Source organism: Bacillus sp. GW821-FHT01G09 (assembly GCF_059422205.1).
In genome coordinates this window covers 110692-168362 of sequence record NZ_JBWKWL010000003.1, presented here as the reverse complement: position 1 = coordinate 168362, position 57671 = coordinate 110692, and the positions used below count along the sequence as shown (strand labels likewise).

Annotated in this window: 58 protein-coding genes and 1 other RNA gene (2 of these 59 only partly in view); 44 read left to right on the top strand and 15 right to left on the bottom strand. The window is 43.5% G+C overall.

The genetic code is table 11. From position 1 onward, the window contains the following. From hisS to AC07VD_RS11515, 4 genes are all read left to right on the top strand, one after another. Positions 1–1196 carry the 3' portion of a histidine--tRNA ligase gene (gene hisS, locus AC07VD_RS11530; protein ID WP_032722254.1) on the top strand. The gene continues 79 nt to the left of window position 1, outside the view, so the window shows 1196 of its 1275 coding nt (coding positions 80–1275); its start codon lies beyond the left edge, outside the window; it ends in the stop codon at positions 1194–1196. 13 nt (positions 1197–1209) lie between these two features. Beyond that, a complete protein-coding gene (gene aspS / locus AC07VD_RS11525) occupies positions 1210–2988 on the top strand; it encodes an aspartate--tRNA ligase (RefSeq protein WP_217018126.1) in 1779 nt (592 codons plus the stop codon). A 60-nt stretch (positions 2989–3048) separates the two neighbouring features. After that, a non-coding RNA gene (gene ssrS, locus AC07VD_RS11520) (6S RNA) lies at positions 3049–3241 on the top strand. A gap of 81 nt (positions 3242–3322) precedes the next feature. Next, positions 3323–4087: a tRNA threonylcarbamoyladenosine dehydratase gene (locus AC07VD_RS11515; protein ID WP_003229763.1), complete on the top strand. Its 765-nt coding sequence runs from the start codon at positions 3323–3325 to the stop codon at positions 4085–4087. A gap of 39 nt (positions 4088–4126) precedes the next feature. Here the strand turns inward: AC07VD_RS11515 and AC07VD_RS11510 are convergent, their stop codons facing one another. Beyond that, on the bottom strand, positions 4127–5392 hold the full coding sequence (locus tag AC07VD_RS11510; RefSeq protein ID WP_076458209.1) for a replication-associated recombination protein A: 1266 nt from the start codon (positions 5390–5392) through the stop codon (positions 4127–4129). Positions 5393–5594: 202 nt separating this feature from the next. Here AC07VD_RS11510 and cymR point away from each other — a divergent pair, with 202 nt between their 5' ends. From cymR to AC07VD_RS11470, 8 genes are all read left to right on the top strand, one after another. Further along, positions 5595–6011: a cysteine metabolism transcriptional regulator CymR gene (cymR, locus tag AC07VD_RS11505; protein ID WP_003225879.1), complete on the top strand. Its 417-nt coding sequence runs from the start codon at positions 5595–5597 to the stop codon at positions 6009–6011. An 18-nt stretch (positions 6012–6029) separates the two neighbouring features. Beyond that, positions 6030–7172 carry a cysteine desulfurase family protein gene (locus tag AC07VD_RS11500; protein ID WP_014477512.1) on the top strand — a complete coding sequence of 381 codons (1143 nt, stop codon included), beginning with the start codon at positions 6030–6032 and terminating at the stop codon, positions 7170–7172. 27 nt (positions 7173–7199) lie between these two features. Beyond that, positions 7200–8315 carry a tRNA 2-thiouridine(34) synthase MnmA gene (gene mnmA, locus AC07VD_RS11495; RefSeq protein WP_004398509.1) on the top strand — a complete coding sequence of 372 codons (1116 nt, stop codon included), beginning with the start codon at positions 7200–7202 and terminating at the stop codon, positions 8313–8315. An 85-nt stretch (positions 8316–8400) separates the two neighbouring features. After that, positions 8401–9021, top strand: a complete 621-nt coding sequence (locus tag AC07VD_RS11490; RefSeq protein WP_202926392.1) for a tetratricopeptide repeat protein — start codon at positions 8401–8403, stop codon at positions 9019–9021. Positions 9022–9045: 24 nt separating this feature from the next. Further along, entirely contained in the window at positions 9046–11442 is a 2397-nt protein-coding gene (gene recD2, locus AC07VD_RS11485; RefSeq protein WP_494721788.1) for an SF1B family DNA helicase RecD2, read from the top strand. Between the two features lie 56 nt (positions 11443–11498). Further along, the gene (locus AC07VD_RS11480) at positions 11499–12023 is read left to right on the top strand and encodes a PRC-barrel domain-containing protein (protein WP_080478416.1); all 525 of its coding nucleotides are present in this window, start codon (positions 11499–11501) and stop codon (positions 12021–12023) included. Positions 12024–12034: 11 nt separating this feature from the next. After that, a complete protein-coding gene (locus tag AC07VD_RS11475; RefSeq protein ID WP_003225893.1) occupies positions 12035–12226 on the top strand; it encodes a YrzR-like zinc ribbon domain in 192 nt (63 codons plus the stop codon). 21 nt (positions 12227–12247) lie between these two features. Then, complete coding sequence (locus AC07VD_RS11470; RefSeq protein ID WP_003229780.1) at positions 12248–12379, top strand: YrzQ family protein; 132 nt, start codon at positions 12248–12250, stop codon at positions 12377–12379. Between the two features lie 34 nt (positions 12380–12413). Here the strand turns inward: AC07VD_RS11470 and AC07VD_RS11465 are convergent, their stop codons facing one another. Genes AC07VD_RS11465 through AC07VD_RS11450 form a run of 4 tightly spaced genes read right to left on the bottom strand, consistent with a single transcriptional unit; the run spans position 12414 to position 15369 of the window. Then, complete coding sequence (locus tag AC07VD_RS11465; RefSeq protein WP_342819573.1) at positions 12414–13070, bottom strand: amino acid ABC transporter permease; 657 nt, start codon at positions 13068–13070, stop codon at positions 12414–12416. A 16-nt stretch (positions 13071–13086) separates the two neighbouring features. Next, entirely contained in the window at positions 13087–13737 is a 651-nt protein-coding gene (locus tag AC07VD_RS11460) for an amino acid ABC transporter permease (RefSeq protein WP_017696071.1), read from the bottom strand. Between the two features lie 60 nt (positions 13738–13797). Next, positions 13798–14619, bottom strand: a complete 822-nt coding sequence (gene glnH, locus AC07VD_RS11455) for a glutamine ABC transporter substrate-binding protein GlnH (RefSeq protein ID WP_024572806.1) — start codon at positions 14617–14619, stop codon at positions 13798–13800. Between the two features lie 21 nt (positions 14620–14640). Further along, complete coding sequence (locus AC07VD_RS11450) at positions 14641–15369, bottom strand: amino acid ABC transporter ATP-binding protein (RefSeq protein ID WP_086344137.1); 729 nt, start codon at positions 15367–15369, stop codon at positions 14641–14643. Positions 15370–15523: 154 nt separating this feature from the next. Here AC07VD_RS11450 and AC07VD_RS11445 point away from each other — a divergent pair, with 154 nt between their 5' ends. The 13 genes from AC07VD_RS11445 to AC07VD_RS11385 all read left to right on the top strand — a co-directional run bounded on the left by AC07VD_RS11445 (position 15524) and on the right by AC07VD_RS11385 (position 28805). After that, positions 15524–16585, top strand: a complete 1062-nt coding sequence (locus AC07VD_RS11445; RefSeq protein ID WP_009967889.1) for an AI-2E family transporter — start codon at positions 15524–15526, stop codon at positions 16583–16585. 330 nt (positions 16586–16915) lie between these two features. Continuing rightward, entirely contained in the window at positions 16916–19552 is a 2637-nt protein-coding gene (gene alaS / locus AC07VD_RS11440; RefSeq protein WP_342819572.1) for an alanine--tRNA ligase, read from the top strand. An 84-nt stretch (positions 19553–19636) separates the two neighbouring features. Further along, positions 19637–19903, top strand: coding sequence for an IreB family regulatory phosphoprotein (locus AC07VD_RS11435; protein WP_003225903.1), 267 nt, complete (start codon positions 19637–19639; stop codon positions 19901–19903). 7 nt (positions 19904–19910) lie between these two features. Beyond that, positions 19911–20327 carry a Holliday junction resolvase RuvX gene (gene ruvX, locus AC07VD_RS11430; RefSeq protein ID WP_003229795.1) on the top strand — a complete coding sequence of 139 codons (417 nt, stop codon included), beginning with the start codon at positions 19911–19913 and terminating at the stop codon, positions 20325–20327. 17 nt (positions 20328–20344) lie between these two features. Next, positions 20345–20626 carry a DUF1292 domain-containing protein gene (locus AC07VD_RS11425; protein WP_003246199.1) on the top strand — a complete coding sequence of 94 codons (282 nt, stop codon included), beginning with the start codon at positions 20345–20347 and terminating at the stop codon, positions 20624–20626. Between the two features lie 129 nt (positions 20627–20755). Further along, a complete protein-coding gene (gene mltG, locus AC07VD_RS11420; protein ID WP_014477501.1) occupies positions 20756–21838 on the top strand; it encodes an endolytic transglycosylase MltG in 1083 nt (360 codons plus the stop codon). A gap of 151 nt (positions 21839–21989) precedes the next feature. Further along, entirely contained in the window at positions 21990–22643 is a 654-nt protein-coding gene (locus AC07VD_RS11415) for an O-methyltransferase (RefSeq protein WP_015714429.1), read from the top strand. Positions 22644–22648: 5 nt separating this feature from the next. After that, positions 22649–23578, top strand: coding sequence for a peptidase U32 family protein (locus tag AC07VD_RS11410; protein ID WP_217018128.1), 930 nt, complete (start codon positions 22649–22651; stop codon positions 23576–23578). 18 nt (positions 23579–23596) lie between these two features. Beyond that, on the top strand, positions 23597–24865 hold the full coding sequence (locus AC07VD_RS11405; protein ID WP_494721789.1) for a peptidase U32 family protein: 1269 nt from the start codon (positions 23597–23599) through the stop codon (positions 24863–24865). A gap of 6 nt (positions 24866–24871) precedes the next feature. Then, the gene (gene udk / locus AC07VD_RS11400) at positions 24872–25507 is read left to right on the top strand and encodes a uridine kinase (RefSeq protein ID WP_003225916.1); all 636 of its coding nucleotides are present in this window, start codon (positions 24872–24874) and stop codon (positions 25505–25507) included. Positions 25508–25757: 250 nt separating this feature from the next. Continuing rightward, the gene (gene greA, locus AC07VD_RS11395) at positions 25758–26231 is read left to right on the top strand and encodes a transcription elongation factor GreA (RefSeq protein WP_004399078.1); all 474 of its coding nucleotides are present in this window, start codon (positions 25758–25760) and stop codon (positions 26229–26231) included. Positions 26232–26284: 53 nt separating this feature from the next. Further along, complete coding sequence (locus tag AC07VD_RS11390) at positions 26285–28039, top strand: peptidoglycan D,D-transpeptidase FtsI family protein (RefSeq protein WP_130572636.1); 1755 nt, start codon at positions 26285–26287, stop codon at positions 28037–28039. A 64-nt stretch (positions 28040–28103) separates the two neighbouring features. Then, positions 28104–28805, top strand: a complete 702-nt coding sequence (locus tag AC07VD_RS11385) for a YrrS family protein (protein ID WP_003246156.1) — start codon at positions 28104–28106, stop codon at positions 28803–28805. 36 nt (positions 28806–28841) lie between these two features. Here the strand turns inward: AC07VD_RS11385 and AC07VD_RS11380 are convergent, their stop codons facing one another. Next, on the bottom strand, positions 28842–29045 hold the full coding sequence (locus AC07VD_RS11380; RefSeq protein ID WP_014477495.1) for a YrzA family protein: 204 nt from the start codon (positions 29043–29045) through the stop codon (positions 28842–28844). A 192-nt stretch (positions 29046–29237) separates the two neighbouring features. On the opposite strand from AC07VD_RS11380, the gene AC07VD_RS11375 reads away from it, so the two are divergent. The 5 genes from AC07VD_RS11375 to AC07VD_RS11355 all read left to right on the top strand — a co-directional run bounded on the left by AC07VD_RS11375 (position 29238) and on the right by AC07VD_RS11355 (position 33036). Next, positions 29238–29879: a class I SAM-dependent DNA methyltransferase gene (locus AC07VD_RS11375; RefSeq protein ID WP_014480412.1), complete on the top strand. Its 642-nt coding sequence runs from the start codon at positions 29238–29240 to the stop codon at positions 29877–29879. 20 nt (positions 29880–29899) lie between these two features. Next, the gene (gene mtnN / locus AC07VD_RS11370) at positions 29900–30595 is read left to right on the top strand and encodes a 5'-methylthioadenosine/S-adenosylhomocysteine nucleosidase (RefSeq protein ID WP_042976681.1); all 696 of its coding nucleotides are present in this window, start codon (positions 29900–29902) and stop codon (positions 30593–30595) included. Positions 30596–30658: 63 nt separating this feature from the next. Then, positions 30659–31582 (top strand): O-acetylserine dependent cystathionine beta-synthase, encoded by a 924-nt coding sequence (locus AC07VD_RS11365; protein WP_014477492.1) that lies wholly within the window; start codon positions 30659–30661, stop codon positions 31580–31582. A 1-nt stretch (position 31583) separates the two neighbouring features. Next, on the top strand, positions 31584–32723 hold the full coding sequence (locus tag AC07VD_RS11360) for a bifunctional cystathionine gamma-lyase/homocysteine desulfhydrase (protein ID WP_217018134.1): 1140 nt from the start codon (positions 31584–31586) through the stop codon (positions 32721–32723). A gap of 82 nt (positions 32724–32805) precedes the next feature. Next, positions 32806–33036, top strand: a complete 231-nt coding sequence (locus AC07VD_RS11355; protein WP_003237358.1) for a YrhC family protein — start codon at positions 32806–32808, stop codon at positions 33034–33036. Positions 33037–33071: 35 nt separating this feature from the next. Here AC07VD_RS11355 and AC07VD_RS11350 read toward each other — a convergent pair whose 3' ends face one another. Both AC07VD_RS11350 and fdhF read right to left on the bottom strand, forming a co-directional pair. Further along, entirely contained in the window at positions 33072–33554 is a 483-nt protein-coding gene (locus tag AC07VD_RS11350; RefSeq protein WP_014477490.1) for a helical membrane plugin domain-containing protein, read from the bottom strand. 18 nt (positions 33555–33572) lie between these two features. Then, complete coding sequence (gene fdhF / locus AC07VD_RS11345; protein ID WP_010886582.1) at positions 33573–36515, bottom strand: formate dehydrogenase subunit alpha; 2943 nt, start codon at positions 36513–36515, stop codon at positions 33573–33575. Positions 36516–36830: 315 nt separating this feature from the next. On the opposite strand from fdhF, the gene AC07VD_RS11340 reads away from it, so the two are divergent. From AC07VD_RS11340 to cypB, 7 genes are all read left to right on the top strand, one after another. Further along, entirely contained in the window at positions 36831–37199 is a 369-nt protein-coding gene (locus AC07VD_RS11340; protein ID WP_004398508.1) for a Na-translocating system protein MpsC family protein, read from the top strand. Between the two features lie 262 nt (positions 37200–37461). After that, a complete protein-coding gene (locus AC07VD_RS11335) occupies positions 37462–38262 on the top strand; it encodes a formate/nitrite transporter family protein (protein ID WP_130572633.1) in 801 nt (266 codons plus the stop codon). Positions 38263–38651: 389 nt separating this feature from the next. Next, the gene (locus AC07VD_RS11330) at positions 38652–38801 is read left to right on the top strand and encodes a YrzI family small protein (RefSeq protein ID WP_004399102.1); all 150 of its coding nucleotides are present in this window, start codon (positions 38652–38654) and stop codon (positions 38799–38801) included. A 156-nt stretch (positions 38802–38957) separates the two neighbouring features. Next, positions 38958–39116, top strand: a complete 159-nt coding sequence (locus AC07VD_RS11325; protein ID WP_014477487.1) for a hypothetical protein — start codon at positions 38958–38960, stop codon at positions 39114–39116. Positions 39117–39304: 188 nt separating this feature from the next. After that, on the top strand, positions 39305–39847 hold the full coding sequence (locus AC07VD_RS11320; protein WP_217018136.1) for a class I SAM-dependent methyltransferase: 543 nt from the start codon (positions 39305–39307) through the stop codon (positions 39845–39847). A gap of 221 nt (positions 39848–40068) precedes the next feature. Continuing rightward, entirely contained in the window at positions 40069–40653 is a 585-nt protein-coding gene (fatR, locus tag AC07VD_RS11315) for a transcriptional regulator FatR (protein WP_021480200.1), read from the top strand. A 16-nt stretch (positions 40654–40669) separates the two neighbouring features. Further along, positions 40670–43834, top strand: coding sequence for a bifunctional cytochrome P450/NADPH--P450 reductase CypB (cypB, locus tag AC07VD_RS11310; RefSeq protein WP_217018140.1), 3165 nt, complete (start codon positions 40670–40672; stop codon positions 43832–43834). Between the two features lie 243 nt (positions 43835–44077). Here the strand turns inward: cypB and AC07VD_RS11305 are convergent, their stop codons facing one another. From AC07VD_RS11305 to AC07VD_RS11285, 5 genes are all read right to left on the bottom strand, one after another. Continuing rightward, on the bottom strand, positions 44078–44368 hold the full coding sequence (locus AC07VD_RS11305; protein WP_017696060.1) for a YrhK family protein: 291 nt from the start codon (positions 44366–44368) through the stop codon (positions 44078–44080). 133 nt (positions 44369–44501) lie between these two features. After that, positions 44502–46406, bottom strand: a complete 1905-nt coding sequence (gene oatA / locus AC07VD_RS11300) for a peptidoglycan O-acetyltransferase OatA (RefSeq protein WP_494721790.1) — start codon at positions 46404–46406, stop codon at positions 44502–44504. Between the two features lie 110 nt (positions 46407–46516). After that, positions 46517–47374, bottom strand: coding sequence for an anti-sigma-V factor RsiV (gene rsiV, locus AC07VD_RS11295; protein ID WP_095843852.1), 858 nt, complete (start codon positions 47372–47374; stop codon positions 46517–46519). After that, on the bottom strand, positions 47374–47874 hold the full coding sequence (gene sigV / locus AC07VD_RS11290) for an RNA polymerase sigma factor SigV (RefSeq protein WP_004398891.1): 501 nt from the start codon (positions 47872–47874) through the stop codon (positions 47374–47376). Before sigV ends, rsiV begins: the two co-directional genes overlap by 1 nt. A gap of 196 nt (positions 47875–48070) precedes the next feature. Next, the gene (locus AC07VD_RS11285; RefSeq protein ID WP_015251592.1) at positions 48071–48898 is read right to left on the bottom strand and encodes a TrmB family transcriptional regulator; all 828 of its coding nucleotides are present in this window, start codon (positions 48896–48898) and stop codon (positions 48071–48073) included. A gap of 152 nt (positions 48899–49050) precedes the next feature. Between AC07VD_RS11285 and AC07VD_RS11280 the strand changes: the two genes are divergently transcribed. After that, positions 49051–49683, top strand: coding sequence for a LysE family transporter (locus AC07VD_RS11280; RefSeq protein WP_014477480.1), 633 nt, complete (start codon positions 49051–49053; stop codon positions 49681–49683). A gap of 92 nt (positions 49684–49775) precedes the next feature. Here the strand turns inward: AC07VD_RS11280 and AC07VD_RS11275 are convergent, their stop codons facing one another. Both AC07VD_RS11275 and AC07VD_RS11270 read right to left on the bottom strand, forming a co-directional pair. Continuing rightward, entirely contained in the window at positions 49776–51164 is a 1389-nt protein-coding gene (locus AC07VD_RS11275; protein ID WP_015483487.1) for an amino acid permease, read from the bottom strand. A gap of 38 nt (positions 51165–51202) precedes the next feature. Continuing rightward, positions 51203–51343 (bottom strand): hypothetical protein, encoded by a 141-nt coding sequence (locus tag AC07VD_RS11270; RefSeq protein ID WP_121517033.1) that lies wholly within the window; start codon positions 51341–51343, stop codon positions 51203–51205. Between the two features lie 556 nt (positions 51344–51899). Between AC07VD_RS11270 and levR the strand changes: the two genes are divergently transcribed. From levR to sacC, 6 genes are all read left to right on the top strand, one after another. Then, on the top strand, positions 51900–54707 hold the full coding sequence (gene levR / locus AC07VD_RS11265) for a transcriptional regulator LevR (protein ID WP_494721791.1): 2808 nt from the start codon (positions 51900–51902) through the stop codon (positions 54705–54707). A 189-nt stretch (positions 54708–54896) separates the two neighbouring features. Further along, entirely contained in the window at positions 54897–55337 is a 441-nt protein-coding gene (gene levD, locus AC07VD_RS11260) for a PTS fructose transporter subunit IIA (RefSeq protein ID WP_217018157.1), read from the top strand. Then, on the top strand, positions 55337–55825 hold the full coding sequence (gene levE, locus AC07VD_RS11255; RefSeq protein ID WP_029318159.1) for a PTS fructose transporter subunit IIB: 489 nt from the start codon (positions 55337–55339) through the stop codon (positions 55823–55825). Before levD ends, levE begins: the two co-directional genes overlap by 1 nt. A gap of 16 nt (positions 55826–55841) precedes the next feature. Continuing rightward, a complete protein-coding gene (gene levF / locus AC07VD_RS11250; protein WP_014477476.1) occupies positions 55842–56648 on the top strand; it encodes a PTS fructose transporter subunit IIC in 807 nt (268 codons plus the stop codon). Between the two features lie 21 nt (positions 56649–56669). Further along, the gene (levG, locus tag AC07VD_RS11245; RefSeq protein WP_134156167.1) at positions 56670–57497 is read left to right on the top strand and encodes a PTS fructose transporter subunit IID; all 828 of its coding nucleotides are present in this window, start codon (positions 56670–56672) and stop codon (positions 57495–57497) included. A gap of 158 nt (positions 57498–57655) precedes the next feature. Beyond that, positions 57656–57671, top strand: the 5' portion of a protein-coding gene (gene sacC / locus AC07VD_RS11240; RefSeq protein WP_217018160.1) for a levanase SacC. Its footprint extends 2018 nt past the window's final position; the window shows 16 of its 2034 coding nt (coding positions 1–16); the start codon lies at positions 57656–57658; its stop codon lies beyond the right edge, outside the window.

Below are 57671 nucleotides of genomic sequence, written 5' to 3'. Positions count from 1 at the left end.
TGAGAGACACTTGCCGCACTTATCAATATAAAGAAATCCGCACACCGATTTTTGAGCATACAGAACTGTTTGCCAGAGGCGTCGGAGAATCAACGGATATCGTACAAAAAGAAATGTATACCTTCGAGGACCGCAAAGGCAGAAGCCTGACGCTTCGTCCGGAGGGAACAGCTGCTGCGGTTCGCGCTTTTAATGAAAACAAGCTGTTCGCAAATCCTGTACAGCCGACAAAGCTTTATTATGTCGGGCCGATGTTCCGTTATGAACGTCCTCAGACGGGCCGTTACCGCCAGTTTTATCAGTTTGGAATTGAAGCGATTGGTTCGAAAGACCCTGCAATCGACGCTGAAGTAATGGCGCTTGCGATGAGTATTTATGAAAAAGCTGGTTTAGAAAACGTTAAGCTTGTCATAAACAGTCTCGGCGATCAAGATAGCCGCAAAAGCTACAGAGAAGCGCTCGTGAAACACTTCGAGCCTCGCATCGAAGAATTTTGTTCAGACTGCCAGTCACGGCTGCACACGAACCCGCTTAGAATCTTGGACTGCAAAAAAGATCGAGATCATGAGCTGATGAAATCAGCGCCTTCGATTTTGACATATTTAAATGAAGAATCAGCTGCTTATTTTGACAAAGTGAAACAATACTTAAATGATCTTGGCATTTCGTATGAAATCGATCCGAACCTTGTGAGAGGGCTGGATTATTACAACCACACCGCATTTGAAATTATGAGCAATGCGGAGGGCTTTGGCGCGATTACGACACTTGCCGGCGGCGGACGCTACGACGGGCTTGTCGAACAGATCGGCGGACCTGAAGCACCGGGCATCGGATTTGCGATGAGCATCGAACGCTTGCTTGCCGCAATTGATGCTGAAAAACGAGAGCTGCCTGTTGATAAGGGAATCGACTGCTATATCGTCACACTCGGCGAAAAAGCAAAGGATTATTCTGTTTCATTGGTGTACAAACTGAGAGAAGCAGGCATTTCCAGTGAAATCGATTATGAAAATAAGAAAATGAAAGGCCAGTTTAAAACAGCTGATCGCTTAAATGCCAGATTTATTGCGATTTTGGGTGAAGATGAGCTTGCCCAAAACAAAATCAATGTAAAGGATGCACAGACGGGCGAACAGATTGAAGTGGCACTTGATGAATTTATACATGTGATGAAGGCAAACCAAAAGGGATAAGGAGTGAAACGCATTGTTTGGAAGAACATATTATTGCGGTGATATAACTGAAAAAGCAATTGGCGAATCTGTAACGCTGAAAGGCTGGGTCCAAAAAAGACGAGACCTCGGCGGATTGATTTTTATTGACTTGCGTGACCGTACGGGCATTGTTCAAGTCGTTTTTAACCCTGATGTGTCAAAAGAAGCGCTTGCTATTGCGGAAGGCATCAGAAATGAATACGTGCTTGATATTCAAGGAAAAGTGGTGGCGCGTGAAGAGGGAACAGTTAATCCGAATTTGAAAACAGGCGCGATCGAAATACATGCTGATGGAGTGAACGTATTAAATGCTGCAAAGACTCCTCCATTTGCGATTTCTGATCAAGCTGAAGAAGTGTCAGAGGACGTTCGTTTAAAACACCGTTACTTAGATTTGCGCAGACCGGCTATGTTCCAGACGATGCAGCTGCGCCATAACGTGACGAAAGCTGTTCGCAGCTTTTTAGATGAAAATGGGTTTCTTGATATTGAAACGCCGATTTTAACAGGAAGCACGCCTGAAGGCGCACGTGACTACTTGGTGCCGAGCCGTGTGCACGAAGGTGAGTTCTACGCGCTGCCGCAGTCCCCGCAGCTATTTAAACAGCTTCTGATGGTATCAGGCATTGAACGATATTATCAAATTGCCCGCTGTTTCCGCGATGAAGACTTGCGTGCGGACCGTCAGCCTGAGTTTACGCAAATTGATATTGAAATGTCCTTTATGAGCCAGGAAGACATTATGTCATTGGCTGAGAAGATGATGGCAAAGGTTATGCGTGAAACAAAAGGTGAGGAACTTAAGCTTCCTCTTCCTCGAATGACGTATGACGAAGCAATGAACAAGTACGGTTCTGATAAACCGGATACGCGTTTTGACATGCTTTTGACGGATGTGTCTGACATTGTAAAGGATACGGAATTTAAAGTGTTCTCATCAGCTGTAGCAAACGGCGGCGTGGTTAAAGCCATCAACGTAAAAGGCGGTGCCGGCGATTACTCCAGAAAAGACATCGACGCTCTTGGCGCTTTTGCTGCAAACTACGGGGCAAAAGGGCTTGCCTGGGTGAAGGTTGAGGCAGACGGAGTGAAAGGCCCGATCGCTAAATTCTTTGATGAAGAAAAGCAGTCTAAGCTGATTGAAGCACTTGATGCTGCTGAAGGTGATTTGCTGCTGTTCGGAGCGGATCAATTCGAAGTTGTGGCCGCATCACTCGGCGCCCTGCGCTTAAAGCTTGGGAAAGAGCGCGGGCTGATTGACGAAAAATTGTTTAATTTCTTATGGGTCATCGACTGGCCGTTATTAGAGCATGATCCGGAAGAAGGCCGTTTTTACGCAGCACACCATCCGTTCACAATGCCTGTCCGAGAAGACCTTGAGCTGATTGAAACAGCGCCTGAAGACATGAAAGCACAAGCTTATGACCTCGTTTTAAACGGCTATGAGCTTGGCGGCGGTTCAATCCGTATTTTTGAAAAGGATATTCAGGAAAAAATGTTTGCGCTTCTCGGCTTCTCACCAGAAGAAGCGGCTGAACAGTTTGGATTCCTGCTGGAAGCATTTGAATACGGCGCTCCTCCGCACGGCGGAATCGCACTCGGCTTAGACCGTCTCGTTATGCTTCTCGCTGGACGTACGAACCTGAGAGATACGATTGCATTCCCGAAAACAGCAAGTGCAAGCTGCCTGATGACAGAGGCGCCGGGAGAAGTAAGCGATGCCCAGCTTGACGAGCTTCATCTTTCTATCAAGAAAAAAGTTAAGAACTGAATGTGCAGTTCGATTCTTGAAAATCAAAATCGTCTGTGATATGATTTTGACAAGTTAAATAAAGTCCTGATGTGTTAGTTGTACACCTAGTTTTGACCGAACATTTTTTTGATTTGGGAGCCCGCATTTTTAAATGGCGTATATGCCTCTTTTCATTCGGTAAAGAGGACTTACAAGATTTAAAAGAGGGCACCCACCTGCTGAGAGCGGGTTCAAAACAAAGGAAAGCTGCAACGGCACTATTGGGACTTTATTTTTTGTTCGCAGAAAAACGGCTGCTCATGGATCAGCCATTTTATAGATGAAACCAGAATACGAATGTGGAGTGAGGTTCTTGTTACACCAGTTTTCACGCAATGAATTAGCTATCGGAAAAGAAGGCCTTGAAACGCTGAAAAACAGCACAGTTGCTGTGCTTGGAGTCGGGGGAGTTGGGTCGTTCGCGGCGGAAGCTCTCGCGCGGTCAGGCGTCGGCCGCATTCTGCTTGTCGACAAAGATGATGTCGACATTACAAATGTAAACCGTCAGCTTCACGCGCTGCTTTCAACTGTCGGACAGCCGAAAGTTGATTTAATGAAGGCGCGGATCGCAGACATTAACCCGGAGTGTGAAGTGATCGCGTTAAAAATGTTCTATACGGAGGAAACGTATGAGCAGTTTTTTGACTATGATCTTGACTATGTCATTGATGCGTCAGACACCATTTGTTATAAAATTCATTTAATGAAAGAATGTCTGAAACGGGATATTCCGCTCATCTCCAGCATGGGTGCAGCAAATAAAACGGATCCGACACGCTTCCAAATCGCTGATATCTCAAAAACGCACACTGATCCAATTGCGAAGGTCGTCCGTACGAAATTACGCAAAGAGGGGATCAAAAAAGGCGTTCAAGTGATTTTCTCTGATGAAAGCCCGATTGTCATTCGGGAAGATGTCAGAAAAGAAGTGGGAAATGACGAAGCGAAAATCCGTAAAGCAAAAATGCCGCCTTCCTCTAATGCTTTTGTGCCGTCAGTCGCAGGTTTGATTATGGGCGGACATGTTGTCATGGATCTTTTGAAAGACATTGAAATCAAACGTGTGAAGGATAAATAATGCATAAAAACAGCCTTGATGATCAAGGCTGTTTTTGTTTTATTTTCTTTTCATTAATTTATCGTACACCTGCTTTAAGGCGGATTCGAATTTTCCTGTCTGTTTCGGCTTATAGTATTGCTTATTTTTCAGAGGATCAGGGAGGTATTGTTGTTCGACCCAACCGTTGTCGTAATTGTGCGGGTATTTATAGTCGATTCCTCTTCCTAATTCCTGAGCTCCTTTATAATGCGCGTCTTTTAAATGCTTCGGGACATCCCCAATTTTTCCGGCTCTGATATCTGCCAGAGCCTCATCGATTGCCAGAATGGCCGAGTTTGATTTCGGTGAGAGGCAAAGTTCAATAACTGCGTTGGCCAGAGGGATTCGCGCTTCAGGAAACCCGACTCGCTCAGCGGTCTGAATAGCATTCAGCACTCTAGGGCCGGCTTGCGGGCTTGCTAAACCGATATCTTCATAGGCGATAACAAGCAATCGTCTTGCGATGCTCTCCAGATCACCGGCTTCAATTAATCTAGCCAAATAGTGAAGAGCAGCGTTGGCATCAGAGCCGCGGATCGATTTTTGAAAAGCGGACAGTACATCATAATGCGCGTCACCATCTTTATCGTGAGAAAAGCTTTTTTTCTGCAAGCATTCTTCCGCGGTTTCTAATGTAATGTGAATTTCACCGTCTGCTGACTCCTTCGTTGACAACACGGCAAGCTCAAGCGCATTTAAAGCGGAGCGGACATCTCCTCCGCATCCGTTGGAAAAATGCTCCATCGCCTGATCATCAATGGATACAGAATAGGTGCCAAGGCCCCGATGTTCATCATGGAGCGCACGTTCCAGTGCCTGTTTAATCAGATCAGGTGTTAACGGTTCAAGCTCAAAAATCTGGGTCCGGCTTCTGATCGCCGGATTAATGGCATGATACGGGTTAGCCGTCGTTGCTCCGATCAAAATGATCATCCCGTTTTCTAAATAGGGTAATAGAAAATCCTGTTTTCCTTTATCCAGCCTGTGGACTTCATCCAGAATCAAAATCACTTGGCCGGACATCTTGGCTTCCTGAGCTACGATTTCCATATCTTTTTTATTGTTAATGACAGCATTCAGCTTTCGAAAAGCAATACTTGTTGAACCGGCGATTGCTGTTGCGATTGATGTTTTTCCAATTCCGGGCGGCCCGTACAAAATCATGGATGACAAATGTTTTGCCTGGACCATTCTGCCAATAATTTTATCTTCAGCCACCAGATGCTGCTGGCCGATAATATCCTCTATTTTTGTCGGACGCATCCGATATGCCAATGGCTTCATCTATCATCTCTCCTTACTTAATTACAGGGTAACGGAAAACCGTACATTAGAAAAGGGTAAAGGCCCCTTTCCTTCTGCCTCAATGAAAATTCGCTGAAGGTATGTTATAATAACAGTTGGTCTATAAGATAATAAACGGACGAAACATATAGAAATTACCATTATAAATGTGGAAAATCATGAAATAACAGAGGTGTTCATGTTGAAAATATCAACTAAGGGAAGATACGGGCTCACCATTATGATCGAGCTTGCAAAAAAGCACGGTGAAGGCCCGACTTCATTAAAAAGCATCGCACAGACGAATAATTTGTCCGAGCATTATTTGGAGCAGCTGGTATCGCCGCTCAGAAATGCCGGTTTAGTGAAAAGCATCAGAGGCGCATATGGCGGATATGTATTAGGCAGTGAGCCGGATGCCATTACCGCGGGAGATATTATCCGTGTGCTTGAGGGGCCGATCAGCCCTGTTGAAGTGCTGGAAGATGAGGAGCCTGCCAAGCGTGAGCTCTGGATTCGCATCCGGGATGCTGTAAAAGAGGTTTTAGACAGTACAACATTAGAGGATCTTGCCAGCTATACAGACGGAGAGCAAGAAGCTTATATGTTCTATATTTAGATCAGAGGTGTAAACATAATGGAACGGATTTATTTAGATCATGCTGCAACGTCTCCGATGGATGAGCGCGTGCTGGAAAAAATGATACCGCACTTCTCCGGCAGTTTCGGTAATCCCTCCAGTATTCATTCATTTGGCAGAGAATCTCGAAAATGGGTGGATGAAGCAAGAGCGCAAATCGCAGCAGAAATCGGAGCGGCAGAGCAGGAGATCATTTTTACAAGTGGGGGAACGGAAGCTGATAACTTGGCGATCATGGGAACCGCACTTGCAAGAAAAGATCTTGGCAGACATATCATCACAACAAAAATTGAGCATCACGCCGTGCTTCACACATGTGAAAAACTTGAGGAAGACGGATTTGACATAACGTATCTGGACGTTGACCAAAATGGAAGAGTCAGTGCAAAACAGGTGAAAGAAGCACTGCGTGATGATACAATCCTTGTGACAGTGATGTATGGAAATAATGAAGTTGGAACAGTGCAGCCGATCGAAGAAATCGGTGAGCTGTTAAAGGAACACAAAGCTTATTTTCATACCGATGCTGTTCAGGCATTCGGGTTGCTGCCAATTGATGTGAAAAACAGCCATATTGACCTTCTGTCTGTTTCCGGGCACAAGCTCAACGGGCCAAAAGGGACAGGCTTTTTATATGCTAGTAAAGATGTGAAGCTTTCACCGCTTTTATTCGGAGGAGAGCAAGAAAGAAAACGCCGTGCCGGAACCGAAAATGTTCCAGGCATTGTCGGGCTGAAAGAAGCGATCAAGCTGTCAAGTGAAGAACGGGACGAAAAAAACGAGAAGTATCAATCGTTTAAAGCAATCTTTGCCGACACGCTTAGAGATGCAGGTGTGGCATTCGAGATCAACGGGGACAAAGAGCATAGTCTGCCGCATGTTCTGAATCTTTATTTCCCCGGTGTGTCAGTGGAAGCGCTGCTGGTTAATCTTGATATGGCGGGTGTCGCTGTCTCCAGCGGTTCAGCGTGCACGGCCGGTTCAGTCCTGCCGTCACATGTTCTGACTGCTATGTTCGGAGAAGAGAGTGACCGGCTGACGTCCTCTATTCGAATCAGCTTCGGCCTCGGCAATACGGCTGAGCAAGTGAAAACTGCTGCCAAACATGTGGCCGACGTTGTCAAACGGCTGACACAATAAGGCGGCTTAGTAATTGGAGTGAATGAAATGGAAAAACGGCCGGAGGATACAAGAGTCGTCGTCGGCATGTCCGGCGGAGTAGACTCATCTGTGGCGGCCCTGCTGTTAAAAGAACAGGGCTATGATGTAATCGGAATCTTTATGAAAAATTGGGACGATACGGACGAAAACGGTTTTTGCACGGCGACAGAGGATTATGAAGATGTGATCCGCGTCTGCAACCAAATCGGAATTCCGTATTATGCCGTAAACTTTGAAAAGCAATATTATGAGAAGGTATTTCAATACTTCCTTGATGAATATAAAGCAGGCAGAACACCAAACCCGGATGTACTGTGCAACAAAGAAATTAAATTCAAGGCCTTTTTGGAGCATGCATTGTCACTTGGCGCCGACTATTTAGCGACTGGCCACTATGCAAGAGTAGACAGAAGCGGCGGAAAAGTCAGAATGCTGCGCGGCATTGATGAAAACAAGGATCAAACGTACTTCTTGAATCAGCTGACAGAAGATACGCTGAGCAAAGTCATGTTCCCGATCGGCGAACTTCAAAAAAGCCGTGTGCGTGAAATCGCCAAAGAAGCAGAACTTGCAACGGCGACGAAAAAAGACAGTACAGGCATCTGCTTTATCGGCGAACGCAACTTCAAAACGTTTCTCAGCCAATATCTCCCTGCACAGCCGGGCGATATGATGACGATGGACGGTGAAGTAAAAGGCCGTCACGACGGGTTGATGTATTACACGATCGGACAGCGTCACGGCCTTGGCATCGGCGGAAGCGGCGAGCCGTGGTTTGCGGTAGGCAAAGATCTTGAAAAGAACATCCTCTACGTGGATCAAGGGTTCCATAACCCGCTTTTATATTCTGACAAAATCACAGCAACAAATATCAGCTGGGTACGTTCGGATATCATGAAGGGCGAAGAGATTTCCTGCACGGCTAAATTCCGTTACCGCCAAGAAGATCATAAAGTAACGGTGCGCATGACTGGCGAGGGTGAAGCGGAAGTCATCTTTGATGAACAAGTCCGCGCTGTAACGCCGGGACAAGCCGTTGTCTTCTATGACGGCGAAGAATGTCTTGGCGGCGGGACAATTGATGATGTGTACAAAGACGGAACAAAATTGTGGTACGTATAAAAGATGAAAAACCTCAACACTGAGTTGGGGTTTTTTAATGAAAGGAAGATGATCGGTGGATTATAATCAACTCGGTATAGAGGCGATGCAGGAAGGCGATTACGAGAAAGCGGCAGAGGCATTTACAAAAGCGATTGAAGAAAATAAAGAAGACGCGATTCCGTATATCAATTTTGCCAACCTGCTTTCATCCGTAAACGAGCTGGAACGTGCGCTTGCGTTTTATGATAAAGCGCTTGAATTAGACAATAGCGCAGCCACTGCTTATTATGGAGCAGGAAATGTCTATGTTGTAAAAGAAATGTACAAAGAAGCGAAAGACATGTTTGAAAAAGCGCTTCGTGCGGGGATGGAAAACGGCGACCTGTTTTACATGCTCGGAACGGTACTTGTCAAGCTCGAACAGCCTAAGCTTGCACTGCCATATTTACAAAGAGCGGTCGAACTGAATGAAAACGATACGGAAGCGCGTTTTCAATTCGGGATGTGCTTAGCCAACGAGGGCATGCTGGACGAAGCGCTCAGCCAATTCGCAGCTGTAACAGAGCAAGACCCGGGGCATGCAGATGCATTTTATAATGCCGGTGTCGCTTATGCTTATAAAGAAAACCGAGAAAAAGCGCTGGAAATGCTGGACAAGGCAATCGATATCCAGCCAGATCATATGCTTGCGCTTCATGCTAAAAAACTGATTGATCCATCATAACAGGCACAGGAGGAGGGACAGCTCGTGCAGCAGCATCCGGATCAGCTTAAACTGGAGGAAGAGCCCTATTTAAAAGGGACAGTCAACACAGTCATCTATCATAATGACACCAATTTATATACGGTTCTGAAAGTGAAAGTCACAGAGACCTCCGAAGCCATTGAAGATAAAGCCGTATCCGTGACGGGCTACTTCCCTGCGCTTCAAGAAGAAGAGACCTATACGTTTTACGGAAAGATCGTAACCCATCCAAAATTCGGGCTCCAATTTCAGGCGGAGCATTTCAAAAAGGAGATTCCAACGACTAAGGAAGGCATCATTCAATATTTATCGAGTGATTTATTCGAGGGAATCGGCAAAAAAACTGCTGAAGAAATTGTGAAAAAGCTGGGCGACAGCGCCATTAATAAAATATTGGCTGACGCTTCAGTGCTTTATGATGTTCCCAGACTCTCAAAAAAGAAAGCCGACACGCTGGCCGGTGCATTGCAGCGGCATCAGGGACTGGAGCAAATCATGATTTCCTTGAATCAGTTTGGTTTTGGCCCGCAGCTGTCTATGAAAATCTATCAAGCCTATGAATCCGAGACGCTTGAAAAGATTCAGGAAAATCCTTATCAGCTTGTGAAGGATGTAGAAGGCATCGGGTTTGGGAAAGCAGATGAGCTGGGCAGCAGAATGGGTCTTTCGGGTAACCATCCTGAGCGGGTAAAAGCTGCTATTTTGTACACGCTTGAAACGACTTGTTTGTCAGAGGGGCACACGTACATAGAAACGGAACAGCTGATCATTGACACCCAATCTCTGTTAAACCAGTCAGCAAGGGAAGGACAGCGCATCACAGAAATGGATGCCGCTAACGCGATTATTGCCCTTGGAGAAAATAAAGACATTGTCATTGAAGATGGCCGCTGTTATTTTCCGTCGCTGTTTTACGCAGAACAAAACGTTGCAAAGCGTGTGAAACATATCGCTAGCCAAACCGAATATGAGAACCAGTTTCCCGAATCAGAGTTTTTGCTCGCGTTGGGAGAACTGGAAGAACGGATGAACGTTCAGTATGCCCCCAGCCAGAAGGAAGCGATTCAAAAAGCCCTTTCCTCGCCGATGCTTCTTTTAACAGGCGGCCCGGGAACAGGAAAAACGACGGTAATCAGAGGGATTGTCGAGCTCTACGGAGAGCTTCACGGTGTGTCACTAGACCCGTCAGCTTATAAAAAGGATGAAGCTTTTCCGATTGTTTTGGCCGCTCCGACAGGGAGAGCAGCAAAACGGATGAGTGAATCAACGGGACTTCCTGCAGTCACGATACACAGGCTGCTTGGCTGGAACGGTGCTGAAGGCTTTACTCATACAGAGGATCAGCCGATCGAAGGGAAGCTGTTAATTATCGATGAAGCCAGTATGCTTGATATATGGCTGGCGAATCATTTGTTCAAGGCGATCCCTGATCATATACAAATCATCATTGTAGGAGACGAAGACCAGCTGCCTTCCGTCGGTCCGGGACAAGTGCTCAGAGACCTGCTGGCATCCCAGGTGATTCCGACTGTGAGACTGACAGACATCTATCGTCAGGCGGAGGGGTCATCAATCGTCGAGCTTGCCCACCAGATGAAAAATGGATTGCTGCCGAACAATTTGACTGCCCCGACAAAGGACCGTTCCTTTATTCGCTGCGGCGGGTCGCAAATCAAAGAAGTAGTTGAGAAGGTTGTCGCCAATGCATTGAAAAAAGGCTATACAGCAAAGGACATTCAGGTCCTCGCTCCGATGTACAAAGGAAAAGCCGGCATTAATGAATTGAATGTGATGCTGCAGGACATTTTAAATCCTCCTAAAGAAAAACGGAGAGAATTGAAGTTCGGGGATGTTGTCTACAGAACCGGAGATAAAATTTTGCAGCTTGTCAATCAGCCGGAAAACAATGTGTTCAACGGAGATATTGGCGAAATCACGTCGATATTTTATGCAAAGGAAAATACAGAAAAAGAAGACATGGCCGTCGTTTCTTTTGACGGCAATGAAATGACATTTACGAAAAAAGATTTTAATCAATTTACCCATGCGTATTGCTGTTCTATTCATAAATCGCAGGGAAGTGAATTTCCGATTGTGGTTTTGCCTGTTGTGAAAGGCTATTATAGAATGCTCAGAAGAAACCTTCTTTATACCGCGATTACAAGAGCGAAGAAATTTCTCATTTTATGCGGGGAAGAGGAGGCGCTGGAGTGGGGCGTGAAAAATAATGATGCAACTGTCAGACAGACCTCCTTAAAAAACAGGCTGTCCGTACAGGTTGAGGAAATGGATGCCGAGCTTGAGGCTCTCCAAAAAGAGCTCCCGTTCAGCGTACACGACGCCAACATTGGCATGGAAGGCATTACACCATTCGATTTTATGAAAGAAGAACAGCAATAAAATGCTCCCGTGTAAGCGGGAGTTTTTTTCATTTGCAGTGGAATTGATTTCATCGTATGAGTCTAAGGCGCAAAGCAAAACCTAAGCCTGTTCAACAAAAGGTGGTTGATCACACTTTGAGAACATGCCATGAAGTAGAAGGATTCCCAGTATACTCAGAACGAACTTCTTGTTATCTCGGGGCAATTTCCGATATTTGTTTTTCTCTGAAAGGAGATTGTCTTGGGTTTATTCTTGCACAAAAACGCTTTTTGCATCATCATCATGCGCTATTACGGGCGTGTGATATCTCTTCCATTCTTGATGACCGCATATTGGCTTCGGTCAGTTCAGAACAGCTTCTGCCTCTTCCGAAAACATGCTTCACATACGAGCAGATGAAGATGAAGCTTGTGAAATCGCAAGAGGGGGATATATTGGGGATGCTGGAAGATGTATACTTTTGTTTGGACAGGGGCATAATCGTAGCATATGAACTCTCGGACGGTTTCTTTTCTGACCTGGCGGGAAGCAAGCGCCAGATCCAAAGAGCGGATTCGCTTGTCGAGGTGCGGAAAGACGAGATCGTTCTGAACGGATAGAGGTGTGAGGTATGCTTATATGCCCGAATTGCAAAAGTAAGGATATCGGCAAAATCGGCGTGAACCAATATTATTGCTGGGGCTGTTTTATTGAACTGACAGTGGCGAAAGGGAAGATTGCAACTCATCAGGTGGAAGAAGACGGAACGTTAAGCAGCTTGGATGATTTGTTTTCTGAGGATGAACGCAGCATCAATTTTTAATCATGAAAGGAGATGCGCAGGATGAATCGGACGATGACTTCTCTTTTGGCAATGGGAGCCGGAGCTCTCGTGTACCGAATGGCGACTCAATCTGACATGCTGAATAATCGAAGCATGAAGCGGATGAGAAGAAGAATTACGAAAATGTTTTAATGCAAAAAGGATACTCTCCAAAGAGTATCCTTTTCTATGTTTGCCGGACCTCGAGGCGTCTTGCTGCGAGTGAAAGGCTGTAGTTGACTGCGAAATACATAAGGGCCGCAAGTAAAAAGATCGGGAAAAAATAACTGCCGTCTGCGCTTTGGCCGTTTATAATTTGCGCGTTGTGAATCAGTTCAGGCAGGGCGATCACAACAGCGAGCGATGTATCTTTTAATAAAGAAATAAACTGGCTTACGATGGGCGGAACCATGCGGCGAAGCGCTTGCGGCATGATGATAAAGAACAGGGTCTGTGTATAGCTCAGCCCGGAGGAGCGCGCCGCTTCAATTTGTCCTTTGTCAATTGATTTCAGTCCGCTTCGGATAATTTCAGATAGCATAGCGGATTCAAAAATCGTTAGTGCTGTAATTGCAGCAGCTGTAATTTCAAGCTTAATCCCAATTTCCGGAAGGGCAAAAAACGTAAAGAAAATAATTAACAGCAAGGGGAGGTTTCTGATCGTTTCAACGAGAACCGCAATCAATTGAGAAAGAACGGGAACTTTCGCATAACGCAGGGTTCCTGCGATTAAACCGAAGAAAAAGCTCAGAATGATGGAGATGAAAGCAACGTACAAGGTGACGAGAAAGCCATCCCATAAAAATGCTAAATGCTCCTGTGAATAAGCACCGATGAAATCCAATGTAACTCACTCCTTATCAATAGCTTTTTTCCAGTCGTTTTTCCAGATAGTTAACACCGATGCTAAGCGGAATCGTCAGCACTAAGTAAAAAAGCGCCACGAAAATATAAACATCAAATACAACGAGTGTGCTCGACGAGACTAAATCAGCCTGGTACATAAGATCCAATCCGGCCACAACCCCAAGAATCGAAGAGTTTTTGACTAAGTTTAAAAATTGATTGCCTAAAGGCGGAATGACGATTTTGATTGCCTGCGGCAAAATAATATGGAGCATGGCCTGGCTGTAGGTAAAGCCTGACGAGCGTGCCGCTTCCATCTGCCCTTTTGAAACAGACTGGATGCCTGCTCTGATGGCTTCAGCGATAAACGCAGAGGTATAAATGGTGAGAGCAACCGTTCCCGCTTGAAAACCGTCAAGCCTCAGGCCTGCGTTTGGAAGTCCGAAATAGAAAACAAAGGTAATTAAAAGAAGAGGGATGTTGCGGATGAACTCTACATATGCGGTCCCGAGCCATTGCAGCGGCTTAAAGACTGTTATTCTCATAACCGCTACAGTAACGCCGAGGACAAAACTGCCGGCCAGCGCGATAACACTTGCGAGCAAGGTATGGTAAAAACCGTCCATATACATGCCGAAGTTATCGAAAAGAATTGACACATTCATCTGCCTATTCACTCCTTATCAAATCGGGATGAGCATCACCTGCTCATCCCGGGATGGTTGTTATTCAGCTGGGTCTTCTTTAATCCATTTTTTATAAATTTCATCGTATCTGCCATCCGACTTCATCTTTTTAAGTGAAGCGTTGATTTCTTTCGCGAGAGCCGATTGCCCTTTTTTCACGGCGATCCCGTAAGGCTCATCTGTAAAAGGCTTTCCTGTTAATTGATAATTTTTATTTTCATCAGCCATTCCATATAAAATCGCATTATCTGTGGTGAGGGCATCGCCTTGCCCCGATTTAAGGGCTGTAAAGGCTTCTGCGTAGTTTTCAAATTCTAAAACAGATGCTTCAGGCGCCTTTTCACGAATGTTTTGAGAGGAGGTGGAGCCTTTTACTGCAAGAACTTTTGAGCCTTTGCCAAGATCCTCGACACTCTTGATTTTGCTGCCTTTTTTCACGAGCAGCGATTGCCCGGCCTCGAAATAGACATCAGAAAAGTCAACTTCCTTTTTTCGTTCTTCAGTGATCGTCATTGTGGCGACAATGGCGTCGATATCCCCGTTTTGCAGCATAGGAATCCTTGTTTTTGAGGTGACCTCTTTAAATTCAGCTTTTTTCTCATCGCCTAAAATGTCTTTAGCGATTTGTTTGGCAATATCAATATCAAAACCCTCAATCTCACCTGAGCTTGGATTTTTAAGACCGAACAGTCGAGTGTCCGTTTTTACGCCGAAGACAATTTTGTCATTGTCTTTAATGGCGGCTAGCGTATCTTTTTTGCTCTCCTTTGAGGCTTCTCCGTTTGATCCCTTGCTGCCGCAAGCGGCAAGCAAGATGACAGCGAATAAAGAAATCAATGCTAAAGAAAAAATCTTTTTCATACAAGCTCCCCCATTTCTGTTTTAATGATTTAAAATACGGCTTAAGAATAAGCGGGCCCGTTCTTCCTTCGGGTTCGCGTAAAACTCAGCCGGCACTGCTTCTTCTAAAATTTTTCCTCCGTCAATGAAGACAATTCGGTCGGCAACTTCTTTGGCAAACCCCATTTCGTGTGTCACGACAACCATTGTCATGCCTTCTTTGGCGAGTGTTTTCATGACATCTAACACCTCGCCTATCATTTCAGGATCAAGTGCTGATGTCGGCTCGTCAAACAGCATGACCTCCGGCTTCATCGCCAGTCCTCTTGCGATGGCAACACGCTGCTGCTGCCCGCCGGAAAGCTGGGAAGGATAGGCGTCAGCCTTGTCTGGGATGCCGACTTTTTCAAGATAGTACCGCGCCGTTTCCTTTGCTTGTTCAGGTGATTGTCTAAGCACTTTTACCGGAGCCAGCATGATGTTCTGCAGCACTGTTTTATGCGGATATAAATGAAAGTGCTGAAACACCATCCCGATATTCCGCCGCACTTGATTGATATCAGTTTTTCTGTCGTTAATGACGGTGCCGTTTACTGTGAGCACTCCCTCATTGATCGTCTCAAGTCTGTTGATGCATCTGAGCAATGTGCTTTTACCGGAACCGGATGGGCCGATGATAACAACGACTTCGCCTTTTTCGATTTGAAGATTAATTTGTTTTAACACGTGAAAATCTCCGTAATGCTTGTTTACATTTTGAAATGTGATCATCGCAATCCTCCTATCAGAAATTTGACCAAAAAGTAAATGATCAAACTTTTCTGAAAATTAAATGTGGAAAAATGTCCATGACTTCTGACTGACTAAAGAAACATAAAGAATAATTCCGTGTAAACCTCAAAAGATATAGGTGAGGTGAAAGCAGATGCTCCAAAAACCGGTGCAGCTTTTGTTGTGGGTGGCTATTTGTTTGCTGGTTCTGTTAACAGTCTATGTCTTTTTTATGCTTGATATGTTATGGTCACCCTTTTGGCTCGTCATAAAAACGATCTTTATTCCCTTGATCATTTCTATTTTTATATCTTATTTATTGCTTCCGGTCACGGAATGGCTGCATGGCAAAGGATTGCCTAGGACTTTGAGCATCTTGGTCATTTATGTTCTTTTTTTTGGCGGGATTGGCTGGGCGTTGTATAAAGGGGTGCCTGTTTTAATCGTGCAGCTGACGGATTTGTCAGAAAATATACCCATGTTTGCCGAAACGTATAACGGGCTTCTTCTTCATGTGCATAACCATACGGATGACTGGCCTGATGGTATGCATCACCGTATAGATAAAATGATCCGCCAGACGGAGGCGTTTTTTGCGGGAACGATCGAGGGTGCGATCAGCGGGATCCGCAATGTGCTTGATTACTTCTTAATTGCTGCAACAATCCCTTTTCTCGTGTTTTATATGGTGAAGGACATTGAGTTAATGAAAAAGACAGTATGGTACTTGACTCCGAAGTCGTGGAGAAAGCGGGGCAGCGCCTTTTTGCGGGATGTGGATGATTCGCTTGGCGATTATATCCGCGGCCAGCTTTTGGTCTGCTTGATTCTTGGTGTGATTGCAGGCATTTCGTTCTGGGTATTTGGGCTTCCGTATCCACTGATACTTGGCCTTATCTCTGGAGTAACGAATGTCATCCCGTATTTTGGCCCTTTCATCGGAGCTGTTCCTGCGTTGTTAATTGCGATGACGATCTCAGTCAAAGCGGTTCTTGTTGTGGTGATTACGGTGTTTATTCTGCAGTTTATGGAAGGAAATATCCTCAGTCCGTTCATTGTCGGCAGAAGCCTTAAAATGCATCCGGTCGTTATCATGCTTGCACTCCTTGCCGGAGGGGAGCTTGCGGGAATCGTCGGGATGATTCTGGCTGTTCCTGCGACCGCTGTTTTAAAAGTAATGATGATCCATTTTTTGCGGATGAGGACGGAGCATTGACATCGGCGTGCCGCTTGTCTATAATTTCTCGTAGAATACATACGAATCTCGAGTGACGGATCTGAGTACGCCGAAGCCCTGTTAAAGAGAGAAGCTCCATAAGCTGAAAGGAGCTTTATCAGAAGATCGGAGGAAGCTAATCCTGAGTGCAGTTAATCACTGCCGCTTATCCTGCGTTACAGGGTTAAAGGTGACGGGCGCATGAATGCCCGTAATCAGGGTGGTACCGCGAGACAGCTCTCGTCCCTGTGTAAACGTTGGTTTGCATAGGGGGAGGGCTTTTTTGCTGTCACTGAAGAGAATTTCGATTTTTATAGAGGAGGAAATACAATGAAACACTTAACTTCTGCGGAAGTGCGTCAAATGTTTTTGGATTTCTTTAAAGAAAAAGGACATGCGGTAGAGCCAAGCGCGTCATTAGTGCCTCATGAGGATCCTTCACTGCTTTGGATCAACAGCGGTGTTGCGACGCTGAAAAAATATTTTGACGGCCGTGTCGTGCCGGAAAATCCAAGAATCGTAAACGCTCAAAAAGCGATCAGAACAAACGATATAGAAAATGTAGGTAAAACTGCGCGCCATCACACTTTCTTTGAAATGCTCGGAAACTTTTCCATCGGCGATTATTTCAAAGAAGAAGCCATTACATGGGCTTGGGAGTTTTTAACGAGCGACAAGTGGATTGGCTTCGACAAAGAGCTTCTCTCTGTTACGGTTCATCCTGAAGATGAAGAGGCATATGAGTTTTGGGCGAAAAAAATCGGTATTCCTGAAGAAAGAATTATCCGTCTGGAAGGGAACTTCTGGGATATCGGTGAAGGGCCGAGCGGACCGAATACGGAAATCTTTTACGACCGCGGTGAAGCATACGGTAATGATCCAGAAGATCCGGAGCTTTACCCAGGCGGGGAAAACGACCGTTACCTGGAAGTATGGAACCTAGTGTTCTCAGAGTTCAACCATAACCCTGACGGCACGTACACACCGCTTCCAAAGAAAAACATTGATACAGGCATGGGTCTTGAAAGAATGGTATCTGTCATCCAGAATGTTCCGACAAACTTTGAAACCGATTTGTTTGTTCCGATCATTAAAGCAACAGAATCGATTTCTGGTGAAACATATGGCAAAGACAATGTGAAAGACACTGCGTTTAAAGTGATTGCTGACCATATCAGAACGGTTGCCTTTGCTGTCAGTGACGGTGCGCTGCCGTCAAATGAAGGCCGCGGCTATGTATTAAGACGCTTATTACGCCGTGCCGTGCGTTATGCCAAAACGATCAACATCCATCGTCCGTTCATGTTTGATTTAGTGCCGGTTGTCGCAGAAATCATGGCTGATTTCTATCCTGAAGTGAAAGAGAAAGCGGATTTCATCGCAAAAGTCATTAAAACCGAGGAAGAACGCTTCCATGAGACCCTTAATGAAGGGCTTGCGATCCTGTCAGAAATGATCAAAAAAGAAAAAGACAAGGGCAGCAGCGTTATCTCAGGTGCTGATGTGTTTAAACTGTATGATACGTATGGATTCCCGGTTGAATTGACTGAAGAATACGCAGAAGACGAGAACATGACGGTTGACCATGAGGGCTTTGAGGAGGAAATGAACCAGCAGCGTGAACGGGCAAGAAACGCCCGCCAGGATGTCGGCAGCATGCAGGTGCAGGGCGGCGCACTGCGCGACGTGACAGATGAAAGCACATTTGTCGGCTACTCTCAAACCAAAGCTGATGCCAATATCATTGTGCTTCTTCAGGACGGCCAATTAATCGAAGAGGCTCATGAAGGAGAAAGCGTTCAAATCATTCTTGATGAAACACCGTTCTATGCAGAAAGCGGCGGCCAAATCGGCGATAAAGGCTATCTCCGAAACGAGCAGGCAGTTGTAAGAATTAAAGATGTTCAAAAAGCGCCGAACGGCCAGCATGTGCATGAAGGTGTTGTGGAGAGCGGTACTGTTCAAAAAGGCCTGCATGTTACGGCTGAAGTTGAAGACCATATGAGAAGCGGCGTCATTAAAAACCACACGGCAACGCATTTATTGCATCAGGCTCTAAAAGATGTTCTTGGAACTCATGTCAATCAGGCGGGCTCTCTTGTAACGGAAAACCGTCTTCGTTTTGACTTCTCGCACTTTGGCCAAGTGACAAAAGAAGAGCTTGAACAAATTGAAAGAATCGTAAACGAAAAGATCTGGGCGAGCATCCCGGTCAGCATTGATTTGAAACCGATCGCTGAAGCAAAAGAAATGGGTGCGATGGCACTGTTCGGCGAGAAATATGGCGATATTGTCCGTGTCGTTCAAGTTGGAGATTACAGCTTAGAGCTGTGCGGCGGCTGCCATGTCAGAAATACAGCAGAAATCGGCTTGTTTAAAATCGTTTCTGAATCCGGAATCGGAGCAGGCACAAGACGGATTGAAGCTGTAACGGGACAAGGCGCTTACGTCGAAATGAACAGCCAGATTTCTGTATTGAAGCAGACCGCTGACGAGCTGAAAACAAATATCAAAGAAGTGCCGAAACGGGTCGCGGCTCTGCAGGCTGAACTGAAGGAAGCACAAAGAGAAAATGAATCTCTTCTTGCAAAACTAGGCAACGTGGAAGCAGGAGCAATCCTGTCGAAAGTAAAAGAAGTTGACGGCGTAAACGTGCTTGCGGCAAAAGTAAATGCAAAAGACATGAATCATCTCCGCACTATGGTCGATGAACTCAAAGTAAAGCTTGGCTCTGCGGTGATCGTGCTTGGTGCGGTACAAAACGATAAAGTTAATATCTCTGCCGGAGTCACAAAGGACCTCATTGAGAAAGGCCTTCACGCCGGCAAGCTGGTTAAACAAGCTGCGGAAGTTTGCGGCGGAGGCGGCGGAGGCCGTCCGGACATGGCGCAGGCAGGCGGCAAACAGCCAGAAAAATTAGAAGAAGCTTTGGCTTCTGTAGAAGATTGGGTGAAATCCGTTTTATAATTCGCCCATGTAGTGTAGAATGATGGTAAGATTAGGACCCCAGGCTGAACTTTGCCTGCGAATTTGGGAAAGAGGTGCAAAACGGTGAGCTCGTTTGATAAAACGATGAAATTTAATTTCTCCGATGATTCTGCTGAGACTAACGTAAATGAGGTGCTGATTACAGTGTATGACGCGCTTCAGGAAAAGGGCTACAATCCAATCAACCAGATTGTCGGATACTTGCTGTCAGGTGATCCCGCTTATATTCCTAGGCATCGTGACGCTCGCAATTTAATTCGCAAACTTGAAAGAGACGAATTAATCGAGGAATTGGTAAAGTCTTATTTAGAACAGCATAAAGAGGCGTAAATAAAGAATGAGAATATTAGGACTCGATTTAGGAACCAAAACACTCGGTGTAGCTCTGAGCGATGAAATGGGCTGGACTGCTCAAGGCATTGAGACCATAAAGATAAATGAAGCAGAAGGCGATTATGGTTTATCCCGTTTATCTGAACTGATAAAGGACTATACTATAGATAAAATCGTGCTTGGCTTTCCTAAGAACATGAACGGAACAGTCGGCCCGAGAGGCGAAGCCAGCCAAACATTTGCGAAAGTGCTTGAAACAACGTACAATGTTCCTGTTGTGCTGTGGGACGAGCGTCTTACCACAATGGCGGCTGAAAAAATGCTGATTGCAGCTGACGTCAGCAGGCAAAAACGAAAAAAAGTCATTGATAAAATGGCGGCTGTTATGATTTTACAAGGATATCTTGACAGCTTAAATTAAAGCCAGAGGTGAAGAAAATGGAACACGGCGAAAAAAATATTACAATTGTTGACGATCAAGGAAATGAACAGCTTTGTGAAGTGCTGTTTACATTTGAAAACGAAGAGTTTGGCAAGTCTTATGTCTTGTACTACCCGATCGAATCAAAAGATGACGAAGAAGTAGAAATTCTTGCTTCCAGCTTCACGCCAAACGAAGACGGTGAAAACGGTGAGCTATTCCCGATTGAAACTGACGAAGAATGGGATATGATCGAAGAAACACTAAACACATTCTTAGCGGACGAAGACGAAGAGTAAAACATCGCGCCAAACCAAAGCCGGAGCTATACTGCTCCGGCTTTTTCTGCTTTATGCAGGCCTCTTTTTGTAATAAATTGCCGAAATACAATGAATCATGTAGTATAAGAGCTGATGGGAGGAGACCTAATGTATATCAATCAGCAAAAAAAATCGTTTTTTAATAAAAAAAGAATCATACTGTCTTCCATTGTTGTGCTGTTTCTCATCATTGGCGGGGCATTTTTATATGGGAAATCATTGCTTGAACCTGTTGAAAAAGACAGTAAAACGACAGTTAATATTAACATTCCGAGCGGTTCGTCTGTTTCAGCCATCGCATCGATATTAAAGAAAAATGATGTCATAAAAAGCGAGAAGGCGTTTCAGTACTATGTGAAATATAAAGGTGCTTCCGGGTTTCAGGCCGGATTCTACCATCTGAATAAAGGTATGGATTTAGATGCCATTATTCAGAAGCTGACAAGCGGGGCTACAGGCTACGCTTTTCAAATCACAGTGACTGAGGGAGCACAGCTGACCCAAATCGCGGCTGCTATTGCTGATGAAACAAAATACTCTAAAAAACAAGTCATAGCGAAGCTGGACGATGAAACATTTATCAATCAGCTGAAGAAAGAATTCCCGGACACTGTGACAAATGATGTTTTCAATAAAAACATTAAGCACCCGCTTGAAGGGTACCTATTCCCGGCTACATACCCTTTTAACGATCCGGACACATCACTTGAAGACATTATCAAGGCAATGATTAAGCAGACAAATTCTTATGTGGAAACATATAAATCAGAAATGAAGAAAAACAAACTTTCTGTGCATAAGCTGCTGACGATGGCTTCTTTGATAGAAGAAGAAGCGACTGAAAAAGCCGACCGCCACAAAATTGCGAGCGTCTTTTATAACCGCCTGAAAAAGAAAATGCCGCTCCAAACAGATCCGACCGTGCTGTACGCGGCAGGCAAGCATAAAGATCGGGTTCTTTATAAGGATCTGGAAATCGATTCACCATACAATACGTATAAAAACACAGGGCTGACGCCAGGGCCGATTGCCAATGCCGGCATGTCGTCATGGGAAGCGGCGCTGCATCCGGATAAAACGGACTATCTGTATTTCTTGGCCAAATCAAATGGTGAGGTCGTATTTACAAAAACGCTAAAAGAGCATAATAAAGCAAAAGAAAAATACATTTCCTCAAAAAATGAGAAATAAAAGGAGAGCAAAAAGCTCTCCTTTTGTTCGCTTTCCGCAAGGTTTTATGATAAAATATATCGGGTTGTTTACCGATGTATCATGATGTATTCAGAGAGTGTCCTGCGCAAAAGACTGGGGCACTCCTTTTTAGAACGGGAGGCTGTTTGTAGTGACTGACCGGTATGAACAAATAAATGACTATATAGAAGCATTATTAAAGCCTCGGCCGGATAACGTGAAGAAGCTTGAAGCATATGCAGAAGAACATCATGTCCCGATCATGGAAAAAGCGGGCATGGAGGTGCTGCTTCAAATTTTGTCTGTGAAACAGCCGAAAAAAATACTAGAAATCGGAACGGCCATTGGTTATTCAGCTATTCGAATGGCGCTGGAGCTGCCGTCTGCTGAAATATATACAATTGAACGCAATGAGAAACGGCATGAAGAAGCGGTAAACAATATCAAGGAATTTCAGCTTGATGACCGGATTCATGTTTTTTACGGAGATGCGCTTGAATTAGCCGACGCCGTTCATGTAACTGCGCCTTACGATGTCATTTTTATTGACGCTGCAAAAGGTCAGTATCAAAACTTTTTTCATTTATATGAACCGATGCTTTCACCGGACGGGGTGATTTTAACGGACAACGTGCTGTTTAAGGGTCTGGTGGCAGAGGATTACAGCAAAATAGAACCGAAGAGAAGGCGCAGGCTTGTAGCAAAAATTGATGAATATAATCATTGGTTGATGAATCATCCGGATTATCAAACTGCGATTATTCCTGTCGGGGACGGACTTGCGATTAGTAAAAAGAAGAGGTGAACGTCATGAAAAAACCAGAGCTCTTAGTGACGCCGACGAGCACAGCGGACATTTTGCCGCTCATACAGGCGGGGGCAACTGCGTTTTTAGTTGGGGAACAGAGATACGGCTTGAGATTAGCCGGAGAATTTTCTCGTGAAGATGTAACAAAAGCCGTAGAGATTGCTCACAAAGAAGGAGCAAAAGTATACGTTGCTGTAAATGCAATTTTCCATAACGATAAAGTGGGTGAGCTTGGCGAATATCTGGCTTTCTTAGCAGAAGCCGGTGTCGATGCAGCGGTATTCGGCGATCCTGCCGTGCTGATGGCTGCCCGTGAATCTGCGCCTACTCTGAAGCTTCATTGGAGCACAGAAACGACAGGCACCAACTATTATACATGCAACTACTGGGGACGCAAGGGTGCGGCGCGCTCTGTGCTTGCCAGAGAATTAAACATGGACAGCATTGTTGAGATTAAAGAAAATGCGGAAGTCGAAATTGAAATCCAGGTGCATGGAATGACGTGCATGTTCCAATCGAAGCGTTCTTTGATTGGAAACTATTTTGAATATCAGGGCAAAGTCATGGACATTGAAAGAAAGAAAAAAGAATCAGGCATGTTTTTACACGATAAAGAACGTGATAATAAATATCCGATTTTCGAAGATGAAAACGGCACTCACATCATGAGCCCGAACGATGTGTGCATCATTGATGAGCTCGAGGAATTGATAGATGCCGGAATTGATTCTTTCAAAATCGATGGTGTTTTGAAAACGCCTGAATACCTAATAGAAGTCACCAAAATGTACAGAGAAGCAATTGATTTGTGCGTGGAAAACCGTGACGAATACGAAGCGAAAAAAGAAGACTGGATCGAACGCATTGAAAGCATCCAGCCAGTAAACAGAAAAATTGATACCGGATTCTTCTTCAAGGAAACGGTTTATTAATCAAAAGGAGGTTAAGCTATGACTGCCGTAAATGATAAAATATCCACAATCGTTAATGGAAAGCGTGTGATTACGAAAAAGCCGGAGCTTCTCGCACCTGCGGGTAATCTTGAAAAGCTGAAAATCGCTGTTCATTACGGAGCGGACGCGGTCTTTATCGGGGGACAGGAATACGGGCTTCGCTCGAATGCCGATAACTTTACGATCGAAGAAATTGCAGAAGGCGTTGAATTCGCAAAGAAATATGACGCGAAGATCTACGTAACAACGAATATTTTCGCTCATAATGAAAACATGGACGGGCTTGAAGACTATTTAAAAGCGCTTGGAGACGCCAACGTTGCCGGTATTATTGTGGCAGATCCGCTTATTATTGAAACATGCCGCAGAGTGGCGCCGAATGTTGAGGTTCACTTGAGCACACAGCAGTCTCTTTCAAACTGGAAGGCTGTCCAGTTCTGGAAGGAAGAAGGTCTCGACCGCGTCGTGCTGGCACGTGAAACTAGCGCTCTTGAAATCAGAGAAATGAAAGAAAAGGTAGATATCGAAATCGAATCCTTCATTCACGGCGCAATGTGTATTGCATATTCCGGCCGCTGCGTGCTGAGCAATCACATGACAGCGCGGGATTCCAATCGCGGAGGCTGCTGCCAGTCATGCCGCTGGGATTATGATCTCTACCAAACAGACGGTGCCAACGCCGTTGCTTTGTATGGTGAAGAAGATGCACCATTTGCGATGAGCCCGAAAGATTTGAAGCTGATTGAATCCATTCCAAAAATGATTGAAATGGGGATCGACAGCTTAAAGATTGAAGGCCGCATGAAATCCATTCACTATGTAGCAACTGTTGTCAGCGTATACCGCAAAGTAATCGATGCTTATTGCGCTGATCCAGAAAACTTTGTGATTCAAAAAGAATGGCTTGAAGAGCTTGATAAGTGCGCCAACAGGGACACTGCGACAGCTTTCTTTGAAGGAACGCCAGGCTATGAAGAGCAAATGTTCGGCGAACACGCCAAGAAAACGACATATGATTTTGTCGGCTTAGTGCTGAATTATGATGAAGATACACAAATGGTCACGCTTCAGCAGCGCAATTTCTTCAAAAAAGGCGACGAAGTGGAATTTTTCGGTCCAGAAATCGAAAACTTTACACATACGATTGAAACCATTTGGGACGAAGACGGAAATGAGCTAGATGCTGCCCGCCATCCCCTGCAAATTGTCAAATTCAAACTAGACAAAAAGATTTATCCGAGCAACATGATGAGAAAGGGGAAGTAACAGCCCATGGGTAAGAATCCAGTAGTCATTGGAATCGCAGGAGGTTCCGGTTCAGGAAAAACGAGTGTCACACGGTCCATTTATGAACAGTTTAAAGGACACTCAATTTTAATGATCCAGCAGGACCTTTATTATAAAGACCAAAGCCATCTTCCGTTTGAAGAAAGGCTGAACACAAACTATGATCATCCGCTTGCGTTTGATAATGACTATTTAATCGAGCATATTCAGGATCTATTGAATTATCGCCCGATTGAAAAGCCGATTTATGACTATAAGCTTCACACACGTTCAGAAGAAACGGTTCACGTAGAGCCAAAGGATGTTATTATCCTTGAAGGCATTCTTGTTCTTGAAGACAAAAGGCTTCGTGATCTGATGGATATCAAGCTTTATGTTGATACGGACGCTGACTTGCGTATCATCAGACGGATTATGAGAGATATTAATGAGCGCGGACGCTCTATTGATTCTGTCATTGAACAATATGTGTCAGTGGTCCGTCCGATGCATAACCAATTCGTCGAGCCGACGAAACGATACGCTGATATTATTATCCCGGAAGGCGGTCAGAATCACGTCGCAATTGATCTGATGGTCACAAAGATTCAAACCATTCTTGAACAAAACGCGATTTTGTAATACCATAGCATAGACATAAATAACTCTGACCATATTATGTATAGGCAGGAAGGGAATGTGCGAATTCCCTTCTTTCCCTGTTTATAAACGCGAAATATTTGCAGAACGACACGATTCAGTTTAAGATAAACAGTACCTATATGGGAGAGAAGAACGAGGACTGCCCTGTGTTCTCATTCTTGTATTTTTTAGTTTATGCTCTCATACATAATCGAAGATGTTGAGGGACAACCAGAAGGAGTGAAGGGACATGGCACAAGAGAAAGTTTTTCCTATGACTGCAGAAGGAAAACAAAAACTTGAACAAGAATTAGAATATTTGAAAACGGTTAAACGAAAAGAAGTAGTAGAGCGAATCAAAATTGCGAGAAGCTTCGGAGACCTTTCCGAGAACTCTGAATACGATTCAGCGAAAGAAGAGCAGGCATTTGTAGAGGGCCGCGTGACGACTCTTGAAAATATGATTCGCAATGCGAAAATCATTGAAGATGACGGCGGCTCTAACGTTGTCGGTTTGGGTAAAACCGTCACTTTCGTCGAACTGCCTGACGGTGATGAAGAATCATATACGATCGTCGGAAGCGCGGAAGCTGACCCGTTTGAAGGGAAAATCTCAAACGATTCACCGATCGCAAAAAGCCTCTTGGGCAAAAAAGTAGATGAAGAAGTCACAGTACAAACACCGGGCGGAGAAATGCTCGTGAAAATTGTGAAAATTTCATAATATCTGTTTAGCAGCGAAACACCTCGTCCACAATGTGGGTGAGGTGTTTTTTTATGAAGATATCGAAACGAATGAAGCTGGCAGTCATCGCTTTTTTGATTGTTTTTTTTCTGCTTCTGCTGAGGCTTGCAGAAATCCAGCTGTTTTTCACAGAATCATTTTCTAAAAAGAAAATTAATTTGATTCAAGAAAGTGTGAAACAGCGGACGGAGGAAGTGCTTATTTCAGATGGAAGAGGCTCTTTTTTAGATCGAAACGGGCGGGCGCTGACAGGACAAAGCGAGCCTGCGGTTGTTTTGTTCCCTTTTCTGCTGACGCAGGATTGGCCGATCAAAAAAGTTGCGGACATCCTCGGCATGTCAGAAGATGATTTGCGCCAGACACTAGGTAAGGCAAAAAAACCGGTCATTTTGCAGCAAAAGAAAATCAAAACACTTTCAAAACAATCTATCACAAAAATCAATTCTTTGAAATATCCCGGCATTTACGGCGTATATATGGAGAATGAAGACAAGTCCAGCCTTGCTTCACATACGATAGGGAGCACGAACCAAGATCCGGCGCTGCTTCGCAAGAAATATCCTGACAAGGAGAGCCTTCCGATTACAACAGAAATCGGAACAACCGGTTTAGAACGGACATTTGACGAGTTTTTGCTTCCGGAACAAGACACAAAGCTTTTATATCATGTGGACGGAAAAGGAAACCCTTTGTTTGGCATGGACGTCAAATATACAGCTGAAGCCAATACATTTTATCCGCTCCAGGTCAAAACAACGATCGATCAAAGCATTCAAAAAGCGATGGAGGAGGTATTGGATGAACAGGGGCTGAAAAAGGGAGGAGCTGTGCTGCTGGACATCGAAAATAGCAGTGTTCTGGGGATTGTAAGCAAACCAGATGCGGATGTGTCCCGGCAAAACACACTTCAAAATTATATGCTGACGCCAATCTATCCCGGATCAGTTTTTAAAACAGTCATTGCCGCAGCTGCAATCGAAAATAATATGGTGAAGCCTAGTCAAACCTTTAATTGCAATTTAAACCTGTACGGGGAACCGGGGGACGACAAAGGAACCTTGTCTTTTGATGAAAGTTTTGCACAAAGCTGTAATTACACATTTACGAGTCTTGCAGAACAATTAATGAAAAAAGACAGCTCGGTTATTGAAGATATGTCCGAGAAGCTGGCTCTCACTGATCGGGCAGGCTGGGAGGGAAAACTGTACCACGAAACCGATTTCCGCCAGCTGTATAACGAAAAAAGCGGCGTGATTTGGGGGGATGAAAAAGACAAATCAGTCAAAAAAGCCATTGCGCAAACAGCAATCGGGCAGAAAAATGTAAAGGTAACGCCGCTGGAGGTAGCCAATATGATGGCGACAATCGCCCGCGGCGGAGAAAAACGGCAGGTGAAAATTGCCGAACAAATTGAGTATAAGAACGGCACAACGCTCGTTACGTTTAAGGATCAGAAGCTCAAAGGGGAAACGATAGACAAATATACGTCACAGCAGCTTCAAAAAATACTGCGGCGGGTGGTAGAATCTCCTTCCGGAACGGGCAGAAGGTTTCAAGATCTTCCGTATACTGTAGCAGGGAAGTCGGGCACAGCCCAAACAGGCAAGCTTTCAAAAGAGAAGGAAACGCTCTATGAAAAATGGTTTGCCGGATATTTTCCCGCGGATAAGCCGAAATACGCTCTGGTTGTTTTACACATGGATACACCGGGAGATAAGGCTCTGACAAATTCGGTGTTTTATGATATTGTTAAAAAAGTACACGAAATTGAAATCAATCAGAAATAGAACAACTTCTCAGCACATGTTAAAATATATGCTGAGCCAAGAGGGATAAAGGAGTGCAGAATTATTGAGCAATAATCAATCTCGTTATGAAAATCGTGATAAACGCAGAAAAGCCAATTTAGTGCTTAACATTTTAATCGCAATCGTATCCATACTAATTGTCGTAGTAGCAGCGAATCTCTTCATTAACAGTCCTTCTAGCAAAGATGTCAGCAAGGATTCTGAAACGGCGCAAAAACAGGAATCTCCGGCTTCAGGAAAGACGGAAAAGAAATCGGATGAGGATATAAAAGACAGCAAGAAAGATACATCTGACAGTGAAAAGGATTCTGAGAAGTCTTCTGACTCTGATTCCAAAAAAGATGATTCTTCTTCTAAAAAAGATGACTCTGATTCAGATTCAAGCTCAGATTCAGCCGGTGACGGGCTTAAAGATGCAAAAGTAACAGAAGGCGGCTCATCGAGCGATGTGGAAAAAACGTATGAAAATCCTGACTGGAAAGCAGTCGGAACTGAGCAGACTGGCGAGCATGCCGCTACTTATGATTCAAGCTCACAAGACTGGGCTGAGATGCTGAAAGCCATTTCATACGCAACTGGTGTCTCAACAGATAACATGACGGTGCTCTGGCTTGGAAATAACGGCAGCCCTCAGGATGCTAAAGGCAAGATTTTGGACAAGGCGACTGGGAATAAATATCAAGTGACGATTACATGGGTCGATGAAAAAGGCTGGAAGCCGACAAAAGTAGAAAAGCTAAAATAAACAAAAGCAGCCGGATTACAACCGGCTGCTTTTGTTTTAGGCTTCAGCTGCGAAATGAACCACCGCGCTGTACAATATTCTTCCTTCTGCCACAGCAGTTTGGTGTGAAACAGATTTCACCCGGAGCATGATGGCTTTATTGTTTTCAATTTGTGTATTGATTTTCTTTTCAAGCTCCTGCAATGAAGCCGCTTCAAAAAATTCCACTTTGTCTTTAATCAGATCTAATTGAAAATTCATGTCTTGACCCTCCAGCTTTCACAAGTCATATGAAGTATAAGCTTTTTTGCGGTCAATGCGCAATATGAGATGGCATAAAATACACAAAGTGTTTTAGTACCTGCTTTTCAGAAGATGTGGTATTATAGGAACTGTTCCATCATTAATTCATAGTATGCTTATAGGAATTATTAAATATGGAGTGTGACAAATATGGGACGTGAATTTATCCCTCTCTTTGAAGATTGGGCAGCAACTTATGACCAAACAGTACAAGGTTTAGATATTCAGTATAAAGAAGCGTTCAGAGGCTATGATCATATCCTTGATGCCATCGTCAGCAAATCTGGAACGCATGTGTTAGAATTTGGCCCGGGGACAGGGAATTTGACGGCTAAGCTGCTCGATGCAGGCAAAACTGTATTTGGAATCGAACCTTCTCCAGCAATGCGTAAACTGGCTTCTGACAAGCTTTCAGGCAGGTCGGAAATCGTTGATGGAGACTTCCTGACATTCCCTGAGCCGCCATTTCAGGCTGATACAATTGTCAGTTCATATGCTTTTCATCATTTGACTGACGAAGAAAAGCGGGCTGCCATAAAGCAATATGGCAAATACCTTCACTTGCATGATAAAATAGTGTTTGCCGATACCGTCTTTGAAGATGCGCAAGCGTACCAAAAGGCTATCGATAAAGCCCGTTCTCAAGGCTTTTATCAGCTTGCAAATGATTTAGAGACAGAGCATTATCCTACATTGGATGCGTTGAAAGAAATGTTTACAGCTGAAGGTTTTGCAGTCCGATTCACTCAGCAAAACGACTTCGTGTGGATAATGGAGGCGATCAAACGGTAAAGTGAAGGGAATGTGAATAGATGAGACTAGCAGTCATCGGAGCAATGGAAGAGGAAGTTACCATCTTAAGAAACAAACTTGAAAATGCAAAAACAGAAACGATCGCACACTGTGAATTTACAACAGGCGAATATGAAGGAACTGAAGTGATTCTTTTAAAATCAGGAATTGGAAAAGTAAATGCTGCTATCAGTACGACGCTTCTGCTTGACCGTTACAAGCCTGATTATGTTATTAACACAGGCTCAGCCGGCGGATTTCATCATACATTGAATGTAGGAGATGTCGTCATTTCCACTGACGTTCGCCACCATGATGTAGACGTAACGGCTTTTGACTATGAATACGGCCAAGTGCCGGGTCTTCCGGCTGCTTATGCGGCGGATGAAAAGCTGATCAGCATCACTGAAGAAGCGGTATCTGAACTCGACGGCATTCAGGTTGCAAAAGGAACGATTGCAACAGGCGATTCTTTCATGAACGATCCGAAGCGGGTTGAAGAGGTGCGTACGAGATTTTCTGATTTGTATGCGGTTGAAATGGAGGCTGCGGCAGTGGCTCAAGTGTGCCATCAATTTAAAACGCCGTTTGTCGTCATCAGAGCGTTATCTGATATTGCAGGAAAAGAATCACATGTTTCATTTGACCAATTTTTAGAGCAGGCGGCTGTCCATTCAACAGAGCTTGTGTTAAAGGTGATCAAACGAATTCATTAAAACGGGGAGAATGTTCTCCTCCGTTTTTTCTAAAAACACCCTCTAATAAGGAGGAGGACATATATGACAGTGATTACGGACATTACCGAGCTGATTGGGAATACACCGCTTCTCCGCTTGAAGAACTTTGATGTTCCAGAAGGAGTCGCGGTGTATGCCAAGCTTGAAATGATGAATCCAGGGGGAAGCATCAAAGACAGACTGGGAGATATGCTGATTCGTGACGCGCTCGATTCAGGCAAGGTAAAACCCGGCGGAGTGATTATAGAAGCTACGGCAGGCAATACAGGGATCGGCCTTGCGCTGAGTGCCAGAAAATATGGGCTGAAAGCGATTTTCTGTGTCCCTGAACATTTCAGCAGAGAGAAACAGCAAATTATGCAAGCGCTTGGCGCATCAATCATTCATACACCGCGTCAAGACGGAATGCAGGGCGCCATTCAAAAAGCCATTCAGCTGGAGACTGAAATTGAAAATTCTTATTGCGTTTTGCAATTTAAAAACCGAGTAAATCCATCGACTTACTATAAGACGCTTGGGCCTGAAATGTGGGAAGCGCTTGATGGGAATATTCATACATTTGTCGCAGGGGCAGGATCAGGGGGCACGTTCGCAGGAACAGCTTCCTTCTTAAAGGAAAAAAATCCAGCAGTCAAAACGGTGATTGTTGAACCGGAGGGCTCGATTTTAAACGGAGGAGAGCCTCACGCTCATAAAACAGAGGGCATCGGCATGGAGTTTATCCCCGATTATATGGATAAGAGCCATTTTGACGAGATCTACACCGTAACAGATGAGAATGCGTTTAGACTTGTGAAAGAAGCGGCAGAAAAAGAAGGCCTGCTGATCGGAAGCTCTTCAGGTGCAGCGCTTTATGCGGCATTGGAGGAAGCGAAAAAAGCATCCGCTGGAACTAACATTGTTACAGTATTTCCTGACAGCAGCGATCGATATATCAGCAAACAAATATACGAAGGAGGCATCTGATATGAAGAAAAAAACATTGATGATACATGGCGGAATCACAGGTGATGAGAAAACAGGCGCAGTTTCCGTGCCCATTTATCAAGTAAGCACGTACAAGCAGCCGAAAGCAGGACAGCATACAGGCTACGAGTATTCAAGAACGGCCAATCCGACTCGAACCGCTCTCGAAGCACTTGTGACAGAACTGGAAGGCGGGGAAGCAGGTTATGCGTTCAGTTCAGGAATGGCTGCCATTACAGCGGTTATGATGCTGTTTAACAGCGGAGATCATGTCGTGTTGACTGATGATGTGTACGGCGGAACATACCGCGTGATGACAAAGGTGCTTAACCGTCTTGGCATTGAATCAACATTTGTTGATACGAGCAGCAGGGAAGAAGTTGAAAAAGCGATTCGCTCTAATACAAAAGCCATTTATATTGAGACACCGACAAACCCGTTGCTCAAAATCACCGACTTGACGCTCATGGCTGATATCGCAAAAGAAGCGGGTGTTCTGCTTATCGTAGACAACACCTTTAACACTCCTTATTTTCAACAGCCGCTTACTTTAGGCGCTGATATCGTACTTCACAGTGCGACAAAATATCTTGGCGGACACAGTGATGTCGTCGGAGGTTTAGTTGTGACAGCTTCGAAAGAGCTTGGAGAAGAGCTGCATTTTGTGCAAAACTCCACAGGCGGCGTGCTTGGCCCTCAAGATTCCTGGCTGTTAATGAGAGGAATCAAAACGTTGGGACTCAGAATGGAAGCGATCGATCAAAATGCGCGGAAAATCGCAAGCTTTCTTGAGAATCACCCTGCTGTCCAAACGTTATATTACCCTGGTTCTTCAAATCATCCCGGACATGAGCTTGCAAAAACGCAAGGATCTGGCTTCGGCGGCATGATCTCCTTTGATATTGGCAGTGAAGAACGGGTTGATGCGTTTTTAGGAAAACTGAAACTGTTTACCATTGCTGAAAGCCTAGGGGCGGTTGAAAGCTTAATTTCTGTTCCTGCAAGAATGACACATGCCTCTATTCCGAGAGAACGCCGGCTTGAGCTCGGCATTACGGACGGCTTGATCAGAATTTCTGTAGGAATTGAAGATGCGGAAGACTTGTTGGAAGATATCGGCCAAGCGCTTGAAAATATATAACAAATGGATAGAATTACTTTCTCTGTAAGCCGCCGGATTATATTATAATAGTCGTATACTATGAATCTGGCAGGTGATTCTTTTGAACAAAAATAGAATGAAATCTTTAAAAGAAGATTACAAGCATTTTGCTTTTACATTGCTTGCAGTCAGCACTTTTTTATATATAGGCGCAGTTCTCCCTGATCAAGGCTTAACATTAGGCCAGAAATCGACTATGTTTTTAGCGGATTGCGTATTTTTAGCCGGTGCCTTCTTTTGCGCTGACCGTTCACTTATTTACAAGAAGCGTTTGGAAGAAGCCGACGAATAAAAAAACAGCCATCATCAAGAGATGGCTGTTTTTTGTTATTTTTCTCGAAGTTCTTTTCCCATGCCTTTTAAAAACTGAAGACCGAAGCCGACGGCTCTGTTGATGTCAGGATCGTTCATTGCTTTTAACAGGTCGAGAATCCCGACTTTCTTGTCTTCTTTTAAAAAGCTTTGTGCCTGTTCAGTCCCAGCCATTACGCTTTCTAAAAGCTTTGCTGTAAACTCAGGATCGGCTTTTGTCAATGCGCCTCCGGCGGCCATCATCGTGTTGATGAGGTTGGTGACAGGCTCGCGGGAAACTTGGCCAAGCGCAATCTTGGCAATGTCTTCCTTCGCTCTGAGCATGCTTGTTGCCGCGTCAAAAATTCCAAGATCATTGAGTTCATTCATTAATGTCATCGTTTTAGAGACGGCGTCCTCATTTTCCGCCAGCAGCTCTTTCAGTTCTTCTATTTTTTCAAGCTTAATTTGCTCAGCTGTTTTTGTTTCTTTTTTGATCGTCGTAATCGGAGTGGCCATTCGTTTTCCTCCTATCGTTTAATCAGTCAGATGGACATAGCCAGGACGGTTCCATTTTCTTTCTGCTTCGACTCCGTTTTGCGGATGCCGTTTTTTGTTGCGCGGATTTGTTTTTGGAAGCGGCGCTGTTTCACAGCCGCCAAGCACTTCCATGCGGACTTTTGTCTGTTTATAAGCAGGCGTGTTCGTCCGTTTATCAGCTGCAGGGCCCGTCAAGAAGTTAATCGCTGACTCCTTGTCTGTCGAGTTCATTGGCAGATAGAGTTCATTTTTCCGTACCCGGTCTGTGATCAGCGCGTTCAATTTGACTGCTCCGAACGGAGAAACGAGCCGTACAAGCGAACCGTCACAAACACCTCGCTCTTGTGCAAGCTCAGGTGAGATCTCAACGAATACATTCGGCACTTTCGCTTGGATGCCTTTCGATTTATTTGTCATGTTTCCTTCGTGGAAATGCTCCAGCATCCGGCCGTTATTGATATGAAGGTCATATTCCTCCGGAAATGCCGCTGGCTCGGTCCAATCAGAAAGGGCAAAGCGGGCTTTTTTGTCAGGGAAATTAAATCCGTCTTCATACAGAAGCGGTGTGCTTTCACCTGTGAAGCTGCCCCATAGGAAGCTGTTCCAGCCTTCAAGCACCTCATAGCTTGCTTTGGCAAACAGAGGAGAAAGACTCGCCATTTCAGAGAAAATGTCACTTGGATGGCTGTAATTCCAATTCGCTCCTAAACGGTTTGCCACCTCTTGAATAATCCACCAGTCCGGTTTTGCATCACCAAGCGTCGGAAGCGCCTGATACAATCGCTGGACACGGCGTTCTGTGTTGGTAAATGTTCCGTCTTTTTCAAGTGAAGGAGTGGCTGGCAAGACGACATCAGCATATTGAGCTGTTCTTGACAGGAAGATGTCCTGTACCACGAAGAAATCAAGGCTTGATAAAATATCATGCACATGGTTCGCGTTTGAATCGACCAGTGCCATATCCTCACCGACAAGATACATAGCTTTCATTTTTCCTTCTTCAATGGCATGAAGCATTTGAATATTATCTAAACCAGGCTTTCCATCAATCTCGACACCATATGCCTCTTCAAATTTAGCGCGGGCTTTGTCATCTGTAATATGCTGATATCCCGGCAGCCAGCCAGGCAATGTTCCCATATCACATGCGCCTTGCACGTTATTGTGTCCGCGCAGAGGATAAGCGCCGGCACCTGGACGGCGATAGTTGCCCGTAGCGAGAAGCAGGTTTGAAATGGCTGCTGATGTATCGGAACCGCCTGTATTTTGTGTGACACCCATTCCCCAAAGGACACAAGTGCCGTCAGCATCACGAATCATTTCAGCAATTTGAATGATGTTTTCTTTTGAAAGGCCTGTGATGCGTTCTGCATAATCAAGCGTATACGTTTTAAGGGTTTCTTTATAATCTTCAAAGTAATTGACGTTCTCATCAATAAACGCCTGATCGTGCCAGCCTTGGTCGATCATATATTTCGTAACAGCCATCAGCCAAACTTGGTCTGTGCCTTGTTTAGGGCTGATGAACAGATCAGATCGCTCAGCCATCTCATTTTTACGCAGGTCGGCAACAATCAGTTTTTGACCGTGGAGCTTGTGTGCCCGTTTGACGCGTGTTGCGAGCACTGGGTGTCCTTCCGCCGGATTGGCACCGACAATGATGACGAGACCTGCTTTGGCAATATCTTTAATCGTGCCGGCGTCACCGCCCATGCCGACAGTGCGGAACAATCCGTCTGTAGCAGGAGACTGGCAGTAGCGTGAGCAGTTATCGACGTTGTTTGTTTCAAATACCTGACGCGCTAGCTTTTGAATGACGTAGTTTTCTTCATTCGTAATTTTAGAAGAAGAAATAAATCCTACAGAGCCTTTACCGTACTGCTCTTTAATTGATCCTAATCTGCTTGCGACAAGATCGAGGGCTTCTTCCCAAGAAGATTCCACAAAGGCTCCGTTTTTACGGATTAAAGGCTTTGTGATCCGCTCTTTTGAATTGACAAAATCCCAGCCGAATTTCCCTTTGACACATGTGGAAATCGCGTTAACCGGAGCATCAGAAACAGGCTGGATCTTTAAAATATCCCGTCCTTTTGTCCATACTTCAAATGAACACCCGACACCGCAGAACGTACATACAGTTTTCGTTTTTTTCGTTCTCGTTTCACGCATTGCCGCTTCGACTTCAGAAATGGCAAAAATGCTGCCGTACCCCGGTTCAACATTTTTTACGAGATCAATCATCGGTTCCATGACGTCCTCTTTAATGCCTGTCATAAAACCAGCCTGCCCGAGCATTGATTTTTCCATCAGTGCATTACATGGACATACTGTTACACACTGACCGCAGCTGACACAGGAAGATTCATTGATCGGAACTCCCTCATCCCAAATGACGCGAGGGCGTTCGCGTTCCCAGTCGATTGAGAGTGTTTCATTTACCTGAAGGTTTTGACAGACCTCAACACACTGGCCGCAGGCAATACATTGGTTTGGATCATAGCGGTAAAAAGGATGAGACATATCAACCGCGCAAGAAGGATCTTCTTTTGGCGTGTATGGGTATTTTTGATGCTCGATCCCCATCATTTCCGCTGTATTATGCAGCGTACAGTTTCCATTGTTGTTATCGCAAACTGTACAATACAGCAAATGATTTTCAAGAAGGCGGTCCATCGCTTCGGTTTGCGCTTCTTTCACTCGATTTCCTGATAGATCAATAGACATCCCGTTTTCTGCAACCGTCGCGCATGAACGAACCAGCTTGCCGTTTGCCTCTACTATGCAAGTATCACAAGTTTGAATCGGGTCAACCTCTGGTACGTGGCAAATCTGCGGGTACTCAATTCCGTTTTCATTTAAAATATCTAAAATTGTGGCCCCTGCTCGTGCTTGAATTTCTGTTCCGTCTACACGGACACTGATCGACTTAACGTCCATCATATTCATATTCCCCTCCATCTTTCTTTCAAGAAGTCAAAAAAAGCCATGTATAGATACACCTGCCCTTAATTCTAAGAAGGTGTAAACACACATGGCGGAATAGTTCACTAGCAAGTCTTACTAACAGACCAATCCTTGATTTTTATAAAACGATAGACTCATAACAAGATCCTATTACAAATCCATCAACACTGCTTTTATTATAATGTGATATTTATTATAATACAATATGGCAGGAAAATTTTAACCAAGTGAAATGTCCTGAGGGGAACCGGGAAAAGCCTTTATAAGGCAATATCGGAAGGGGTAATCAGCATGTCTAAAAAAATTCATGAATTCAATGATATCATTCGAAAACTTCGCAAAGAATTGTTCGGAAAAGGGCCTGAGAGAATTCATACTGTATTTGTAGAAAACATGGCAGTTTCAACACTATACGGAAATCTGAGTGCAAGCGAGCAGTTTATCGCCCGCACGCCTGAAGGAAGAGAGATGGTACATGCGGCCCGGACAAGCCTAATTCAAGACCTTTATTCCAAACAAACACCGGAAGGAATGGAGGAACTCATGGGAGCTAAGCTAGTCCATTTGTTTTCTGATATTAAAATTGAGGAAAACATCGCTGTATCTGTATTTGTTTTTGACCGAAAAATAGATGAGCAAAAAGAAGCTCTGCAAAGCTAGTATATTTGTCATTGACACAAATTTGTCACATTTGATATGATGTTGCTACAGTTATAGAAGGCTAAAGCAATGGAATGTATGCACGATCTGTATATATTCTCTTTCAATATCTTACATACTGCTTGATATTGTTGTATGGGTATGCATACAAGTTAGGCAGCATTCAAACGCCTGGTTTGACACAGGTTATTTGAGTGCTGCCTTTTTTATTGCCTTTCTTGCATAACTGTGAGAAAAGAAGAAGTAATGGAGGCGTTTTATTATGGCTTTTCGAAAACCGGATGAAATAGCGGAAGCAACAATTGAAGCAGGGATGAAAAAAATAAAGCTCCCGCTGCCGTCACTGCTTGTGCTGGGGTTTTTAGGCGGTGCATTTATCGCGCTTGGGTATTTGCTTGATATCAGGGTAATCGGCGATCTTCCGAAAGAATGGGGGAGCCTGTCCAGTTTAATTGGTGCAGCAGTATTTCCAGTCGGCCTGATCCTTGTCGTTCTCGCTGGCGCTGAACTGATCACAGGCAATATGATGTCAGTTGCGATGGCGTTATTTTCGAGAAAAATATCAGTAAAAGAGTTGGCGATTAACTGGGGAATCGTCACAATTATGAACTTAATCGGCGCATTGTTTGTTGCGTACTTTTTCGGGCATTTGGTTGGATTGACTGAAACAGGTCCTTATTTAGAAAAAACGATTGCCGTTGCCCAAGGAAAGCTTGATATGAGCTTTGGCAAGGTTCTCATTTCCGGCATCGGCTGTAACTGGCTTGTATGTCTTGCAGTGTGGCTTTCTTTCGGCGCCCAAGACGCAGCAGGAAAAATCCTTGGCATCTGGTTCCCAATCATGGCTTTTGTGGCTATCGGATTTCAGCACGTTGTCGCCAACATGTTTGTGATTCCTGCTGCCATTTTTGCAGGCTCATTCACGTGGGGGCAGTTCATCGGAAACATCATTCCGGCTTTTATCGGTAATGTCATCGGCGGAGCTGTATTTGTCGGTCTCATTTATTTTATTGCATATCATAAGAAAGACCGCTCCAGAAAAGAAATGAAGCAGGTGTCATGACCAACGGGCAAATCCATTCGATGATTTGCACAATTTCCGTCCATTTTTAGAAAAAGATGTTTACAAAATGGAATTTGGTGGATATACTTACAAAGTAAGAAAAAAGCAAAGGAGGCTGAACCAAAATGACAATGAGACAACGACGTCAACCTGTACGTGATACACATGTAAAAGTTCATAGTTTATTCAGCCTGTGGAAGAGTTCGTGTCCTTCCTTAACCGATGCTTATCGCACGCATTAAATTCGGAATAGTCGGACATACGCAACTCCCCGCAGGCAGTAGAGGCATTGGTGTCTTCTTTTGTCTGCGGTTTTTATTTGCCCGCGGCAGAAGGGGTGTGCCGCGGGTTATTTCGCTTGATGCGGACTTTGAAAGGGGGTGAGCGATATGACGATTAACCTATTCTTTTTAACGTTAACGATAAAAAAAAGGTTTAAAAGCCTGGAAGAATTCGAACGAGAACAGCAGATTGAGCAGATTTATGATGAAATGAAAGAGTCTCAGTTAAAGCATCTTTATTTAACAAACTGGCGCTAAAAGCAACGAAAAAAACTGAAGGGGGAATGGCATATGCTTAGAATGGAATTATTGATGCATTATACAATGGAGAAGGACCAAGTTTAGCGAAACAGCTGTCAAGAAAATGCCTGCCTGCATACAATAAATCAACGTTACTGTGAGGCAGGTGATGGCATGATGAACGATTATCAAAAAAGGCTGCCGTCGATTGGCCATGGTTATGCGTCCATGCCGCATTCCTTCAAACATGGTTATGGAAATCCATTCCGACAGCAGAGGCTGATGGCAATGCAGCAGCAAAGGCTGTTTGCATTCCCTTATCATTGGCATTAGAAAGAGGGCAGAAAACATTTTGTTTTCTGCTTTTTTTTGCGGAAAAAAATGAAAAAGTTTAGTTCTATTGAAACATTTTTCAATACATTGCCGTCTAGTTGGTACCTTCCTTCACTTTTAGAATGAAGATGATGTTTATTTTTTGAATATAATAAATAAACATAGGAAACCAAAAGCAGGTGTTTAAAATGCTAGAAAATAGACTCTATAAACGATCGAATTTTTGGAAATTATTTTCTCGGAAATATAAGCTAACCAAAACAATTGAGCATATGATGATTGACTCTATAGATATACAAGAAAATGACAGAATTTTAGAAATTGGAATTGGGAATGGCACTGTCTTTAAAAGCATAACCAAGAAACTAGAAAAGGGAAGCCTAAAAAGCATTGATCCTTCAAAGCGAAAGGTAAGACAGATATTACGTGCGAATCGAAAGAACATGGGGAACGGGGAGGTTTTTCATGGCTATCCAGAGGACATTCCCTTTGATGACCGTACCTTTAATAAAGTCTTTTCTTTACATACGGTTCAGAGCTGCACCGATATTAGGCTTGCATTAAGAGAAATTTACAGGGTGCTTCAAATTGACGGCCGGTTTTATATCAGTATTGACACAAATACCGGTGAAAAAGAGAAAACGTATATTCAACTGCTGAAAGACCAGCATTTCAGGGATCTTTCTGTTATCAGGCGTGATTCCTGTCTATGTATTGTGGCTGTTAAATAAAAAATTTCTCGGGAAATATATCCAAGATCCTCGCATTAGGATTTGGGTATATTTTCTTAATTTTTTATTTTTTGCATATACTTTATATTAAAAAAAGTTTTTTTCATATAAACTTATAACAGAAGAAAGAACAAAGAGGTGATTTCAGACAGGGCAGACATTCTTTATGAACAATAGGAATGAATATTCATTCCGCAAACGAATCGGAGGTTGTAGATTACATGTTATCCGCATCCAGCAGTAAATACGACATGATTATGAAAGCGTCGGTCTCACTTTTTACGGAAAGGGGTTTTGACGCTACCACTATTCCTATGATAGCTGAACGTGCTCATGTAGGGACAGGAACGATCTATCGTTATTTTGACAGCAAAGAAACACTCGTCAACGTACTGTTTCAAGAAAGCATCCAGCGATTTACGGAAAAACTGAAGCAAGATGTTTCAGAATTGCCTGTCAGAGAAGGCTTTCACCACGTATTTTGCTGTCTCGTTCAGTTTACGAAAGAGAGCGACTATGCGCTTTTTTTTCTTGAAACCAAAAAAGATGCTCATTACTTAAATCATACAAGCAAAAAAATGATAGAAAATCTGACTCAAATGCTTGATGACTATTTTAATAAGGGAAAAGCGGAAGGCGTGATTCGCAGCCTGCCCTCTAATGTGTTAATTGCGATTGTATTAGGGGCGTTTCTCAAGATATATCAGCTCGTCCAAACAGGTGATATAGAGATGGACACTGATTTAATTACTGAATTGGAACAATGCTGCTGGGACGCCATTAAGCTTCATTCATCACAAAAATAAGGAAGGGGAGATGTTAATGAAACAGGCAAGCGCAATACCTCAGCCCAAAACATACGGACCTTTAAAAAATCTTCCGCATCTGGAAAAAGAACAGCTTTCTCAATCCTTATGGCGGATAGCTGATGAATTGGGACCGATTTTCCGTTTTGATTTTCCGGGAGTATCCAGTGTTTTTGTCTCGGGCCACAATTTTGTGGCTGAAGTATGTGATGAAAGCCGCTTTGACAAGAACCTTGGCAAAGGCTTGCAAAAGGTGCGTGAGTTCGGGGGAGATGGCTTATTTACAAGTTGGACGCACGAACCGAACTGGCAAAAAGCCCACCGCATTTTGCTGCCGAGTTTTAGTCAAAAAGCGATGAAAGGCTATCATTCTATGATGCTGGATATCGCAACTCAGCTGATTCAAAAGTGGAGCCGGTTAAACCCTAATGAAGAAATTGATGTAGCGGACGATATGACACGTCTGACGCTTGATACGATTGGGTTATGCGGGTTTAACTATCGATTCAACAGCTTTTACCGTGATTCACAGCATCCGTTTATCACCAGTATGCTCCGTGCCTTAAAAGAGGCGATGAATCAATCGAAAAGACTGGGCCTGCAAGATAAAATGATGGTGAAAACGAAGCTGCAGTTCCAAAAGGATATAGAAGTCATGAACTCCCTGGTTGATAGAATGATAGCGGAGCGAAAGGCGAATCCGGATGAAAACATTAAGGATCTCTTGTCTCTCATGCTTTATGCCAAAGATCCAGTAACGGGTGAAACGCTGGATGACGAAAACATTCGATACCAAATCATCACATTTTTAATTGCTGGACATGAGACAACAAGCGGGTTGCTATCCTTTGCGATTTATTGTCTGCTTACACATCCGGAAAAACTGAAAAAAGCTCAGGAGGAAGCGGATCGCGTGTTAACGGATGACACGCCTGAATATAAACAAATCCAGCAGCTCAAATACATTCGGATGGTTTTAAATGAAACCCTCAGACTGTATCCAACAGCTCCGGCTTTTTCTCTATATGCGAAGGAGGATACTGTTCTAGGCGGGGAATATCCGATCAGTAAAGGGCAGCCAGTCACTGTTTTAATTCCAAAACTGCACCGGGATCAAAACGCTTGGGGACCGGATGCGGAAGATTTCCGTCCGGAACGGTTTGAGGATCCTTCAAGTATCCCTCACCATGCGTATAAGCCGTTTGGAAACGGACAGCGCGCTTGTATTGGCATGCAGTTTGCTCTTCAAGAAGCGACAATGGTTCTCGGTCTTGTATTAAAGCATTTTGAATTGATAAACCATACTGGCTACGAACTAAAAATCAAAGAAGCATTAACGATCAAGCCGGATGATTTTAAAATTACTGTGAAACCGCGAAAAACAGCGGCAATCAATGTACAGAGAAAAGAACAGGCAGACATCAAATCAGAAACAAAGCCAAAAGAAACCAAACCTAAACACGGCACACCTTTACTTGTTCTTTACGGTTCAAATCTTGGGACAGCTGAGGGAATAGCCGGTGAATTGGCTGCTCAAGGCCGCCAGATGGGCTTTACAGCTGAAACGGCTCCGCTTGATGATTATATCGGCAAGCTCCCTGAAGAAGGGGCAGTCGTCATTGTAACGGCTTCTTATAATGGGGCGCCGCCTGATAATGCTGCCGGCTTTGTAGAGTGGCTGAAAGAACTTGAGGAAGGCCAATTGAAAGGTGTTTCCTATGCGGTATTCGGCTGCGGGAACCGGAGCTGGGCCAGCACGTATCAGCGGATTCCCCGCCTGATTGATGACATGATGAAAGCAAAGGGGGCATCGCGTTTAACAGCGATTGGGGAAGGTGACGCCGCCGATGATTTTGAAAGCCATCGCGAGTCTTGGGAAAACCGCTTCTGGAAGGAAACGATGGACGCATTTGATATTAACGAATTAGCCCAGAAAGAAGACAGGCCTTCATTATCGATTACTTTTCTCAGTGAAGCGACGGAAACGCCGGTTGCTAAAGCATATGGCGCGTTTGAAGGGATTGTGTTAGGGAATCGAGAACTCCAGACAGCTGACAGTACGCGTTCAACCCGCCATATTGAATTGGAAATTCCGGCTGGTAAAACATATAAAGAAGGCGATCATATCGGAATCCTGCCGAAGAACAGCAGGGAGCTTGTTCAGCGGGTTCTCAGCCGATTCGGTTTGCAGTCCAATTATGTGATAAAAGTAAGCGGAAGCGCTCATATGTCTCATCTGCCGATGGATCGCCCGATCAAAGTAGCGGATTTATTGTCGTCCTATGTAGAGCTGCAGGAACCGGCATCAAGGCTTCAGCTTCGGGAGCTGGCCTCTTATACAGTCTGTCCGCCGCATCAAAAAGAGCTGGAACAGCTCGTTTCAGATGATGGCATTTACAAAGAGCAGGTACTTGCAAAACGTCTTACCATGCTTGATTTTTTAGAGGATTATCCTGCCTGCGAAATGCCGTTTGAACGGTTTTTAGCACTTTTGCCATCATTAAAACCGAGATACTATTCCATTTCAAGTTCACCGAAAGTTCATGCAAATATCGTGAGCATGACGGTAGGAGTTGTGAAAGCCTCAGCATGGAGCGGCCGAGGTGAATACCGGGGTGTCGCCTCTAATTATTTAGCAGAATTGAATACAGGTGATGCAGCAGCCTGTTTCATTCGTACCCCGCAGTCCGGATTCCAGATGCCGGATGAGCCTGAAACGCCTATGATTATGGTCGGGCCGGGCACAGGAATTGCGCCATTCAGGGGCTTTATTCAGGCAAGATCGGTTTTGAAGAAGGAAGGAAGCACCCTTGGTGAAGCACTTTTATACTTCGGCTGCCGCCGCCCGGACCATGACGACCTTTACAGAGAAGAGCTGGATCAAGCGGAACAGGACGGTTTGGTCACAATCCGCCGATGCTACTCGCGCGTCGAAAACGAACCAAAAGGATATGTCCAGCACTTGCTCAAGCAAGATACGCAGAAATTGATGACACTCATTGAAAAAGGGGCTCATATTTACGTATGCGGTGATGGATCGCAAATGGCTCCTGATGTAGAGAAAACTTTGCGATTGGCGTATGAAGCTGAAAAAGGAGCAAGTCAGGAAGAATCAGCTGAATGGCTGCAAAAGCTGCAAGATCAAAAACGTTATGTAAAAGACGTTTGGACAGGAATGTAAAATATAAAATCCCGCCAATCTGATTGGCGGGATTGATTTGCATGTGAGAAAACCGGCACGATAATGAAATCTACTGAAAAGGATGTTATAGGGAGTATCGCGCCGGCCTTATTATTCATATCGTCATGCAGAGGCAAAAGTTTAGTTCTTTTTACCTTATTTTTAAAAATAAATAGTCTAAAAGTCTTGTTTTTGATTTTCAACTCAGGCTTTTGGCATTTTGTACTTTTTTATTCCTCAAGATCAGTCATCTGTTGAAGATTGATGCTTGAATTGCCGTTCCACATGCTTACGGTAATGAAAGTCATGAATCAGCCGGATCGTGGGCCTGATTAACAGCAGCAAGCTTCCGATCGCAAACAGCCATATCCCTGCCGACATTAATCGGTCATAAAAAAAGAAAAAGCTCCCGACGAGAAACAAAGCACCAATAATAAAATCGTTTACTGTATAAAGAATCTTATATCGTTTTTTGAAAAAAAGTTCATATCGTTTCAGCTCTTTTTGGATGTCATGTTCTTCATTTACTGTCACCATCATCCCTCCATTCTATTTTGGCTTACCCTTACGTAAACGGAATGTAAACATAAGGGCTGCCTTGCTGAAAGGAGACATAATCAACGATCAGAAACTAAAGTGAAAAAGTAATCCGCATAGGATCTCTTTTTTACGATTTCATCGCCTGAACAATAAGAGCAGTCAAAGCTTTTGCCCCTTTAGGAACCAAGTGAACACCATCAGGGGTAAAATATTCTGGATGCTGAAGAGCTTCTGTATGCCAGTCAACTAACGTAACATTTTGATGTGCGTGGGCCTGTTGCTGCAAAGATTCATTTACCTTGCTTTCCCATTGGCGGGGAACCCGTGTATTGACAAGATAGATATGAGCTTTTGAGAAAGATTGAAGCAGTTGTTCGATTTGGCTGTTTGTAAAGTAGCCATTGGTTCCAAGCTCAATGATGACAGCCTTGTTCGGCTGATTAAAAGACTTGTATTCCCTTGCGAGTTCCAAAGCTTGAGACATTTGTCTCCCCACCTTTCCATCAATCGTCACATGTGAAAGTGACTGACGCAGGTGTGAAGAAATATCAAGCATGACGGAATCTCCTATAGCTAACACCTCTTTCGCAGTGTCTGCTGGTTTTTTCGCCTGTTGAGATTGCGTGTCTTTCTTTTTATGAGTCTCTTGCCCACTATCTTTGTTTTCCTTTTGACGTTGATCGGATTCTGTTGTCTTTTGTTCAGGATTGTGTTTTTTATCTGCTGCAGCGTTCTTTTTATCCCCAGAAGCATGGCTGGTGTCAGCATTTGTTTCTTGTGAGCTATATGTCCATTTGGTAGGGTGCTTTTGCTCGCCGGCTAGCCCTGACAGCCCGCCTGCAAAAATAAGTATAGCGAAAATGATGAAACCAATTGACATTTTGCTGATGACAGATGTCGTTTTCCATTCCTTGATTCTATGTATAAAAACACGGCGGAAAAATGACCTGAATCCCTGTGTCCGTATCGGCTTCTCAATAAAATGGTAGGAAAGCTCGGCAAGTATACATGTCACAATGACCTTTAGCACGATATGCCAAAAAACAGGGTTTCCGATTTCTTGAACTGGCGTGCTTAACACAATAACAGGGTAGTGCCAAAGATAAATTCCGTAAGACCTCGTTCCAAGCCACCGAAGCGGCCTCCATGAAAGCAGATTGCCTAAAAAGCTGCTCGGATGGCAAACACATGCAATAAGGATTGCGGCAGTCACGCTAATGAATAGCATTCCGCCTCTGTAAAGAAAAGGCTCGTATTCATCTGTGAAATAGACACACAACACTAATATACAAAATGCCGAAAATTCGGTGGCGTGCAAAGTGTGCTTCAGTTTGCTAGGCAGCCTGTTGGAAGACAGCCTTTTCATCGGCCATACCAAAGCCAAGGCACATCCGATGAGAAGTCCAAACGAACGAGTGTCTGTGCCATAGTAAACGCGGCTCGGATCTCCGCCAGGTTCATACAGTACGCTCATCATCACGGCTGAACAAAGCGCAAGCAATGATATCACCGCAGCCAATCTGGCGCGGCTTTTCATTATGTACATTCCAACAACTAAGAACATCGGCCATATGATATAAAATTGTTCTTCAATCGCCAGCGACCAAAGGTTTTTTAGAGGTGATGGGGAACCGAAACTATCAAAATATGATAGCTTGTGAAAAATAAACCACCAATTGCTCATATAAAAGAGAGAAGAGATCGCATCTCCACGTAGAGTGTGCAATAGTTCTCGATCAAACAATACGACCCACACAACAGTGGAAAAGATCATAAGGTACGCTGCCGGCAGAAGCCGCCGAATGCGGCGCACCCAAAAGTCCCGAAAATCAAGATTGATATCATTTCCATATGCCGGTAATAGAATAGATGTAATCAAATATCCGGATAAAACAAAAAAGATATCAACTCCGATAAAACCTCCGTTAGCCCAATTGAAATTTAGGTGATAAGCGATAACTGACAGGACGGCAAAAGCCCGAAGGCCATCAAGTCCAGGGATGTATCGATGATGCTGTGTCTTGTGATACATGGGTATTCCTCCAATAGTATGCAAATATTCTCGTTGTTTTTGATAGCGAGGTTACGACCTCGAATAGAGAAGAGAGAAAACATCCATAATCTTAGATGGATGTTTTTATTTTATCGAATATAACGTTCTCCCACGAGCAAGTTTGAAATGACGCTGGTTGGAATTGTAAACTCGGTAACGCCCATATAGCCGGGGGCGACTTCATATTCGTCAAATGAGATCACAAGTTTATGGTCTTCAGTAATGTAAAACGTCTGATCAGGAAGAATCGTTTTGAACGGTTCTGCATCTTCGTCAGTGAGCCAATATATTTTATTTGGATCTTCCTTCATTTGCTGTTTCATTTGTTCTTTGATGTTTTGACTGATGACTTTGATATAGCGCTCATCTTTGAATAAGCTTTTTAATGTAAGTAAAATATCATTCTTTTTGTCAATTGTAATATAACGGCTTTGTGTGTAGGAAGATGCTTGTGTTGTTTCAATATTGCGCCGGATAGAGAGTAAATCTGGCGTGTCTGTGACCGTCTCGTAATCACTGTAGATGCTGAGATGCCCTTTTTTGTTTTGGGATGTGGACTGTATAAACTCTTTATACAGCTGCTGGCTTTCTTTCAAGTATTTCTCGTTAATGCTGTTTTCAAGCTCTTTATTAGAAAGTCCGGACAAAGCAGGTGTTTTGACATCAATGCTTGATTGGTCTTTTTCCTCTTTGATTTCAATAAAGGTGATCGCTTTGACGATTTTGCCGATGACAGGGATCTTTGACATAGCCTGAGCGGCGTCCGGGTTGATATTAACAAGCGCAGTGAATAAAATAGCTGCAGCGATTGCTGCTGATGTCGGCCACATGACGATTCTTTTCTTTTTTGGTTCTTGCTGAAGGGCTTTTTCAACAATGATATCCAATTCTTTAGGAATCTGAACATTTTTATATTCTTCTCTTAATTGCTGTAATCTCTTATCCATTAAGAAAGATCCTCCTTCGTCAACTGAATGCGCATCAGCTTCAATGCTCTGTATAGGCGCGTTTTGACGGTATTCGTGTTTTCTCCTGTAATTTCCGCAATTTCTTCTAATTTGAGGTCTTCAAAAAAACGTAAAATAATAATGGTTTTATAGCGGTACGGCAATTCGTCAAGCGCTTCATGGAGATCAGTATCCTTGTAATGGTCTTCCTTTCCTTTGCTTAAAAATTCTATCGTTTCGTCGTCCATCACTCTTATCTTTTTTTGTTTGCGCAAAAAATCAATGGCTGTCCGTACTAAAATTTTATAAAACCAACTTTTTATCGTCTCAGGGTTCCTGACCGTTTCAACTGAGCTCAGCGCTTTTTTTATAGATTCTTGAACAATATCTAATGCGTCATCTTGATTTTTTACATAACTGAAAGCCAACCTGTAGAAATCTTGCTTATGGTCAGTTATGCATGTGACAAGCAACGCTTTTGTTGTTTGTTTTTTCTTCATTGCAATAAAGGGCTCCTTTTTGAATATACGTATATCGTAGGCTGTTACCTAGGATAGACGCGGCAGGCTGAAAAATAGTTTGTGCAGAATCACATTTTTTTAAAAGAGAGAAGTAAATCAGCATGGGGGGTTATGCATAAAAAAAACAAGGCTTGTTTTGTACAAGCCTTGTTTTTGGGGTAAGAGATGCCAAACATTATTCCAAATAATGTTTTTTGAAATCTGAGTGAATAGAAAATTTACGGCGCAACTGGATGAGATTTTTCCCGAAGCTCTCTTCTAAAAGCTCTCTATGCTTTTTCAGAATTTCCATGAGGTACAGATCATGAATGATCACTTCAGTAATAGGCATGACTAACCCTACATGCATCGTCCATGCAGCACGGCTGTCGTTGCCAAGTGAGACAATGCCCGCTACTACTTCTGAATCATCTCCGCTATAGACAAGCCACCGTCCGTCATACTCTTCTGTAATTTCACTGCTCATATCATGAAGGTAAACATTGGCAAAATCAGATACGATGTCTCCGTACGCAATAATGGTGACAATAACGCCTTGATCTGCCGCATGTTTGAGCTCTGATTCTATCTCCTCAAAATCCTCTTTCCATATTTCTAAAAGGATTCTTTTTTTGGCAGATAAGATACAAGCCTTCACCTTTTCAAGAATTTCACTGCGGCCGGTGATATTCCAGATGTTTTCCCGGTCATTAGCAGTCTGCTCGAACTTTTCAAAATATTTCTCAGCCTGATCAAAATGCTCTTCCGCTTTGAGCCGGCGGTTTTTAATCAGTTCTTTTGCGGGGACTGGAACATACTGAGGCGTATTTCCATGACTGACAAAAACATCTCCCCTTATGACAAGGCTTTCCAAGACTTCATAAATTTTAGAACGGGGCACTCCGGATTTTTTGGCAACGGCATAGCCTGTTAAAGGTGATTCTTGCAATAATGCCAAATACGCTTTCGATTCATATTCTGTAAAATTGAGGTTTTTTAAAATGTCTAACATATTTTCTTTCATATATCCTCCAATATAAAGAGCAATCGCTGCCTTAGTAATCGCTATTTTAACAAACCATATTGATTTATTCCAAACGCATTGATACACTTTTATAAGTAGTTACTTTTGTAGTCACTATATTATTGAGGGGATTTTTAAAGGGGGAGAGAACAATGCACAGCTTACTCGCATACATACCGATCGCTGCCATGATGGTTATCATGCCGGGGGCAGATACGATGCTTGTGATGAAAAATACGCTTAGGTATGGCCCGAAAGCCGGCCGTTATAACATTCTCGGATTGGCGACAGGACTTTCCTTTTGGACGGTAATTGCCATTTTAGGATTATCAGTGGTGATCGCAAAGTCAGTGATTCTTTTCACAACGATCAAATATTTGGGAGCGGCATACTTAATTTATTTAGGTGTAAAAAGTTTTTTTGCTAAAAGTATGTTTTCGTTAGATGACATGCAATCCCAAGCAAAAAATATGGCAAGTTCTCCGAAACGTTATTATAAAACTTCCTTTATGCAGGGATCACTCAGTAACATTCTCAATCCTAAAACTGTTTTGGTGTATGTTACAATCATGCCCCAATTTATCAATTTGAACGGAAATATAAACCAGCAGCTCATTATTTTAGCTTCAATCCTAACCTTATTAGCGGTGTTGTGGTTCCTGTTTCTTGTTTATATTATTGATTACGCAAAAAAATGGATGAAAAACTCGAAGTTCCAGAAAGTGTTTCAAAAAATTACCGGAATAATATTAGTAGGTTTCGGCATCAAAACTGGTTTGAGTTAACACTTAAATGAAGTGAATGAAATTTGAAACCAAAGTTTAATTTGTGTTTGACCCATAAAAAAGACAAGGGAGTGAGTATCCCTTGTCTTTTTTTATTTCATCTTATGTCCTCTGCGGGTTTGCACCTTGTACAAAATAATCAATAAAACAAACCAGACCGGGGTGACAAACAAAGCAATACGTGTATCATTCGCCAGTGCCAATATGACAAGAATGAACGCGAGAAATGCAAGTGTTAAATAGTTGGATAATGGGTAAAAAGGCATTTTGAATTTGTTTGCTTTCGCTTCATGCTGCCTTGTTTTTCGATATTTCAAATGGCAAATCACCGTGATGCCCCAAATAAAAATGAAGCATATTGTAGAAACACTTGTAATCAGTGTGAAGACTTGCTCGGGCATTAAATAATTCAGACTAACGCCAATCAGAATGGCGACGGATGAAAAGAACAGCGCATTGCTTGGCACGTTAGAAGAAGTTAATTTCTTTAAAAGTCCAGGTGCGTGATGATCCTTTGCAAGTGAATAGACCATTCGGCTTGTGCTGAATAAAGCGCTATTTGCAGCTGACGCGGCTGATGTTAATACAACAAAATTGATCAAACTGGCAGCCACAACGATGCCTACTGCAGAGAAGACCTGAACAAATGGGCTTTCGTTTGGATTCAACACATTCCAAGGATAAATACACATAATCACGAAAAGTGCGCCAACATAAAAAAGTAAAATCCGGACAGGGATTTGATTGATGGCTTTAGGGATCACTTTTTGGGGATTTTCTGTTTCACCTGCTGTCAGTCCAACAAGTTCAATACCCACGAAAGCGAAGACGACCATTTGGAACGATAGGATAAACCCATGCCATCCATTTGGGAACATGCCGCCGTGGCTCCAAAGGTTGGTGAGGCTGGCAGGGCCGGAAGCTGCGGAAAAACCTTTCGCAATCAGGAAAATGCCAGTTACGATCAGAGCCAGTATGGCAATGACTTTGATCAATGCAAACCAAAATTCTAATTCTCCGAAAAGTTTAACGGTGGCAAGGTTCATGATCAGCAGGATAATAAGCGCAAGAAGACCCGGCAGCCATTGAGGCACATCGGGAAGCCAATATTGCGTATAAATGCCGACCGCCGTTAAATCAGCCATCGCGAGGGAAATCCAACAGAACCAGTAGGTCCACCCAGTGATAAATGCTGCCATGTTTCCTAAATAGTCCCTTACAAAATCAACAAAAGAGTGGTATCCCGCATTTGATAAGAGCAGTTCTCCGAGCGAACGCATAATGAAAAAGCAAAATACGCCGGTGATCAAGTAAGCAAATAAAATGGATGGTCCTGCAAAGTGGATGGATTTACCTGAACCTAAAAATAAACCTGTACCGATTGCACCTCCAATCGCCATTAATTGTATATGCCTGTTTTTAAGGCCTCTAGACAATTTCTGTTGCTGGCCAAAATTGTCTTTGCTAGAATTGCCTATCAATTTTATTTTCCTCCAGTAATAAAAAGATGAGTAAAGTTTTATCGGATATTATAACATTTAAAAGAATAGATACTTTTATTTTTAAATTTTAAAACTATTTTAAGTGCTGTTACATGTCTTCTGGCTCTATTTTTCACTCGTGATTCTACCTGAATAGCAGAGTAAAACAGGAAAGTCATTTGGACAATCTGACAGGCTAGTTTTAATCGGTAACGATTTGTATAATTGCATACCCACTATGATTGAGGCCTGCAGGGGGGATCAAATCGAGAGAATCGGAGATAAAGTTTTTAAGCTTACAGATTCCTTAGCCTTCAAGGTGGATTGCAAAAATGACGAAGTTTTGCATATTGTAATACTGCGGCGGTCACATAGAGTGTCCGTCTTTTTTGTTGTGAACGAACCTAAGGGGGTATATTTAGGAAAATTGTCCTGATCTATAAGATTCATTTTTTGTCATTGATGATTTTGACATCATTACATTCCCCAAGAATGATAAACTGTTTACTGATTATTACTTTTGAAGGGGACTGGCCCTCCAGAACCGCGAATCTATCATACTAATATGAGTTGCAAATGATTCGAAATGTAAACATATATGCATAAAAGCCAGCTTTGTCAATCTGCTATAGAGACCTTTTTGAACGTGTATCAGCAGATAATCTCAACGCGGACTATAAAGTTTCGAAATATTCTTGTTAATGGCTTATCTAATAAGGACAAAGGATGATAGACGTGAGAAGAATAGATAAAATATACCATCAGCTCATGCATAATTTTCATGATTCAACCTTAGATCATCTATTAAAAATACAAGGGAATTCAGCAAAGGAGATTGCCGAGCAGCTGAAAATGGAGCGGTCCAATGTCAGCTTTGAATTGAACAATCTCGTCCGGTCCAAAAAGGTCATCAAAATTAAAACGTTTCCTGTAAGATACATCCCAGTCGAGATAGCAGAAAAATTATTCAACAAGAAATGGGATACAGAGATGATGGAAGTGAAAGACCTTCAGGCGTTTTCCGGAAATTCAAAGCAAAATCATCAACACATTTCCACGAATCCCCTAGAGCTTATGATAGGGGCAAAAGGGAGTTTGAAGAAAGCGATCTCCCAGGCAAAAGCAGCTGTCTTTTATCCGCCGAACGGTCTGCATATGCTCCTCCTAGGGCCGACTGGTTCCGGTAAATCCCTTTTTGCGAACCGAATTTACCAGTTTGCCATTTACTCTGACATATTGAAGACCGGCGCACCATTTATTACATTTAACTGTGCAGACTACTACAACAACCCTCAATTATTGCTTTCTCAATTATTCGGACACAAAAAAGGTTCATTTACAGGTGCTGCCGAGGATAAGGCAGGTTTAGTCGAACAGGCCAATGGGGGCATTCTTTTTATGGATGAAATCCACCGTCTCCCTCCCGAGGGACAAGAAATGCTGTTTTATTTTATTGACAGCGGTTCTTATAACAGGCTTGGAGAATCTGAACATAAACGAACATCGAACGTATTGTTTATTTGTGCGACTACAGAAAATCCGAGTTCTGCACTATTGAAAACGTTTTTGCGAAGAATCCCAATGACCATTCATATTCCTTCGCTTGAAGAACGATCGCTTAAAGAAAGAGTGGATCTGACGACGTTTTTATTAGGGAAAGAAGCAGAGCGGATTAAGAAGAATCTGAGTGTGCATATCGATGTCTATAATGCGCTTATTCACTCTGCGAAATTTGGGAATGTCGGACAGCTGAAATCAAATGTCCAGTTAGTTTGCGCACACGGATTTTTGCATAACCTTGACAGAAATGAGGTTATTGAACTGACTGTTCGCGATCTGCCTGATGAAATCAAGCAAGAATGGATGTCCAGCAGCAAAAACATGCAAAGAAGCAAAGCCATTTCTGAATATGTCAATATTACAACGATTATCTCTCCGATTGTAGAAGATGAAACAACAAAAATTGACGAAGACCTCTCATTTAACTTATATCATTTGATTGAGGAAAAAGTGAAAACGCTTATGAAAGAAGGTTTATCCAAAAAGGATATTAACCAATACATCTTGACTGATGTCCATTTGCATGTCAGAAGTTTTTTTCATCATCAAGCTTTTCAAAAAGACAACCTGCTGACATTCGTTGAAGATGACGTGATTCAAATGACAAAACAGTTAAAAGAAATAGCTGAACATGAGCTGGATTGTACATTTGACCGCAAGTTTATTTATTTCTTGAGTATGCATATTGACGCATTTTTAAAGCGAGGAAAGCAAATTGATGTTTTAAATACACAGGAGACGGATGAAATTCGTGATACTCATGTGAAAGAATATCGGGTGGCGATGATTTTTAAAGATAAAATTCAGGAATATTTTAAAGTGGCTATTCCTGAAATAGAAGTCATCTACTTAACGATGTTAATCCATTCCATCAAATCGTTAAAAGAGAACAAAAGAGTCGGAATTATCGTGGCTGCTCATGGAAACAGTACGGCGAGTTCAATGGTTGAAGTTGCGACAGAACTGCTAGGGAGCACGCCGATTGCAGCAGTTGACATGCCGCTTTCTGTTTCACCTTCGGACATTCTTGAATGCGTAGCGGAAAAAATGAAACAGGTTGATGAAGGCGAAGGTGTTTTAATGCTGGTAGACATGGGGTCGCTTGCAATGCTGGAAAGCAGGCTGGAGGAAAAGACAGGTATTTCCATCAAAACGATCAGCAATGTTACGACTTCAATGGTGCTGGATGCTGTCAGAAAGGTCAACTATTTGAATTTAAATTTGCATGCGATCTATCAATCGGTCACGAAGGATTTTATCGAGCTGTGGGAGCGTCAGCCAGCGGCATCCGGCAAAAAGAAGGCATTGGTATCCATCTGCACGACGGGCAGCGGAACGGCCAAAAAGCTGGAAGACATTCTAACCACGATCGTAAACAAGGCCTCCGATACCCCGATTCACATATTGACCGTATCATCGATTAAACTGGCCAACAGCATAAAAGAAATCGAAAAAGAGTATGAAATCCTTGCGACAGTCGGAACGAAAGACCCTAAAATCAATGCTCCGCATGTATCTTTAGAAGTGTTAATTGAAGGGGAGGGAGAGAAGCTGATTCAACAGGCGATTACAAAAGGAAGCATCCCCTTGAGCAATGGATTGAACGAAGCAAATATTATTGTCAGGGAGCTTTGCGAGGATAGCCTGAAAAAATACCTTGTCTTCTTGAATCCCCACCATGTGATCGAAATGTTATTGGAGTGGCTGCAAACCGTTCAAGATGAGCTGGGGGTCATTTTCAATAATGCGGTTTTGATCAAAGTCATTATGCACACGGCTTTCGCCTTTGAAAGGGTAATTAAGCAGAATCCGATCGCTTTCTCGGAGGAAGAAGAGATCAATGATCAGCTGAAGGAAATGGTGTACGTGACAGAACGAACATTAGCCCCTTATGAAGAAAAGCTCGGACTTCGCATAAGTGATGATGAAAAATTATTTATAGCCGCCATATTTGCTGAAGAAGTGCATGGCCAGCTGTTTTAAAAACAGTTTTTTTATATGAACCTGTATTAAATGGAACACCATTTTAATACAGGTTTATTTTTTTCGTTTTAAGTGTTTCGACAACAAATTGCTATTGGCTGAAATAACAATGAAAACGCTTAACGCAACTGTGTTGGCACGATCCTTGCATTATATATGGATGTACAAAACAGGAAAGGAGCAATAGATATGATTTCAGTTATTATCAGCGGTCATGGAGATTTTCCCATAGCATTAAAAGAATCTTCAGGGATGATATTCGGTGAAGAAAATAACCTGATTGCAGTGCCGTTTTTTAAAGGGGAAGGAATACAAACGCTGCAAGAAAAATATCATCAGGCGCTCAAGGATATCCCGGAAGAACATGAAGTGCTTTTTTTAGTCGATATTTTTGGAGGGACGCCATATAACGCGGCAGCTTCCTTTATTGCTGAGGATCAAAGAATGGATATGGCAGCCGGCGTAAACCTGCCGATTCTGCTGGAGGTATTAAGCCTGAGAGAACATCTGGTTCTCAAAGATTTGCTGAACAACTTAAAAGCAATGAGTCAGCAAAGCTTTCAAGTGTGCAGTGAACATTTAGAAAAAGTAAAAACAGCCAATCAAGATACAAGAGAGGATGAATTATGATGAACATTGTGTTAGCAAGAATTGATGACCGCTTTATTCACGGCCAAATCCTGACAAGGTGGATAAAAGTCCATGCAGCCGACCGAATCATCGTTGTCTCCGACGATATTGCTCAGGACGAAATGAGAAAAACGCTGATCCTTTCTGTTGCTCCTTCAAATGTAAAGGCAAGTGCCGTCTCGGTTTCTAAAATGGCAAAAGCATTTCATAGTCCGCGCTACGAAGGCGTAACAGCAATGCTCTTGTTTGAAAATCCGTCTGATATTGTATCTCTTATAGAAGCAGGTGTACCGATCAAAACCGTAAACGTCGGGGGAATGCGTTTTGAAAATCATCGCAGGCAAATCACAAAATCAGTCAGTGTCACAGAACAAGATATAAAGGCATTTGAAACATTAAGTGACAAGAGCGTGAAACTGGAATTGAGGCAGCTGCCTTCAGATGCCAGTGAGGATTTTGTACAGATTTTACGGAACGTAACAAAATAATCAAGGGGATGAGAATATGTCTTCATTACAAATTATTTTGTTGTTAATCATTGCAGCAATCACCGGAATCGCAAGTGTATTGGATGAAGGGCAGACACACCGGCCGCTTGTGGCCTGTACGTTAGTTGGCTTGGTGCTCGGGGACTTAAAAACGGGAATTATTCTTGGAGGCACACTGGAGCTGATGGCGCTCGGCTGGATGAACGTCGGGCTTGCCATGGCACCTGATACAGCGATCGCCTCTGTCATCTCAACCATTTTAGTTATTACCGCTGATCAGGGAATTGGCGAAGGGATTGCTGTCGCTGTTGCTTTAGCAGCTGCGGGTCAGGCGCTGACGATTTTTGTTCGGACGATCACTGTCTTTTTCATCCACCGCGCTGATCAATATGCAAAAGCGGGAAATATAAAAGGAATTGAAATTATGCATATTACCGCGATGGTGTTTCAAGCTTTGCGCGTCATGATTCCTACATTGATTGTTGCTTTAATTAGTGTCAGCGCTGTTCAGGCGTTCCTGGGAAATATTCCTGATGTCATTACAAAAGGACTGCAAATAGGCGGAGGCATTATTGTGGTTGTCGGGTATGCCATGGTGATCAATATGATGAATATTCCTTATTTAAAGCCATTTTTCTATATTGGTTTCTTATTAGCGGCGTTTACCGATTTTAACTTAGTGGGATTTGGAGCCCTTGGTCTCTGTCTGGCGCTTTTATACCAGCAGGTGATGCAAAAACAAAGCGCTCACGGAGCAGTCGCGGCCGCATCAGACAGTGGCAGTGTTGCTGTTTATGATGACGATGATGATCTTGATGCCTAAACGATGAGGGGGGAAGAAAAAATGGAGAAAGAAAAACGATTAACGAAAAAAGAAATTTTCAGCATGTTTATTCGTTCAAATTTTTTGCTCGGTTCCTTTAACTTCGAACGTGTGCAGGCAATGGGATATTGTTATGTCATGATACCGGCGATCAAAAAATTGTACGGTCCCGGAGCGAAAAGAAACGAAGCCTTGCAGCGGCATTTGGAATGGTTTAATACACATCCGTGGCTGACAGCGCCTATATTTGGCGTGACGGCAGCCATGGAAGAAGAAATGGCGAACAATAAAGGAATTGACGGAAAAGCGATAAGCGGAATGAAAATTGGTTTGATGGGACCAATAGCGGGCGTAGGCGATCCAATTTTCTGGGGAACGATTCGTCCTGTCTTAGCTGCGCTAGGAGCCTCCCTTGCTTTAGGAGGAAACATTGCCGGCCCTTTGCTATTCTTTTTCTTGCTGAATGCCATAAGATTAAGCATAAAATATTATGGATTAAAGTATGGCTATGTGAAAGGAATGGAGATTCTTCAGGATTTAGCGGGGAATCGCATTCAAAAGCTTACAGAGGGCGCTTCGATTCTCGGGTTATTTGTTATGGGGGCTCTCGTGTCCAAATGGACCACCATCAACATTCCAATCGTTGTATCCAGGATTAAGGATGAAAGCGGAAAAGTAGATGTTCAAACGGTACAAAACGTGCTAGACAGCATTATGCCGGGGGCGCTGCCTCTCGGATTAACGTTATTGGTGGCATGGATGCTTCGCAAAGGGGTGAATCCACTTCTCATTATTTGCGGCATCTTTGTCATCGGGATTCTCGGGTATTGGGCTGGATTCTTAGCATAAGGTGTGTGAAGGAAAGAGAGAGAACCTGCAGCAGTCTTTTCATATATAAATCATTCGGATAACAGCGAAACAGAGGAGAATTGCCAGAAACGGACCAGCTTGGGCGCAGCAGTCTCTCTTGAAAGTGTTCAAACATGAAGAGAGGAGCGAAGGAACAAATGAAAAAGAGACTTA

Coding starts and splice junctions, on each gene's coding strand:
- AC07VD_RS11450 (WP_086344137.1), bottom strand. CDS start 15,369: ATGATCACATTTCAAAATGTAAACAAGCATTACGGAGATTTTCACGTG.
- AC07VD_RS11405 (WP_494721789.1), top strand. CDS start 23,597: ATGACTGCCGTAAATGATAAAATATCCACAATCGTTAATGGAAAGCGT.
- AC07VD_RS11375 (WP_014480412.1), top strand. CDS start 29,238: ATGGGACGTGAATTTATCCCTCTCTTTGAAGATTGGGCAGCAACTTAT.
- AC07VD_RS11460 (WP_017696071.1), bottom strand. CDS start 13,737: ATGAATGTGTCAATTCTTTTCGATAACTTCGGCATGTATATGGACGGT.
- fdhF (WP_010886582.1), bottom strand. CDS start 36,515: ATGATGGACGTTAAGTCGATCAGTGTCCGTGTAGACGGAACAGAAATT.
- AC07VD_RS11330 (WP_004399102.1), top strand. CDS start 38,652: ATGACGATTAACCTATTCTTTTTAACGTTAACGATAAAAAAAAGGTTT.
- greA (WP_004399078.1), top strand. CDS start 25,758: ATGGCACAAGAGAAAGTTTTTCCTATGACTGCAGAAGGAAAACAAAAA.
- AC07VD_RS11320 (WP_217018136.1), top strand. CDS start 39,305: ATGCTAGAAAATAGACTCTATAAACGATCGAATTTTTGGAAATTATTT.
- AC07VD_RS11340 (WP_004398508.1), top strand. CDS start 36,831: ATGTCTAAAAAAATTCATGAATTCAATGATATCATTCGAAAACTTCGC.
- fatR (WP_021480200.1), top strand. CDS start 40,069: ATGTTATCCGCATCCAGCAGTAAATACGACATGATTATGAAAGCGTCG.
- AC07VD_RS11480 (WP_080478416.1), top strand. CDS start 11,499: ATGAGTCTAAGGCGCAAAGCAAAACCTAAGCCTGTTCAACAAAAGGTG.
- AC07VD_RS11360 (WP_217018134.1), top strand. CDS start 31,584: ATGAAGAAAAAAACATTGATGATACATGGCGGAATCACAGGTGATGAG.
- oatA (WP_494721790.1), bottom strand. CDS start 46,406: ATGTATCACAAGACACAGCATCATCGATACATCCCTGGACTTGATGGC.
- AC07VD_RS11470 (WP_003229780.1), top strand. CDS start 12,248: ATGAATCGGACGATGACTTCTCTTTTGGCAATGGGAGCCGGAGCTCTC.
- AC07VD_RS11280 (WP_014477480.1), top strand. CDS start 49,051: ATGCACAGCTTACTCGCATACATACCGATCGCTGCCATGATGGTTATC.
- mnmA (WP_004398509.1), top strand. CDS start 7,200: ATGGAAAAACGGCCGGAGGATACAAGAGTCGTCGTCGGCATGTCCGGC.
- AC07VD_RS11380 (WP_014477495.1), bottom strand. CDS start 29,045: ATGAATTTTCAATTAGATCTGATTAAAGACAAAGTGGAATTTTTTGAA.
- glnH (WP_024572806.1), bottom strand. CDS start 14,619: ATGAAAAAGATTTTTTCTTTAGCATTGATTTCTTTATTCGCTGTCATC.
- levG (WP_134156167.1), top strand. CDS start 56,670: ATGGAGAAAGAAAAACGATTAACGAAAAAAGAAATTTTCAGCATGTTT.
- AC07VD_RS11445 (WP_009967889.1), top strand. CDS start 15,524: ATGCTCCAAAAACCGGTGCAGCTTTTGTTGTGGGTGGCTATTTGTTTG.
- levF (WP_014477476.1), top strand. CDS start 55,842: ATGTCTTCATTACAAATTATTTTGTTGTTAATCATTGCAGCAATCACC.
- AC07VD_RS11325 (WP_014477487.1), top strand. CDS start 38,958: ATGATGAACGATTATCAAAAAAGGCTGCCGTCGATTGGCCATGGTTAT.
- rsiV (WP_095843852.1), bottom strand. CDS start 47,374: ATGGATAAGAGATTACAGCAATTAAGAGAAGAATATAAAAATGTTCAG.
- AC07VD_RS11490 (WP_202926392.1), top strand. CDS start 8,401: ATGCAGGAAGGCGATTACGAGAAAGCGGCAGAGGCATTTACAAAAGCG.
- AC07VD_RS11350 (WP_014477490.1), bottom strand. CDS start 33,554: ATGGCCACTCCGATTACGACGATCAAAAAAGAAACAAAAACAGCTGAG.
- cypB (WP_217018140.1), top strand. CDS start 40,670: ATGAAACAGGCAAGCGCAATACCTCAGCCCAAAACATACGGACCTTTA.
- ruvX (WP_003229795.1), top strand. CDS start 19,911: ATGAGAATATTAGGACTCGATTTAGGAACCAAAACACTCGGTGTAGCT.
- sigV (WP_004398891.1), bottom strand. CDS start 47,874: ATGAAGAAAAAACAAACAACAAAAGCGTTGCTTGTCACATGCATAACT.
- AC07VD_RS11510 (WP_076458209.1), bottom strand. CDS start 5,392: ATGAAGCCATTGGCATATCGGATGCGTCCGACAAAAATAGAGGATATT.
- alaS (WP_342819572.1), top strand. CDS start 16,916: ATGAAACACTTAACTTCTGCGGAAGTGCGTCAAATGTTTTTGGATTTC.
- AC07VD_RS11410 (WP_217018128.1), top strand. CDS start 22,649: ATGAAAAAACCAGAGCTCTTAGTGACGCCGACGAGCACAGCGGACATT.
- levD (WP_217018157.1), top strand. CDS start 54,897: ATGATTTCAGTTATTATCAGCGGTCATGGAGATTTTCCCATAGCATTA.
- mtnN (WP_042976681.1), top strand. CDS start 29,900: ATGAGACTAGCAGTCATCGGAGCAATGGAAGAGGAAGTTACCATCTTA.
- AC07VD_RS11270 (WP_121517033.1), bottom strand. CDS start 51,343: ATGACTTTCCTGTTTTACTCTGCTATTCAGGTAGAATCACGAGTGAAA.
- AC07VD_RS11390 (WP_130572636.1), top strand. CDS start 26,285: ATGAAGATATCGAAACGAATGAAGCTGGCAGTCATCGCTTTTTTGATT.
- AC07VD_RS11335 (WP_130572633.1), top strand. CDS start 37,462: ATGGCTTTTCGAAAACCGGATGAAATAGCGGAAGCAACAATTGAAGCA.
- mltG (WP_014477501.1), top strand. CDS start 20,756: ATGTATATCAATCAGCAAAAAAAATCGTTTTTTAATAAAAAAAGAATC.
- AC07VD_RS11285 (WP_015251592.1), bottom strand. CDS start 48,898: ATGAAAGAAAATATGTTAGACATTTTAAAAAACCTCAATTTTACAGAA.
- AC07VD_RS11425 (WP_003246199.1), top strand. CDS start 20,345: ATGGAACACGGCGAAAAAAATATTACAATTGTTGACGATCAAGGAAAT.
- AC07VD_RS11475 (WP_003225893.1), top strand. CDS start 12,035: ATGCTTATATGCCCGAATTGCAAAAGTAAGGATATCGGCAAAATCGGC.
- AC07VD_RS11500 (WP_014477512.1), top strand. CDS start 6,030: ATGGAACGGATTTATTTAGATCATGCTGCAACGTCTCCGATGGATGAG.
- udk (WP_003225916.1), top strand. CDS start 24,872: ATGGGTAAGAATCCAGTAGTCATTGGAATCGCAGGAGGTTCCGGTTCA.
- AC07VD_RS11365 (WP_014477492.1), top strand. CDS start 30,659: ATGACAGTGATTACGGACATTACCGAGCTGATTGGGAATACACCGCTT.
- levE (WP_029318159.1), top strand. CDS start 55,337: ATGAACATTGTGTTAGCAAGAATTGATGACCGCTTTATTCACGGCCAA.